The organism is Sphingomonas sp. AC449, from assembly GCF_979253475.1.
In genome coordinates this window covers 168,295-223,745 of the sequence record NZ_CEEDCZ010000005.1, presented here as the reverse complement: position 1 = coordinate 223,745, position 55,451 = coordinate 168,295, and the positions used below count along the sequence as shown (strand labels likewise).

The following is a 55,451-nucleotide window of genomic DNA, read 5'->3' as shown; positions in this document are numbered from 1 at the left end:
CCGCGTCGACGCCGATGTCGGACACGACCGAGTCGATCTGCGCGAGGACGATGTCGGTGGGCACCGGGTGGACCGCCTGAACGCCGAGCGTGTTCTGCGCGGTGATCGCGGTGATGGCGGTCATCGCATGGCCGCCAAGCATCGTCACGGTCTTGATGTCCGCCTGGATGCCGGCGCCGCCGCCTGAATCCGAGCCGGCGATAATCAGGATTCTGGCGGTCATTGGCGGTGCCGGGCGGGGTTGGAGGTCATGAGCTGGGCTATGGCATAGTCGGTGCTGTGCGGGACAGGGGGCCATGCCCTCGCCGCCACCCCGGCGGAGGCCGGGGCCCAATTGGGGGCTGCTGCTGCTGGAGGGCAGCGATCCGTTACCGAAGCCTTTCCAATTGGGCCCCGGCCTTCGCCGGGGTGGTAGAGGTTTGAGAAGGTGTTCAGTGCCGCCTGCCCGACGCCGGCCTCTGCGGGGGGGCGTCGCCCAACCGCGTCGGGCGGTCGAGCAGTTCGCCGCCGCAATTGGGGCAACGCTCGTCGAGCGCGTCTGCGCAGGTCGCACAGAAGGTGCATTCGAACGAGCAGATGAACGCGCCGGGCGCATCGGCCGGAAGCTCGGCAGCGCAGCGTTCGCAGCTGGGGCGCATCTCGAGCATCAGGCGGCCACCTTGCGCACCGCGTCGCAGATCCGGTCGACGACGCGCTCGACCTGACCGGGATCATCGCCCTCCGCCATCACGCGGATCACGGGTTCGGTGCCCGACGGGCGGATGACGAGCCGTCCCTTGCCGACAAGCTCGTCCTCCGCCTGCGCGATCACGGCTTTCACCGATTCGTCGTCGAGCGGTTTGCCGCCGCCGAACCGGACGTTCTTGAGCAACTGCGGCAAGGGCTCGAAGCGGTGCAGCACTTCGCCCGCGGGCGCCCCCGAGCGCTTGACCTCGGCGAGGATCTGAAGCGCCGCAACGAGCCCGTCGCCGGTCGTCGCATAATCCGACAGGATGATATGCCCCGACTGCTCGCCGCCGACATTATAGCCGCTCGACCGCATCTTCTCGAGCACATGGCGATCGCCCACCTTGGTGCGGATCAGACCCAGTCCCTGCGCAGCGAGGTGCCGTTCTAGGCCGAGGTTGGACATGACCGTGGCGACGAGGCCGCCGCCTGCGAGCCGCCCCTGTCGCGCCCAGCTGGCTGCGATCGTCGCCATCAGCTGGTCGCCGTCGACGATCGTGCCGGTCTCGTCGACGACGATCAGCCGGTCCGCGTCGCCGTCGAGCGCGATGCCGATGTCCGCGCCGCTCGCCACCACCGTCTCGGCGAGCGCCTGCGGTGCGGTCGAACCGACGCCGTCGTTGATGTTGATGCCGTTGGGGGTGACACCGATCGCGACGACGTCCGCGCCGAGTTCCCAGAGCGCGGACGGCGCGACCTTGTAGGCGGCGCCGTTCGCGCAATCGAGCACGATCCGCATCCCGTCGAGCCGGAGATTTTCGGGGAAGGTCGACTTGGCGAAATGGATATAGCGTCCCTGCGCGTCGTCGATCCGGCGTGCGCGGCCGATGGCGCTCGACGCGACGAGCGGCACGTCGCCGTCGATCAGCGCCTCGATCGCGGTCTCCGCCTCATCGGACAGCTTGTAGCCATCGGGGCCGAACAGCTTGATCCCGTTATCGGCATAGGGATTGTGGCTGGCGGAGATCATCACGCCGATATCCGCGCGCATCGACTGCGTCAGCATCGCGACCGCGGGCGTCGGCATCGGCCCGACCATCACCACGTCCATGCCGACGCTGGTAAAGCCCGCGACCAGCGCGGATTCGAGCATATAACCCGACAGCCGCGTATCCTTGCCGATCACCACCCGGTGGCGGTGATCGCCCCGCAGGAAATAGGCGCCCGCCGCCATGCCGACCTTCATCGCCATCTCCGCGGTCATCGGCGACAGGTTGGTGGCGCCACGAATGCCATCGGTGCCGAAATATTTCCTTGCCATTCGTTATGCTTTCCGTCCGGTATCGGGGTCTGGCGGCGTTGATAGCGCGGTGTCACACGAAGGGCGAGCATGTCGCAGGCTACACGGATTCTTCTCTCCCTGATCATCGGGCTGGCCGCGGGCATCGCGCTGGCCGCGTTCGCCCCCGGCAGCGTCGGTCCGGTGATCACCGTCGCACAGCCGATCGGCAGCGCCTGGCTGAATGCGTTGCAGATGACGATCGTCCCGCTGGTCGTTTCGCTGCTGATCACCGGCGTCGCCGCAACCGCGGAGGCGGCGCAGGCCGGGCGGCTCGCGGGGCGGGCGATCGCGCTGTATGTCGCGCTGCTCGCGCTGTCGGCGACCGCGGCTGCGCTGGTGACGCCGCTGCTGCTCGCGCTGTTCCCGATTCCCGCCGACTCCGCCGCCAGCCTGCGCGCGGCGATCCCCGGGCTGCATGCGATGAGCGCGGCGCCGCCGCTGGGCGAGTTTTTGGCCGCGATTATCCCGACCAACATCGTCAAGGCGGCGGCCGAGAACGCGTTCATCTCGCTCATCATCTTCGCGCTGATCTTCGCGTTCGCGATGACGCGGATCGATGCGAAGGGCCGCGCGCTGCTGACCGCGTTCTTCACCGCGGTGCGCGACGCGATGCTCGTAGTGATCGAATGGATCCTGTGGATCGCACCCGTCGGCGTCTCCGCGCTCGCGCTCGTCGTCGGCGCACGCGCGGGCACCGGCGCGTTCGGCGCGCTCGTCCATTATATCCTGATCGTCGCCGGCGTGGGCGTCATCGTGTCGCTTGCCGCCTATCCGATCGCGGTGTTCGGCGGGCGCGTGCGGATCGGCGACTATGCGCGCGCCGCGCTGCCAAGCCAGGCGGTCGCGATCAGCACGCAGTCGTCGATCGCCTCGCTCCCGTCGATGGTCGAGGGGGCAAGCGCGCTTGGCGTCCCGGTCGCCACTTCGGGGATCACGCTGCCGCTGGCGGTGGCGATCTTTCGCGCGACCGGGCCGGCGATGAATCTCGCGGTCGCGATCTATGTCGCCTTCTGGTTCGGCGTGCCGCTGTCGCCCGCAGTGCTCGCGGTCGGCGTCGTCGTCGCGACGCTGACCTCGCTCGGGTCGGTCAGCTTGCCGGGCACGATCAGCTATGTCAGCGCGATCGCGCCGATCGCGGCGGCGATCGGGGCACCGGTCGCGCCGCTGGGGCTGCTCGTCGCGGTCGAGACGATCCCCGACATCATCCGGACGCTGGGGAACGTTATGATGGATCTCGCGACCACGGTGACGCTCTCGCGCCGCGGCGGAGCCCGTGACAGCGAAGGATGACACCGCCATGAAATATCGTACGCTCGGCCCCGATTTCGAAGTTTCCGCGCTCGGGCTCGGCTGCATGCCGATGGCCGGGATCGGCAAGGGCATGTACGGCGAGGCGAACGCGGACGAGAGCATCGCGACGATCCACCGCGCGATCGAACTGGGCGTGACGCTGTTCGACACCGCCGAGATCTATGGTCCGCTGATCAACGAGGAGCTGCTCGGCAAGGCGATCCGCGGCAAGCGCGACGGCGTCGTGATCGCGACCAAGTTCGGCTTCCGCTATGACGACAACGGCATGACCGGCGTCGACAGCACCCCCGCCAATGTGCGGCGTGCGTGCGAGGGATCGCTGAAGCGGCTCGGCGTCGAGACGATCGACCTGCTGTACCAGCACCGCGTCGACCCGGGCGTGCCGATCGAGGAGACGGTGGGCGCGATGGGCGAGCTCGTCCGCGAGGGCAAGGTGCGGCATCTGGGGCTTTCCGAAGCCGGGCTCGACACGATCCGGCGCGCCGCGGCGACGCATCCGATCGCCGCGCTGCAGAGCGAATATTCGCTGTGGGAGCGCGGGATCGAGGACGCAATCCTGCCGCTGTGTCGCGAACTGGGGATCGGGTTCGTGCCCTATTCGCCGCTTGGGCGCGGGTTCCTGACGGGGCAGATCACCGGGCGGTCGGATCTGCCCGAGGGCGATTATCGGCGCAACGATCCGCGCTATTCGGACGAGAACTTCGCCAAGAACATGGAAATGGTCGCGGTGGTGAAGGGTATCGCCGACACGCATGGCGCGAGCCCGGCGCAGGTGGCACTCGGGTGGCTGCTCGCGCAGGGTGACGACATCGTGCCGATCCCGGGGTCGAAGCGTCGCGTCACGCTAGAGGACAGCATGAAGGCGGCGGAGATCACGCTGTCGGCGGACGATCTGGCCAAGCTCGATGCGGCGGCCCCCAAGGGCGGCACGGCCGGGCCGCGGTATGGGGAGAAGGCGCTGTCGATGACGCGGATCTAACCGGGCCCTACCCTCTCATAATCGTCATCCCCGCGCAGGCGGGGATCCAGACTGGCGAACCGTGGTCTATCACGAACCGCAGAGTGTCTGGATCCCCGCCTTCGCGGGGATGACGGATCGTTTAGGCAATGACGGATCATGGGGAATGATCCGTCGGCAGGTCCAGCAGCCTTACTGAACCCCGTGCATCCACTTCTTGATAAGCGGCGAGATCAGCAGCAGCAGCACGCCGATCCCCGCCGAGACGAGCCCGATCGTCCAGAACACGCCCGCATAGGTGTCGAGGCTGACCTTCAAATTGGTCACCTGCCCGCCGACCGTCTCGACGCTCGCGACCTGCGCGACGATGCCCGCGACATATTGCGCGACCGAGATCGACAGGAACCACACGCCCATCATCAGCCCGACGACGCGCGCGATCGACAGCTTGGTGATCATGCTGAGCCCGACCGGCGAGATGCAGAGCTCGGCGAACGAGTGGATGAAATAGAGACCCGCCAGCCACCAGATCGCGACCTTGAACGTCGGCCCGACCATGCTCGCGCCCCAGACGAGGAACAGGAAGCCGACGCCGACGCCGATCAGCGCGATGCCGAACTTGACCGGGATCGACGGCTCGATGCCCCGGGCGGCGAGCTTGGTCCACAGGATCGACATCACCGGCGCGAGCGCGACGATGAAGAACGCGTTGAAGAACTGCGTCTGCCCGGCCGAGATGCTGAACAGCCCGAACACGCTGAGATCGGTGTTGCGATCCGCAAACAGCGTCAGGCTCGAGCCAGCCTGCTCGAACAAGGTCCAGAACACGACGTTGAACACGATCAGCACCATCGCCGCGAGCATCATCTGGAACTCGCGCCGCTCGCCGTTGACGAACGACCAGATCAGGATGCCCGGCACCGCGACCAGGAACGTGCCGAACAGCAATTTGCCCATCAGCGACAGCGAGACGATGTAGCCGACGATCCCCGACCCTGGCACCGGAGGCTCTGCGTTCATCAGGTTGACGAACAGCAGGTAGAAGATCGGAATGCCGAGCAGCGCGAGCGCATAGATGCCGAGCGCGCGATCGGGGCCGCTGCGCACCGGCGGCTCGCCGTATCCGTTGAGTTTGCCGCCATCGAACTGGATCAGCGTCCACGAGAACAGCATGCCGATCGCCGCCAGCCCGAAGCCGGCCCACCAGCCGAACGCGACCGCGAGGAACGGGCAGAGCAGCTGCGAGAACAGCGAGCCGAGGTTGATCCCCATGTAGAAGATCGTGAACCCGGCATCGCGCCGCTTGTCGCCCTGTGCGTAGAGCTCGCCGACCATCGTCGAGATGTTGGGCTTGAAGAAGCCGTTACCGACCGAGATCATGCACAGCGCGAGCAGCATGATCGTGACGTAGAACTCGCTGCGTTCGGCACCCGACGCAAAGCCACCCTTCTCGACGGTGCGCGCGACCGAGCCGTCGGCGGCGAGCAGCGAGACGGTGCCGTCATCGTTACCCTTGATCTGAAGGCGCCCGGCGGGATCGGCGAGATAGCGGACCTCGGTGCCGTTGCGCTCCTCGACCTGGATCTCGTAGCGCTGGCTGGCGATCGTAGCATAGGGCTTGGCGGTCTCGCCGCCGAAGCAGAGCAGCAGATACCCCATCGCCATGATGATCGCGCCGAACTTCACCGCGCGCTTCGAACCCAGATACTGATCCGCGAGATAGCCGCCGACGAGCGGCGTCAGATACACCAGCGCAGTGTAGCCGCCGTACAGCCCGGTCGCCTCACGGTCGCCGAACACGAAATGCTTGGTGAGGTACAGCGTGAGCAGCGCGCGCATGCCGTAATAGCCGAAACGCTCCCACATTTCGGTGGTGAACAGTCGCGCGAGCTGGCGGGGATGGCCGAACCAGGTCTCCCCGCTGGCGGGGTTCACGCGGGTGATATCCGGCTCTCGCGGTGTATCCGCGGTCGGGGTGTCCACCATCTCTTACGCTCCCTGCTACGCTGGGCCGCCGTCGAACGCGGCGGCTTCATTGCCGCCTTACCTAGCGGCAAAGCCGGGACTGTAAATATCGGTAGCCGCGGGACCGCCTGCTAAATCGCGGATGCGGCTGTAAATTGCCGCGCTACGTGCCTATCTGCGGGGCGATGTTCAACGACACTTCCAGTCCGCTCGCACTGCTCGCGACCCGCCGCTCGGGCAAGCCGCGCGACCTTGCCGCCCCCGGTCCCGACGCCGACCAGTTCGCGCAAATCCTCGCGATCGCCGCGCGGACCCCCGATCACGGCAAGCTGGCACCCTGGCGCTTCGTCGTGGTCGGGCAGGACCAGCGGACCGCGCTGGCTGCGCTGATCATCGATGCGTACCGCGTCGAGCGCCCCACCGCGTCGCGCACCGAGATCGAAGCGCTCGACCAGTTCGCGCATCAGGCCCCTGCGCTCGTCGTCGTGCTGTCGTCGCCCAAGCCGAGCCACATCCCGGTATGGGAGCAGGAATTATCGGCGGGGGCCGCGTGCATGAACCTGCTCCACGCGGTGCATGCGCTCGGCTTTGCCGGCGGCTGGCTGACCGGGTGGCCGAGCTTTTCGGACGCGGTTCGCGATGCGTTCGGAGAACCGCACGAGCGCATCGCCGGATTCATGTTCATCGGCACGCCATCGCGCGCGCTCGACGAACGCCCCCGCCCCGATATGGAACGCGTCGTCTCGCGCTGGCGGCCGTAGGACTCGACGAATCGCCGAATTGCTGTATTAGGGAAGCATGACAGCGCTCAGCAGCGACGACAGCCCGGTATATCTCCGCCTCCGCAGCACGATCGCGGCCGGGATCCTGCGTGGCGACTATCGCACGGGCGACCAGCTGCCATCGGTGCGCGCTTTTGCCGCGGAACACGGCGCCAATCCGCTGACGGTGGCCAAGGCCTATCAGAGCTTTCAGGACGACGGCTATGTCGAGGTGCGCCGCGGCGTCGGCATGTTCGTGATGCCGGGCGCCGCCGAAGCGCTGCGCGTCGCCGAGCGCGAGAACTTCGTGACGACGCAGTGGCCGCGGATCCTCGGACATATCGAACTGCTCGGGCTCGACGCGCACGACCTGCTGGAGCGCGAGCGGATCTGATCTGTCGCGCCGGTCGAGGGTAGCCGGCCTAGAAGATTCCGAGTGCGGCGACATCCTCGACGCTGAGGTCGATCCCGAACAACAGGCTCATCCGGATCCGGTACACGCGCGGATCGGTGATCTCGCCAGCGGTGGTGTCGGTGCCCGACCGGCGGCGATAATTGCGGCCGATCAGCGAGGCGAAGCCGTTCGGAAGGACGATGCTCGCGATCGGCGTATGCGTGAAGCGGCTGGCGGGCGCGGTCGAGGTCCAGTGGTTCCCCATAGCCAGATCCGCGTCGAACACCTCGGCCAGCGTGAAGCTGTATTGCGGCTGGAACCCGCCCGTCTCGCCGCGGCCATCGGTGGACATCGGATCGCCGTCACGCAGCAACAGCCAGCCCTGCTCGGTCGCGTCGAGCCGGAAACGCGCGCCGTCCGGCGCAGTTGCCTCGGCCCCGTCCGCCAGCGGGAGAACGGGCGTGTAGCTGCCGCCGAAACCGGTGTCTGCGATCCAGTCCTGCCCGTCGATCGTCACCAGCGCGAACGTATGCGTCAGTGGCGGAACGTCGGTCGCGGCGATCCAGACGCGCGCGAGGAGCGGCCGCGCAGTAAACCCGAGTTCGGCGAGCGCATCGAGGAACAGCCGGTTATGCTCGAAACAATAGCCGCCGCGGCGCGCGGTGACGAGCTTGGCGAAGACCGGGGCACTGTCGATCGCGACACCGCGCCCGAGCACGACGTCGAGATCCTCGAACGGGATCGCCAGCCGGTGCGCCTGTTGCAAGCGACCGAGCCCGATCGAATCGAGCGTCGGCCGCGCGGGCATGGCGACACGGGTGAGATAGGCGTCGAGGTCTAACATCTGGTTTTCTGTATCCCTTTTCCGCCCCCTATACCGTTCGTGCTGTGCGAAGTCGAAGCACCTGCGTGCAGGACGTGCCCTTCGACTTCGCTCAGGGCGAACGGACGGTGGAGGATCGAACGGGGGTAGAGGGCATGCACGAGGGCGGGCCCCTACCCCCACCTCCGTCATCCTGACGAAAGTCAGGATTCAGAGCCACACGCGATACCGTGCTTGGCTCTGGATCCCGGGTCGAACCCAGAATGACGGGGCTTGATCGCGCGGCTCAGGCGGCGAACAGGTCCGCCTCGATCGAATAGAGCACCGCCGCGCTGGCGTTGGCCGCCGCATTCAGCCCCATCGCCTCGGGGACGATCTGGTCGAGGTAGAACCGCACCGCCGCGGTCTTCATCCGGCCAAAGTCGTCTGTGCCGGCAACGCCGCCCTGCCGCTCCATCAGCCAGCCGCAGGTCGCGACCGACAGCATCGTGAGGAACGGATAGCTCGCCGCGAGCTTGTCGTCGGCGTCCGCGGTGGCCAGGCGACGACCGATTGCCTCGCACGCGTCGACCAGTGCCAGCAGCCGCTCGTCCTTTGCCTCCGCGCGGATGTCGGCGATCAGCGCGGCGAACGCGCCGCCCCCTTCTAGATTATGGCCGAGACCGAGCTTCCGACCGACGAGGTCAGCGGCTTGGATGCCGTTCGTCCCCTCGTAGATCGGCGTGATGCGCGCATCGCGGAAATACTGTGCGGCGCCGGTCTCCTCGACATAGCCCATGCCGCCGTGGACCTGGATGCCGAGCGAGGCGACCTCGTTGCCGAGATCGGTGCCGTGCGCCTTGGCGAGCGGGGTCACGAGTTCGAGCCGGTTGCGCGCGGCGTGATCGCCCAGATTGGCGCGATCGACCTGCCCCGCGGCGTAATAGACGAGCGCACGCGCCGCCTGCGTCTGCGCCTTCATCCGCATCAGCATGCGGCGGACGTCGGGATGCTCGACGATCTTGACCGACTCCTTGTTCGGCGAACCCGCGCGCGCCGACTGGACGCGGTCGAGCGCATAAGCGACCGCGCCTTGCGTCGCGCCCTCGGCGACCTGGACGCCCTGAAGCCCGACGTTGAGGCGCGCGTTGTTCATCATCGTGAACATCGCGCGGATACCGCCGAGCTCCGCGCCGATCAGCTCGCCGATGCAGTCGTCATGGTCGCCGAAGCTGAGCACGCAGGTCGGCGAGGCGTGGAGCCCCATCTTGTGCTCGATCGACACGACGCGGACGTCGTTGAAGTCGCCCGGCGTGCCGTCGTCCTTGAGTCGGTATTTCGGCACGAGGAACAGCGAGATGCCCTTGGTCCCTGCCGGTGCGCCCGGCGTCCGCGCGAGGACGAGGTGGACGATGTTCGGCGCCATGTCGTGGTCGCCGAACGAGATGTAGATCTTCGTGCCCTTGATCGACCATTTGCCGTCGCCGAGCGGGGTCGCGGTCGCGCGGAGCGCGCCCACGTCGGAGCCCGCCTGCGGTTCGGTCAGGTTCATCGTGCCGGTCCATTCGCCGGTCGCGAGATGCGGGAGGTAGAGCGCCTGCTGTTCGGGCGAGCCGTGATGCTGGAGCGCCTCGATCGCGCCGACGGTCAGCGTCGGGCAGAGCGCGAAGCCCATGTTCGCCGAACCCAGCGTGTCGAGCACCGCGGTCTGGATCGCGAAGGGGAGGCCCTGCCCGCCCCATTCTTCCTCGACGCCGATGGTGCCCCAGCCGCCCTCGACATAATCCTTGTACGCCTGCGCGAAGCCGTCGGGCATGACGACGCCCTCGGGGGTCCATTTCGCGCCGACGGTGTCGCCGGTGCGGTTGAGCGGCGCCCATTCGCCGGCGGCGAGCTGCCCAACGCCTTCGAGCACCGCGTCGACGACGTCGTCGCTCGCGGCGGCATAGCGTTCGGTGTCGGCGAGTTCGCCGATCCGTACGACGTGATCGAGCACGAAACGCTGTTCGGTGGTTGCCGGTGTGAAGGCCATCGCATCCTCTTATCGCTACGGTTTGGACCCGCTATACGCCTGTGAAATGACCCGTCCACACCCTCGGATTTTACCCTACGGCACAGCCGCGATCGCCGAGGCCGCAACGCTGATTCGCGCAGGCGGTATCGTCGCGGTGCCGACCGAGACGGTCTATGGCCTCGCCGCGGACGCGACCAATGCCGAGGCGGTGGCGCGCATCTATGCCGCCAAGGGCCGCCCGAGTTTCAACCCGCTGATCGTGCATGTCGCCGATCTGGCGGCGGCGGAGCGGATCGCGGTGTTCGACGCGGATGCGTTGGCGCTGGCCGCGGCGTTCTGGCCGGGGCCGCTCACTTTGGTGCTACCGGTGCGGGCGGAGTCGGGGATCGCCGCGCTGGTGACCGCTGGGCTGGATACGATCGCGATCCGGGTGCCGCGGCATCGGTCTATGCAGGGGTTGATTGCCGCTTCGGAGCGGCCGTTGGCGGCGCCGTCGGCCAATGCGAGCGGGGGGATCAGCCCGACCACGGCCGCACATGTCGCGGCCAGTCTGGGGGGGAACGTGCCGCTGATCCTCGACGATGGGGCGACCGAGGCGGGGCTCGAGTCGACGATCGTGGCGGGGAGGACGATCCTGCGGCCGGGGCCGGTGACGGCCGACGCGCTCTTGAATCACCTCCCCGGCGAAGGTCGGGGCCCAATTGGGACGTCGGATGTAGCCGGGCATAGCGCGGATCATCACCGTCCCCCAATTGGGCCCCGGCCTTCGCCGGGGGGGCGTGCGGTCACCGCGCCGGGGCAGCTTGATAGCCACTACGCGCCGAGCAAGGTGCTCCGGTTGAACGCGATCGATGCGGACCGCGACGAGTGGCTGATCGGGTTTGGCGATGTGGCGGGGGACGTATCGCTCTCCGCATCGGGAAACCTCGTCAAAGCCGCCGCGAGGTTATTCGACCTGCTCCACGCCGCCGACGCGAATGCGAGCGCGCGGATTGCTATCGCGCCGATCCCGTTCGACGGCATCGGCGAAGCAATTAACGACCGCCTGCGCCGCGCTGCGCATCGCTAACCCCTCGTCATCCTGACGAACGTCAGGACCCAGAGCCACGAGCGACACCCCCGAAACCCTGGATCCTGACTCTCGTCAGGATGACGGGGGGTGTGGCTCGTCCGACCGGTTCAAGGCTTACGCGCTGACCGCCGCCTTCGACCGTGCGGCGAAGCTCTTGCGCAGCTTCTGCAGCTTTGGCGGGATCACCGCCATGCAGTAGGGGTTGGAGCGGCCTGAGGTTTCCCAATAATCCTGGTGATAGCCTTCGGCCTCGTACCAGGTGGTCATCGGCTCGATCGTCGTGACGATCGGCTTGGCGCTGTCCGCCTGTGCTCGCTCGAGCGCCGCCTGCATCTCGGCCTTCTGCGCGTCGTCGGCAGGAAACATCGCCGAACGATACTGCGTTCCGACGTCGTTGCCCTGGCGGTTGAGCGTCGTCGCGTCATGCGTCGCGAAGAAGATGTCGAGCAGGTCGCCGAGCTTCAGCTGTTCGGGATCGAACCCGATCCGGATCGCCTCGGCATGGCCGGTATCGCCGCCGCATACCTGTTTGTACGTCGGATCAGGCACATGCCCGCCGATATAGCCGCTCTCGGCGCTCTCGACGCCGATCACGTCCTTGAACACGGCCTCGGTGCACCAGAAGCACCCGCCCGCCAGCGTTACATAATCCGTCATCACGATCTCCTTTCCGCCAAGATAGGAAGCCGCTACCCCGCAACAAAGAGGAGACGCATGTGATCGACGGTCCAAGGCTTGATGGCAGGGTGATGGTAACGGGCGGCGCCGGCTATATCGGCAGCCATGCGGTCCTGGCGCTGCTCGACGCAGGCCATGAGGTGGTCGTGGTCGACAATCTGGTCACCGGGTTCGACTGGGCGGTCGATCCCCGCGCGACGCTGGTCGAGGCGAACGTCGCCGACGATGCGAAGGTCCGCGCGGCGATCCGCGACCACAAGGTCCGTGCGATCATGCATTTCGCAGGCTCGGTCGTGGTGCCCGAATCGGTCAGCGACCCGCTCAAATATTACCGCAACAACACCGCCGCCAGCCGATCGCTGATCGAGAGCGCGGTGGCCGAGAGCGTACCGCACTTCATCTTCTCGTCGACCGCGGCGACCTATGGCACGCCCGAAAAGGTGCCGGTCGCCGAGGGCGATCCGACGGTGCCGATCAATCCCTACGGCATGTCGAAGCTCATGACCGAGGCGATGCTGCGCGACGTCGCGGCGGCGCACCCGATCAACTATGCCGCGCTGCGCTATTTCAACGTCGCGGGCGCGGATCCACAGGGGCGCAGCGGCCAGTCGACGGTCGGCGCGACGCACCTGATCAAGATCGCGGTCGAGGCGGCGACGGGCAAGCGCAGCCATGTCGGCGTCTACGGCACCGATTTCAACACGCCCGACGGTACGGGCGTGCGCGACTATATCCATGTCAGCGACCTTGCCGCCGCGCATGTCGCGGCACTCGACCTGCTGGTCGCCGATCCGGGCAAGAGCCACACGCTCAACGCGGGCTATGGGACGGGCTTCTCGGTGCTGCAGGTGCTCGACGCGGTCGACAAGGTCACCAACATGACGATCGATCGCCGCCTCGAGGGGCGCCGCGCAGGCGATCCGGCGATGCTGATCTCGGACAACAGCGCGATCCTCGCGACGCTCGACTGGACGCCGCGCCATGCCGATCTCGACGGCATCGTCCGCGACGCATTAGCCTGGGAGCGCACGCTCGCCGAACGGCAGCGCTAGGGTGTCTATCCTCAGTCCCCCCCGGCCAGGGGGAGGACTGAAAAAAAGGAGATCAGGCGTCGGCCGGCGGCGTACCAAAGGCGTGACGTTCGCCGCCGATCGCCTCGCGTGCGCGCGCCGTCGCCAGCCACCAGCCAAGCGCCCATAATGTCCCGAAACTCCAGCCGGCGAGCACGTCGCTCGGCCAGTGGACACCGAGATAGACGCGGCTGCAGCCGATCGCTCCGACCATGAGGATCGCTATCACGAGGATATAGCGGCGCGCGGCGGCAGACACGGTGACCTGCGAGGCCAGCCCGGCGAGCGTCAGATAGACGATCGCGCTGTTTGCCGAATGGCCGCTGGGGAAGCTCATGTTCGACACCTGAACGAGGTGATCGACAAGATCCGGGCGCGGACGTGCGACCTCGGTCTTGACCAGGCTGACGACGAGGCCGCCGCTGATGCTCGCCGCAAGCGTCGCCGCCGCACTGAGCCAGAGCCGCTGGACGGCGAGCAGACCCGTGGCAAGCAGGACGACGATCGTCAGGATGACGCCGCCGCCAAGCGCGGTAACGTCCGCGGCGACCTTGGGCAGCCACGACGGGCCACCCCAATCGCGCAGACCGACGATGATCGCGCGGTCGAACGCAAACGGCCAGTGACCGATGGCCAGACCGATGAGAAGGACGACCGCGATCCCCGCCGCGCCGACCGACGCGCCCGCCAGCACGACGGGCAGGCGACGCCGATGCGGACCGTCGTCCACGCCGCTATGCTGGCTAACGACGGAGCTTACTCCAGATCGCCCTCGTCGATCACGACGAGCGATGCCGATGGCTTTTTCATCGCCGCCTCGGCGCAGACATCGATGATCTCGTCGCTGAAGCGTTCGAACAGTTCGAGCGCATCATCCTCGGGCTCATCGCCGCTCAGTTCCTTCAGCACGGCATATTTCACCGCAAAGTCGCGGTCGTCGCCATCGATCTCGGCGGTGAATTCGACCTGCCGCTCGCGGTCGTTGTCGGTAAGGCTGTTCTGGTCGATTACGAGGCTGCTGGCCATGTCTGTGGACTCCCGGGGGTTGCGCGAATGTCCCTGCCCGCGCCCCTCGCATGGGGCAACCCCGGAAAACGCCTTCGCGCGTCGCCGGTGCGGGGTAGGTCTGGCAGCGATAACCCGTGAGTGCCGGCTTTGATCCGGATGACCGGGACGGTACGCGCGGATAGCGCCGTACGCCTGGATTACGCGCGCTTGCGTGGCTGGCTCTGGATCATGACGTTCGTCAGCATGACGGAAAGGGGCTCGGGCGGGAGACCGGCAGCGCTCAGGCGCCCCATTCGGGCCCGTCCTCGTCGGGATAGAAGCCGTCGCTCCGGTCCGGCGCGGGTGGGGCGGCCCGGCGACCCGTATCCGCGACCGGAGGGGGCAGCTTCGGGTCGCCGCCACCGAAGCGGATGCGGATATACGCGCCGCCGCCATGCATCGCCTGGAACACCGCGACCGTTTCGTCAGCCTGCATGCGCTGCCCGATCAGCGGCGCGCGCTCGGCGCTGATATAGCCCATCTGGATGCCGCGCTCGCTCCACACGCCGACCGCATTCGGATCATGCGGGTTCTTGGGCTCGCGGCGCAACGTCACGCGGTCGCCGGGCGCGCAGAGCAGGATTTCCATCCTCCGGTTGCTCCGGCTCTTGTCGGTATTGGGAAAGTCGATCCCGACGATCGACGTGGTAAGTTCGTCCATCGCGCGACGATGCGCGCACCGCCGCCGCGGTGCAACCGGTGCGAATCGGGGGTCTGCGAGAGGATAAGGTGCCGATGGTGGGTCCGCCGGGGCTCGAACCCGGGACCTCTCGATTAAAAGTCGCTTGCTCTACCAACTGAGCTACGGACCCGTGCATCGGCTGCGAGCCACTAGGGGCGCAGCCGCGGTCGGTCAACCTTGTGCGCGAGATGACGGACGCTTTGCCCGGTCAGCGGGTCGCGCCAGCGCGGCGCGATCCGCGCGAGCGGCGCCAGCACGAAGTCGCGGTCCCGGTAGGCGGCGTGCGGCACGCTCAGCCCCGGCCCCCGCCATGCGCCGCCGGACCACAGGATGATGTCGAGATCGATCACCCGCGATCCCCAGCGGCGCCCGCGCCGCCGACCGAACGCAGCCTCGGTCGCCTTCAGCCGCGCGAGCAGCACGGGCGGCGACTCGCGCGTCTCGATCAGCGCGACCGCGTTCGCATAGCGACGGATCGACGGCCCGAGCGGCGCGCTCGCGATGATCGGCGACACGGCGACGACACCGCCGACGGCCGCCAGCGCGGCATGGATCGTCGCCGCCGGCGCACCGTGGATTCCGCGCCGATTCGATCCGAACGCGATCGCATAGGTTGTCCGCTCCATCCGACCCGCCTAACGCACCGCGATGAACTTCGCACCCTCCCCGCTGCCCGAAACCGAGCCGCCGCACGACTGTCCCAATTGCCCGCGTCTCGTCGCCTTCCGCAACGAGCTGCGCGCCGAATTTCCGACCTGGTGGAATGCCCCAGTCCCCGCGTTCGGCGATCCCGATGCGTGGCTCGGCATCATCGGCCTCGCGCCCGGCAAGCACGGCGCCAACCGCACCGGGCGTCCGTTCACCGGCGATTTCGCGGGGCAATTGCTCTACGAGACGCTCGGCAAGTTCGGGCTGGCGGAGGGCGTGTTCGCAGCGAAGCCCGATGACGGGCTGAAGCTGAACGGCGCGATCATCATCAACGCGGTCAAATGCCTGCCGCCGCAGAACAAGCCGACGCCGGAGGAAATCCGCACCTGCCGCCCGTTCGTCGAGAACCAGCTCGCGGAGTTGCCGAAGGCGCGAGTTTTCATCGCCCTCGGCCAGATCGCGCACCAGACCAGCGTCAAGCTGCTCGGCGGGCGGTTACCAAAGGCCAAGTTCGGGCATCTCGCCGAGCATGTCATGCCCGACGGCCGCATCCTGATCGATAGCTATCACTGCTCGCGCTACAACCAGAACACGCGCGTCCTCACCCCCGACATGTTCGAGGCGGTGTTCGCGCGGGCGCTGGAACTGCGCGATGCTACTCCAGCGGAATGAGCGAATCGACGCCGCGCGCCGCCACTGCCCAGCGATAGACGGCGTCGGCGATGTAGATACGGAACTGCGTCGGGTCGAAAAACACCTTCTTGGCGTTCCCGAAACAGATCCGGGAGCCGGAAACGATGGCGTTCTCGATGCGCCGTATCTTCGCAGGTTCGGCATGCGGCGTGGCGACAAGCGCAACCGATAGGGTCGGTTGCAGGCGGACGGCGCACACGGCAACCTCAAAATAACGATAATCAACCGGAAGTCTGTAACGGTTACGGGGCATTTCTCGCAGATTGAACCGTGATTGTACCTTTTGGTCCCCCGTCTCACGCCGCGTCAGCTTTAGAGCAGGAGCGTAAGTCCGGATCGCCTCGACCAGATAGGCACCCCGGTCGTAGATCGAATAGCCGAGCCCTGGCGGATCGACCGCATGGGTCTGAAACGAATGCTGGAGGCAGGATGCGTTGCGTCGCGCAAGCAGGTCCTGTGCATACGCTTGGGTCGAGTAGTTGAACGGTCCATCAACGACATCGCGCAATTCAGTCTTGCGGAGGCGCGCGCTGGACATCACACAGCGAACATAGATGTCGGACCAGTCATATTTCTGGCGGTTGGCAATTGGGGTCTGGCTCGGATCAATACCGGACGTCCTGCCGGGGCCGCCCGGCGTAAGGCTCTCTTGCGGCGCCTCCTCGCCTGGAACCGCAATGCCCTCCACGACGATCTCGCCCGCTTGTGATGGAGCGGTCTGCACGCTCGGCGGTGTCGGCTGCGCTGCGGCAGGCGCGTCCTGCGCCGCTGCTATGCCAGACCAAGAGAGCGCGGCACCAATCAAGACACGATAATACAGGTTCCTTCGCGTCCCTGTTGCGACATGCAGCATTGCACTCTCCCATAGTGGCCCATCATGGGCAACCTAGGTCAGAAATCCTGCACAAGTCTTCCGTAAAGATCAGGTCGGCGGTCACGGAAGAATCCAAAAGCGGCGCGGTGGCGCTTGACGATGTCGAGATCAATCGTCGCGGTGATCACGCCCTCGTCGTCGCGGCCGAGTTCGGCGAGGATATCCCCGCGCTCGTCGGCGATGAAGCTGGTGCCGTAGAAGGTCTGGCCATGCTCGACGCCGACGCGGTTGGCAGCGACGATCGGCACGACGTTGCTGACCGCATGCCCGACCATCGCACGCCGCCACAGCCGCGCGGTGTCGAGGCTGGTGTCGTGCGGCTCGCTGCCGATCGCGGTCGGGTAGAACAGGACTTCGGCGCCCATCAGCATCATCGCGCGCGCGGTCTCGGGATACCATTGGTCCCAGCAGACGCCGACGCCGAGCGTCGAGCGCCCCTGCGCCGCGGCATGCGGCCAGACCTTGAAGCCGGTATTGCCGGGGCGGAAATAGAATTTTTCCTCATAGCCCGGGCCGTCGGGGATGTGGCTCTTGCGATAGACGCCCTGCACCTCGCCGTCGGGGCCGATCATCGCGAGGCTATTATAGTGATGCGGGCCATCGGCTTCGAAGAAACTGGTCGGGATCGTGACCTTGAGCGCCTCGGCAAGCGCCTGCATCGCGAGCACCGCCTTGTGCTCGCCGACGGGGGCGGCATTGGCGAACAGGCCCTCGTCCTCGACACGGCAGAAATATTCGCCCTCGAACAATTCGGGCGGCAGGATCACCTGCGCGCCACGCGCCGCGGCTTCGCGGACCAGCCGCGAGACATTGGCGATGTTCTTGTCGATATCGGCAGTGAAACCGAGCTGGAGCGCGGCGACGGTGATCTCGGTCATGCGAATTCCTAGAGCGTCACGCCGAAGCGCGCCGCGATTGCAACGACCGCGAGATAGAGAAGGATCGTCAGGACGCAACCGGCAGCAAGCGAAACCCAGAAGCCGACGCCGTGCCGCAACAGCGCCGGGATCAGCAGGAACATCGGCAGCGACGGCAGCACGTACCAGAAGGTCGCCTCGGCATGCGCGGCCAGCCGGACGCGGTCGCCGGTGTCGTGCCACAGCCAGATCATGCCGAGCACCGACAGCAGCGGCAGCGACGCGACCAGCGCCCCTGCCGCCGGATTCCGCCGGGCAACCGCCGCGATCAGCGCGACGATGATCCCGGACAGGACCGCGCGGACCGCGAAGGCGAGCATCAGCCGGGGATTTGCTGGCTGATGCAGTGGAAGCTGCCGCCGCCGGTCAGGATGTGGTCCGCACGCTGCCCGACGACCTGACGATCGGGGAAGATCGCCTGGATCGCCGCGACCGCGGCGTCGTCATTCTCCGCACCGTAGAGCGGCACGACGACGGCGGCATTGCCGATGTAGAAATTCATGTAGCTGGCGGGCACGATCTCCTCGTCGCGCAGCACGCGGCCGGGCGACGGGATGCCGACCACCGTCAGGCCGGCGCGTTCCGCAGCGCGCTTCGCCAGCTGATAGACCTGCCAGTTGGGGTCGTTCTCGGCTGCCTCGGGGATCGCGACGCGACCCTCGCCGACGAAACGCGCGAGATTGTCGACATGGCCGTCGGTATGATCGTTGACGAGCCCGTCGCCGAGCCACACGACCTGGCTGAAGCCGAGATCGGACTTCAGCCGCGCTTCGATCCCCGCCTTGTCGAGATCGGGGTTGCGGTTGCGGTTGAGCAGGCACTGTTCGGTCGTGACCACCACGCCGGTGCCGTCGCCATCGACCGCGCCGCCCTCGAGCACCCAGTCGAACGCCGCGAGCGTCTTGCCGCGGCCCTCGGCCAGACGGCGGCCGATCGTGTCGTCGCCGGGCAGGTCGTATTTGCCGCCCCAGCCGTTGAACACGAACTGGTGCGCGGTGCCGTCGCCGACGATGATCGGCGCGGTGTCGCGCAGCCAGATGTCGCCGAACGGCTCGACCACGACCTCGGCGAACGGCGCGAGCCTGCGCGCGGTCCGCGCCGAGCCTTCGTCCGCGGCAACCAGGATCACCGTCTCGCCCTTGCCGTCGGCATGGACTGCGGAGGCAAAGGCGACGACCTCGTCACGCGCGGGTTCGAGATCGTCGAGCCACAGATCGGCATGGCTCGGAAAGCCGATCCACACGGCCTTGTGATGCGCCCATTCGGCGGGCGGGGGGAGTGTCGTCACTTACTTGGCTCCTGCGCGATCTTTGTCGCGGATGTTGCGGAATTCGGCGGTCTTGTACCAGTTCGGCCACAGCGCGGTGTCGTCGGCGAGCTTGCGGCCGAGCCCGTAATAGATCGTCAGATCCTCGACCGCACCCGACCAGTCCCATTTTGCGTCATATTCGTCCGCGGGCTTGTGATAGCGGTTGGCGACATAGTCCTCGCGCGCGGCATGACCCGCCGCGGTGCCGCCGACCACCAGGTCCTCGCCGCTGCCGCCGTCGAGCATCGGCACGCCGAGCTTGGCGAAGCTGAAATGGTCCGAGCGATAATAGCCGCCGCGTTCGGGGTTTGCCTCGACGCCGATCACGCGGCCCTGCGCGGCGACGAACGGCTTGACCAGATCCTCGATCTCCGACTTGCCCGCCCCCGTCAGCACGAAGTCCTTCACGCGGCCGTCGACGTTCAGCACGTCCATGTTCACGCCGCCGACCGTCCGCGCGAGCGGATAGATGGGATGCTCGGCATAATAGCGCGAGCCGAGCAGCCCCGATTCCTCCGCGGTCACCGCGAGGAACGCGAGCGAGCGCTTCGCCGGGCCGGCCTTCACATGCGCCTGTGCGAGCGCGATCAGCCCCGCGGTGCCCGTCGCATTGTCCGCCGCGCCGTTGCAGATGTCGTCGCCGCCCACCGCATCGCAGCGGCCGAGATGATCCCAGTGGGCCGAATACAGCACATAGTCGTTCGGTGCGGTCGTCCCCGGCAGCACGCCGATGACGTTCTTCGACGCCTGGCGCCGGATCGTGTTGACAAAGCCGGTCGACAGCTTGAGGCCGAGCGGTACCGCCTTGAAGCCCTTCACCTTGGCCGCCTCGGCGAGCGCCGCATAATCCTTGCCCGCACTCGCGAAAACGCGCTCGGCGGCAGGCTTCTGCATCCAGCCGACGACCTGCGACTGGTCGAGATGATCGCCCTTCTCGTCGAGCTCGAGCTGCGGCCCGGTCCAGGACGACTGCACCACCGCCCATGGATAGGCCGCGGGCTCGGTATCATGGACAATGATCGCCGCCGCCGCGCCGTGCTTCGCCGCATTCTCGAACTTGTACGGCCAGCGGCCATACCAGGTCATCGCGCGGCCCTCGAACGGCCCCTCGCGACCCATCGTCTGCCAGTCGGCGTCGTTGATGAGGATGACGACGGTCTTCCCCTTCACATCGACGCCCGCATAATCGTCCCAGCCCTTTTCGGGCGCAGTGATCCCGTAGCCGACGAAGACGACGTCGCTGTTCGTCACGGTCGAGGTCAGTGCGACGCGGTAGGTGCCGGCGACCATGTCGGTGCGATAGGCGAGGCTGACGGGGGTCTTGCCGCCGGTAAAGACGAAGGGCTTCACGTCCTTTGCGGTGATCTCGACCATCGGCACGTCCTGGGTCCAGCTGCCCCTGTTGCCGGGTTTCAGCCCCGCGGCCTTCATCTGCGCGACGAGATAGGCGACGGTCTTCGCCTCGCCGGGCGTGGTTGGCGCGCGGCCTTCATACGCGTCGGACGACAGCGTCTGCGTGACGGTCTTGAGCGTCTCGACCGAGATCGCGGGCGCGGTCTGCGCCGATGCGGCGGTCCCGAGAAGGAGCAGGGACAGAAGGGCAGCGCGCATAGGGATCTCCCGAGTGAATGCCGCGCGTTCTGGCAAAGCGCGATCGCTATGTCCACGCAACGAAAAAGGGCGGCCCCGAAGGACCGCCCTTTTCTGTTTCGGACCGCGCCGTGGCAAAGCCACGTCGTCGGACGTCGCTTGAGCGACGCCGGCCGGTCTCGCGTCGCTCGACTTAGCGCGAGTAGAATTCGACGACGAGGTTCGGTTCCATCTTCACCGGATAGGGCACTTCGTCGAGCGTGGGCACGCGCGTGAAGGTGACCTTGGCCGCACCATCGGGAGCGACATAGTCAGGGATTTCGCGCTCGGCGAGGCTCTGCGCTTCCATCACCAGCGCCATTTCCTGCGCCTTCGAACCCAGCGTGATCTCATCGCCGACGAAGCAGCGACGCGAGGCGATGTTGCACTTCACGCCGTTGACGCGGATGTGGCCGTGCGAAACGATCTGGCGTGCCGCGAAGATCGTCGGCGCGAACTTGGCGCGGTAGACGATCATGTCGAGACGCTGCTCGAGCAGGCCGATCAGGTTCTGCGAGGTATCACCCTTCAGACGAGCCGCCTCATGGTAGCACGCGCGGAACTGCTTCTCGGTCACGTCGCCGTAATAGCCCTTGAGCTTCTGCTTGGCGCGCAGCTGGATACCGAAATCGCTGACCTTGCCCTTGCGGCGCTGGCCGTGCTGGCCCGGGCCGTATTCGCGCTTGTTGACCGGCGACTTGGGACGGCCCCAGATGTTCTCGCCCATACGGCGATCGAGTTTGTACTTCGCGCTTTGACGCTTCGACATGATAAAACCTTTGCAAATGCAAACAACGTTGGTCCCGGTATCGCTCTGCTGGTCGTCGTTTAGGACAAGGCAGGGCCACCGCTTCACCGGGGTGCAGGGCCATTGCGAAGGCGGGCGCCTAGACGGAGGGCGCGCCAGAGTCAAGCTGGACAGGCTGCGGGTCGCTCGGCAAGAGGCGCGCATGACCATCCTATCCGGACCCGACTGCACCACCATGACCGAGGTCCGCGCGGGCGTCGACGCGCTCGATCGCGAACTCGTCGCGCTGCTGGCCAGACGCTTTGCCTATATGGACGCCGCCGCGCGCATCAAGCCCGAGCGGGGGCATGTGCGCGACGAAGCGCGAAAAGCGCAGGTGATCGAGAATGCACGCGCGGAAGCCGCACGGCTGGGGTTGCCGGATGCGGCGATCGCGGATCTGTGGGAGGGATTGGTCGAGGCGTCGATTGCGTATGAGCTGGCGGCGTTCGACCGGCGCTGAGACGGGCTGCGGAGGACGCCGCCACCCCGCTCCCGTCATCCTGGACTTGATCCAGGATCCAGAGCCACAAACGCCGCCCTCTCTGGCTCTGGATCCTGGGTCGAGCCCAGGATGACACAGGTCAACCCCGGGGCTTCTTCCCCGCCAGCGACGACAACACCCCGCGCATCGTCCGGATCTCCTGACTCGACCAGCCGGGCTTGGTCAGCAGCGTGCGCAGCGTCCGCCGCGTCGTCTGGATCTTGTCGGGCGGATAGAAGAAGCCCGCCCCCATCAGCATCGTGTCGAGCTGCCCGATCATCCCGTCGAGCTCCTCCTGCGGTGCGGGCGGCATGATCGGGTTGATCGACGGCTGGCTGAGCTCGCGCTCGGCGGTCAGCCCCTTCGACCATTCATACGCGACGAGGATCACCGCCTGGGCGAGGTTCAAGGACCCGAATTCGGGATTGATCGGCACCGTGATGATCGTCCGCGCGACCGCGACGTCGTCGGTTTCGAGGCCCGAGCGCTCGGGTCCGAACAGGATGGCGGAGCGGCCGGGGGCGGCGTGGATTTCGGTCGCGGCCTGTTCGGGGGTGACGACCGGCTTGGTCACGCCACGCTTGCGGACCGTAGTGGCGAAGACCTGCGCGCAGTCCGCAGTGGCGGCCGCGACGCTGTCGTAGACCTGCGCGTTCTGGAGGACGATGTCGGCACCACTAGCGGCCGGGCCGGCGGAGGGGTTGGGCCAGCCGTCGCGCGGGGACACGAGCCGCATCTCGACGAGCCCGAAATTGAGCATCGCGCGCGCGGCCTTGCCGATGTTTTCGCCGAGCTGGGGGCGGACGAGGACGATCACCGGGGGTGGGGCGAGGTCCGCCGAGGTGCTTCGACTTCGCTCAGCACGAACGGGGGGAGGAAGTGTTTCATCAACGGTTACTGGTGGTGAGGCACCCTCCCCCCCATCCGTTCGCCCTGAGCGAAGTCGAAGGGCACGCTCCCGCGGGGGGATCGCCGCATCGTGCAGATCCGCCCAGTCGCCGCGCGACAGCGCTTCCTTCTTGCGCCGCGACCAGCCCTTGACCTGGAACTCGGCCGCGAGCGCTTCCTGTCGGGATGGGAAGTCCTGACTCCACATCAGCGTCACAGGGCGGCGTCTCTGCGTATATCCCGCCACCTCGCCGAGGTTGTGCTGACCGATCCGTCGCTCCAGATCGTCGGTATGTCCGGTATAATAACTGTCGTCGGCGCAACGCACCACATAGGCCCAGAATGTCATCCGCGGGGCTTATCCCTCGATACGCCGTCTCGACAAGCTCGACGTCTACTCGGGACGAACGGGAAGGGGTAGTTCGCGGGCGATACTGGAGCAATGCAGCCGTTCGTCCCGAGTAGCGATCGCGCGAAGTCGAGAGCGCGTACCGAAGGACAGGCCCGGATCACTCCGCCCGCCCGACCTCCTCGACACTCCCGGCAAACGCCTCGAAGTCCTTCGCCTCGCTGAAATCGCGGTACACACTCGCAAACCGGATATACGCGACCGAATCGAGCCCCTTGAGCCCGTCCATCACCATCTCGCCGATCCGCTTTGACGTGACGTCGTTCTCGCCCAGCGTCTCGAGCCGTCGCTGAATTCCGCTCACGAGCTTCTCGATCCGCCCCGGCTCGATCGCCCGCTTGCGCGTCGCGATCGACAGCGACCGCAGCAGCTTCTCGCGATCGAACGGCTCGCGCCGCCCCTCGCTCTTCAACACGAAAAGCTCGCGCAGCTGGATGCGTTCGAACGTCGTGAAACGCGCGGCGCAGCCTTCGCACTGGCGCCGGCGCCGGATCGCCGCCCCGTCTTCGGTGGGGCGGCTGTCCTTTACCTGGCTGTCTTCATGTCCGCAGAAGGGGCAGCGCATTCAGACCTTCTTCTTGCCCTTGTAGTAGGCGTAGCCCGCGCCTGCGAGCGCACCGAAGATCGGGCCGATCACCGGCACCGGGATCGCGACGACCGCGCCGAGCGCGCTCCACTTGGCCATGCTCTTGCCGAGGCCGGGGGTCGCCTTGATGTCGTTCTGGATTTCGTCGATCTTCGACATGCTCATCATCCTTGATAGATCGGGAAGCGTGCGCACAGCGTGCGAACACGCGTCCGAACGTCCGCCTCGACCTCCGGGTCCCCATGCTCGCCCTTTTTCGCGAGCCCGTCCAGCACGTCGGCGACCATGTTGCCGATCTCGCGGAATTCGGCCGGACCGAAGCCGCGCGTGGTGCCCGCCGGCGAACCGACGCGGATACCGCTGGTCTTCATCGGCGGCAACGGATCGTTGGGAATGCCGTTCTTGTTACAGGTGATCCCTGCCCGCTCGAGCGCCTCGTCTGCATCGCGTCCGGTGATGCCGAGCGGCGTGAGGTCGATCAGCGCGAGGTGCGTGTCGGTGCCGCCCGAAACGACGTCCGAACCGCGCTCCTTCAGCGTCGCCGCGAGCACCTTCGCATTCTCGACGACGGCGGCGATATAGCTTTTGAAGTCGGGCTGGAGCGCCTCGCCGAACGCGACGGCCTTGGCTGCGATCACGTGCATCAGCGGCCCGCCCTGAAGACCCGGGAACACCGCCGAGTTGATCTTCTTCGCGATCGCTTCGTCATTCGTCATGATCATGCCGCCACGGGGCCCGCGCAGCGTCTTGTGCGTGGTGGTGGTCACGACATGCGCGTGGCCGAACGGCGTCGGGTGCAGCCCGGCTGCGACGATCCCGGCGAAATGCGCCATGTCGACCATGAAATACGCGCCGACCTTGTCCGCGATGGCGCGGAAGCGCGCGAAGTCGATGACGCGCGGATAGGCCGAGCCGCCCGCGATGATCAGCTTTGGCTGATGCTCGACCGCCAGCGCCTCGACCGCGTCATAGTCGATCAGGTGCGTGGTCGCATCGACGCCGTACTGGATCGCGTTGAACCACTTTCCCGACTGCGCGGGCTTGGCGCCGTGAGTCAGGTGGCCGCCGGCATCGAGGCTCATGCCGAGGATCGTGTCGCCCGGCTTGACCAGCGCGAGCATCACTGCGCCGTTTGCCTGCGCGCCCGAATGCGGCTGGACGTTGACGAACCCGCAGCCGAATATCTGCTTGGCGCGTTCGATCGCGAGCGTCTCGACCGTGTCCGACGGCGCGCAGCCCTGGTAATAGCGCTTGCCCGGATAGCCTTCGGCATATTTGTTGGTGAACACCGAGCCCTGCGCTTCGAGCACCGCCTTCGAAACGATGTTCTCGGACGCGATCAGCTCGATCTGCGTCTGCTCGCGGTCGAGCTCGGCGGCGACGCCGGCGAACACTGCGGCATCCGCATCGGCGAGACCGCGGGTGAAGAAGCCGTCCGGCTGGACGTCATGGAGCGTGTTGGGCTGGGTGCTCATGCGGGGACCTTTGCTGAAACGCTGTCGATGGCGGAGAGCTTGTCGACACGGTGTTGATGACGGCCGCCGGCAAAATCGGCGGACAGGAAGGCTTCGACGCACGCCTTGGCCATTTCTTCGCCGATCAGCCGCGCGCCGATCGCGATGGCGTTGGCGTCGTTGTGGATCCGCGCGAGGCTCGCCGACAGCGGCTCGGAGACGAGCGCGCAGCGGCAGGCGGGGTTGCGGTTCGCGGCTATCGAGATGCCGATCCCCGAGCCGCACAGCGCGATCCCGCGCTCGGCGCGACCGTCTTCGATCGCGGCGGCCAGCGCATAGCCGTAATCGGGATAATCGACGCTCGCGGTGCCCTGGGGTCCGAGATCGAGCACGTCGTGCCCCGCCTCGGTCAGCCACGCGGCAAGCACCGCTTTCAACGAAACGGCGGCGTGGTCGGACGCGATGGCGATGCGCACCTGGCGTATTCCTGTGATCGGGATCGGGTGCCCAGCCCCTTACCCACCCGAGCCGGAATTTGCCACACCTGTTCGCGTGATGGGCCTGGAGGCGCGAACGATCCTCCCCCCTGCCGGAGGAGGATTGCAATGACGGCCCTGCTGCGGTCAAGGATACGCCATGAACGCCTTTACCCTTCCCGCCGCCCTTGCCTTGGCCTTTGCGCTTGCCGCTTGCTCCGGGCCCGCGCCCGAGACGCGTAGCGAGCCGGTCGCGACGTCGGCAGGTGCGACCGAGACCACCCGCCCGGAAAAGGTCGTCGCGCCGCAGACGCGCGACCTGTCGGGGCGGTGGATCGGGGTCGAGGGCATGGTCCTCGACATCACCCCCGCAACGGCCCCGGGGCGCTTCCGTCTCGCGATGCAGTGGGATCTCGACAACAAGGGCGAGTTCGACGGGCAGGCGGTCGGCGACACGATCGTGTTCACGCGCGGCGGCGTGCGCAAAATCCTGCGCCCGACCGATGGCGACGCTACGGGTCTGAAATATCTGGCGGGCAAGACCGACTGCCTGACGGTCAAGACCGGCGAAGGCTATTGTCGCGACGGATCAGCACGCTAGTGTCCGTTGCGTGACACTGTCCAAGCCCCAGGCCGATGCCGCCCGCGCCCATCTCTCCGCCGTCCTCATCCGGACCGGACAGGAAGACCGTGATGCCTTTCGCGAGCTTTATGCGCTGACCCAGGCGAAGCTTTTCGGCATCACCCTGCGTATCTGTGGCAACGCTCAAGCCGCGGAGGATGTGCTGCACGACGTCTATCTCACGATCTGGAAGCGCGCGGGGGCGTGGGAGCCCGGCCGTGCGAGTCCGATCACCTGGCTGGCGACGATCGCCCGCAACCGCGCGATCGACTGGCAGCGCGCGCAGACGCTGCGCCGTGCAGCGCCGCTCGAGGACGCACCCGAGATTGCCGATCCCACGCCGACTGCGGAAACGCTGTTGCTCGCGGACGAATCGACGCGCCGGCTGCATGGCTGCCTCGACGGTCTGGATGCGCAGCACCGCGATGTCATCCGTACCGCGTTTTTCGACGGCGTGACCTATGCCGAGCTCGCGATCCGGCGCGCCGTCCCGCTTGGCACGATGAAAAGCTGGGTCCGCCGCGGGCTCGCGCGACTGAAGGACTGCCTTGGTGCCTGATCGCGACCCCCTTGCCGGCGAATTCGCGCTGGGCCTGCTCGAGGGCGAGGACCGCGCGGCGGCGCTGCGCCGCGTGCTCGCCGATCCCGATTTCGCCGCTGACGTCGAATGGTGGCGCACGCAGTTCGCCGCGTTGTTCGACCTGTGGCCCGAACACGACGCGCCACCGCACCTCGTCGCGCGGATCGAGGCCAGCCTCGACGCGGTACGCCGCGCCGAGGCGACCGGAACCGTGTCCGCGATACCGGTGCGCCGGTCGCCATGGCCGTGGCTCGCCGCGGCAAGCAGCGCGGTCGCGGCCTGCCTGCTCGTGTTCATCGCGGTCGAACCCCGCGAATCGCCCCCCGTCTCGCAGCCAATCCCGGCGGCCCGCCCGAGCAGCGTGCTCGTCGCGATGCTGGGCGACGCCAAGTCGCCTGTCGCAGCGGTGTTCGATCCCGCGACCGGCGCGTTACGCGTCGCAGCGGGGCCGGGCGTTCCCGATGCGCGTGTCGCACAGCTCTGGGTGATCGGCGGCGACGGCGTGCCGCATGCGCTCGGCCTGCTCGCAGCGCAGCCGACGGTGCTCGCACCGGCAGGCATCGACCGCCGCCGCATCGTCGCGGGCGCGACGCTTGCGATTTCGGTCGAGCCGCTGGGTGGTTCGCCGACCGGCCTGCCGACTGGTCCGGTCGTCGCGACGGGCGTCGTCGCACGCGTATGATGACGAAGCCGGCCGCGCCGGGCGGTATCCCGCGAATCGCAGCCTTGCTCGGTCTCTCGGGGCTGTTGCCGCAGCTGGGTGCGGTCGCGCTCCTGCTCGGCAATGATCCCGCCAGCCGGTTTTCCGCGCTCGCCGTCGCCTATGCCTATGCGGCGTTGATCCTGAGCTTTCTCGGCGGGCTGTGGTGGGGGCTTGCCGCCCGGACCGAGGCGCCGCCGCGCTGGCTGTGGTTTGCGAGCGTCGCGCCTTCGCTGATCGCGCTCGTGACGGCATGGCCGTGGATGGTCGGGCTGCGCTGGCCGGGGCCGTCGCTGGTCGTGCTGGGGATTAGCCTGATCGGTGCGCTGCTGGTCGACCGCGCGCTCGTCCGCGCCGGGATCGCGCCACCGGGATGGATGGCGCTGCGCGTGCCGCTGTCTCTGGGACTCGGCGTCCTGACCCTCGCGGCGGCGGCACTCTAGGCCGGTCCGGCTCAGGCGGCCTTGCGCAGGTCCAGACGGCTCCATATCTCGACCAGCGCGTCGGTCAGTTCGCGCATCATCGCCTCGGTATGCGCAGGGCCGGGCGTGAAGCGTAGCCGCTCGGTGCCGCGCGGCACGGTCGGATAGTTGATCGGCTGTACGTACACGCCGTATTCGGCAAGCAGCACGTCGCTGATCTTCTTCGCCTTGACCGGATCGCCGACCATCAGCGGCACGATATGCGTGTCGCCGATCATCACCGGCAGCCCGGCGTCCTTGAGCATCGCCTTGAGCATCGCTGCCGACGCCTGTTGCCCATCACGCTCGACGCTCGACGCCTTGAGGTGCCGCACGCTGGCGAGCACGCCCGCGACGAGGACCGGCGACAGCGAGGTCGTGAAGATGAACCCGGGTGCGTAGCTGCGGATCACGTCGACGATCGTGCGATCGGCGGCGATATAGCCCCCCATCACACCGAACGCCTTGCCCAGCGTCCCTTCGAGGATCGTGATCCGGTGCGCGACCTGATCGCGCTCCGAAATGCCGCCGCCGCGCGCGCCGTACATCCCGACCGCGTGCACTTCGTCGCAATAGGTCAGCGCGTTGTACTGGTCGGCGAGGTCGCAGATCGCCGAGATCGGCGCGATGTCGCCTTCCATCGAATAGACGCTCTCGAACGCGATCAGCTTCGGCGCGCTGGGGTCCTCGGCGGTGAGCAGTTCCTCGAGATGCGCGAGATCGTTGTGACGGAACACGCGCTTTTCACAGCCCGAATTGCGGATCCCCGCGATCATCGACGCGTGGTTCAGCTCGTCCGAAAAGATGATGCAGCCCGGCAGGACCTTGGCGAGAGTCGCGAGCGTCGCCTCGTTCGAAACATAGCCGCTGGTGAACAGCAGCGCGGCTTCCTTGCCGTGGAGATCCGCGAGTTCGCCCTCCAGGTCGACATGGTAATGCGTGTTGCCGCCGATGTTGCGCGTGCCGCCGCTCCCTGCGCCGACATCGTGCAGCGCCTCTTCCATCGCCGCGATGACCTTGGGGTGCTGGCCCATTGCGAGATAGTCGTTCGAGCACCAGACGGTGATCGGCTTGGGGCCATTATGCCCGGCAAAGCAGCGCGCGTTCGGAAACGCGCCCTTGTTGCGCAGGATGTCGATGAAGACGCGGTAGCGGCCCTCGGCGTGCAGGCGATCGATGGCCTGCGTGAACACGCGCGAATAATCGACTCGCGGTTCCAGACCATGCGTCTTGGTGGCGTCCGTACTCATGACCTTGGGCACTACGCCTCACCTTCGCTCATTTCCAGTGCGATCCCGTGATAACGGTGATCGCTTTCCCCGTCCTTATAGAACATTGCCACGAGACCGCGCCGAAGCAAGCGGGCATATTGTCCCAGCGTCTGGTCCCAGGATCGGGCTCAGAGCTGTTCGAGCGTCACGAACCCGTGCGCGGCGAGCGCCGGCGCCAGCGCGCGGTCTTCGTCACCCAGCCGCGTGACGACCGCAATCCCCGCGCCCGCCCCGCCCGACGGCCAGGACTGCCCCTGCGTCAGATGACTGATGCGGGCGGCGATGCCGGGGCCGCCGTCGACGAACGCGATACCGGGCGCGGCGGCGGCGAGCTCGCGCTCGACCAGCGGGAAATGCGTGCAGGCGTTGACGATCACGTCGATCCGGTCGCCGCCCGGCTGCGTGAACAGCCCGTCGAGCACCGCACGGTATCGCTCCGCCGCGACGGGGCGTCCGTGCAGCTTGGCCTCCGCCATCTCGACCAGTGCCGCCGATCCGTATCGCAACACCGTGCAGTCGCCCGCGAAACGCGCGGCAAGGTCGTCGACATAGGCCTGGCGCACCGTCGCCTCGGTGCCCAGCACGCCGATCGTCCGCGTCACGGACAGCGCGGCGGCGGGCTTGATCGCCGGGACCGTGCCGACCACCGGCAGGTCGAGCGCCGCGCGTACTACGGGCAGCGCGATCGTCGAGGCGGTGTTGCACGCGATCACGATCAGCCGCGGGCGATAGCGTTCGGCGAGCCGTCCGAGCAGCACGGGCACGCGCGCGGCGATCTCCGCCTCGCTCCTGGTGCCATAGGGGAAGCCCGCGGTGTCGGCGGCGTAGACGAACGGCGCATCGGGAAGCGCGGCGCGGGTGGGCGCGACGATCGACAGGCCGCCGACGCCCGAATCGAAGAACAGGATGGGGCGCTGGTCCATCTGGCTGCCTTAGGACGGATCACGCGTCGTAAACCAGCGCCATGCGCGCTATCGCCTGCAACGCGGGGTTCGGGCGGTCCGGATGCGGGTGGCACAGGCGCGGTCGTCGCCCGTCGCAGGCCATTTGCCGTCTGCCCCGCGTCGTTTATAAGCACCGGCGAAACGGGGGAGCAGTTTGCAGACGGAAATACTCTGGGTCGCGCCGACGCTCTCGCTCCTGCTCAGCTATCTGCTCGGCGCGATCCCGTTCGGCGTCATCCTGACGCGGCTCGGCGGCGCGGGCGATCTGCGGACGATCGGGTCGGGCAATATCGGCGCGACCAACGTCCTGCGGACGGGGCGCAAGGGGCTGGCGGCCGCGACGCTGCTGCTCGACATGGCCAAGGGTGCGGTCGCGGTCCTGCTGGTCGCGCACCTCTTCCCCGGCAACGCGCTGCTCGCCGCGGCGGGCGCGTTCGTCGGGCATTGCTATCCGGTCTGGCTCAAGTTCCGCGGCGGCAAAGGCGTTGCGACACTGATGGGCATCGTCGTCGCGCTCCACTGGCCGCTCGGGCTGGTCTATGCGGTGGTCTGGCTCGGGCTGCTCGGGGGGCTGCGGATCTCGTCGGTCGCGGGCATCGCCGCGGCGCTGAGCGCGCCGTTCTCGGCGGCGCTGTTCGGGCGGTTCGACCTCGTCCTGCTGCTCCTCGCGCTCGCGCTGATCGTGCTGTTCAAGCACCGCGACAACATCGAACGCCTGTTCGCGGGGACCGAGCCGCGGATCGGCCGTTCCAACCGGCAACCGGGTGGCTGACCCGAGGCTCGCACGGCTTCGGCTCATCCGAACGACCGGGATCGGACCGGTCACCTATCGCCAGTTGATGACGCGGTTCGGCGGCGCGGATGCCGCGATCGCGGCGCTGCCGATGCTGGCTGCGCGCGGTGGTGGACGCACGCCGCCGCTCGCCGACATCGCGACGATCGAGCGGGAGATCGCCGCCACCGACCGGCTGTCCGCGCGCTATCTGTTCGTCGGCGACGCGGACTATCCGCGCCTGCTCGCCGAGATCGAGACGGCGCCGCCCGCGCTCATCCTGCGCGGCGACCTCGCGCTTGCGACACGCCCGTGTGTCGCGCTGGTCGGCGCGCGCAATGCATCGGCGGCGGCATGCCGGTTCGCCCGACAGCTCGCATACGAACTCGCCGAACAAGCGACGACGGTGGTGTCGGGGCTGGCGCGCGGGATCGACACCGCGGCGCATATCGGCGCGCTCGGCAGCAGGCCCGACGGGGCAACGATCGGCGTGATCGCGAGCGGGATCGACATCGCCTACCCGCCCGACAACAGCGCGCTTCAGGAGCGGATCGCCCGCGAAGGCCTGCTGATCGCCGAACAGCCCCCGGGAACCGAGCCTAAGGCGCGCAACTTTCCCTCGCGCAACCGCATCATCGCAGGGCTGGCGATCGGCACCGTGGTGGTCGAGGCGGTGCCGAAATCCGGGTCGCTGATCACCGCGCGCCTTGCGAACGAGGCTGGCCGCGAGGTGATGGCGGTCCCTGGCAGCCCGCTCGATCCGCGCGCACAAGGGTGCAACCTGCTCATCCGCGAGGGCGCGACGCTGGTTCAGAGCGCCGCCGACATCCTCGAACAGATCCGTCCGTTCGATGCGCGCTCGGTCCGCGCCCCGGGCAATGCCTACGACGCGCCCCCGCCGGCGGACGCGAGCGATGCCGACCGGCGCGCGGTCATCGACCTGCTCGGTCCCGTCCCCGTCGCGGTCGACGAACTCATCCGCCAGTCGCACCGCCCCCCGGCGGTCGTGCAGCTGGTACTGCTCGAACTTGAGCTCGCGGGTCACATCGACCGCCACGCGGGCGGTCGCGTCAGCCTGATCTAGCCGCGGCGGCGGATCAGCACCGGTCCACCATGATCGGCGCGCACCGCCAAACCCGCTGCAAATATCGTCGATCGTCTCGGAAACCAGTCGGCAGCGCGAAACCGGCCGGTGACGGGCGCGAGGAATGCGATGTCCGCCCGCCCTGCCGTCGCGGACCCTGTCTGGTCCAAGCGCAGGCGCACCGGCAAGGGACATTGATCTCTCATGATGATGGAGACTAGGTCTGCCGCAGCTTGCGCAAAATCCGGGAAATACCCTGGCTCTGGCCCGTCGTTTGAACGGAAACGGGCGGATCGTTCAGGCCGGCGCTGCGGCGTTCGCTGCATAGAGCGCCTGACATTCGGGCATCGCGTCCCCATCTGACGCGTCGACACCCGCCAACCCCACGCTTGACGGCACCGCCCCGACGCCGTCACGCTCGTACGCGTACACGTAAGGACCCCGGTTACCCCATGCAGCTTGTCATCGTCGAATCGCCCGCAAAGGCGAAAACCATCGAGAAGTATCTCGGCAGCGACTATCGCGTGCTGGCCAGCTACGGCCATGTCCGCGACCTGCCGCCCAAGGACGGCTCGGTGGATCCCGACGACCAGTTCGCGATGACGTGGGAGAACTACGCCGACAAGTCGAAGCAGCTCAAAGCGATCACCGATCTCGCCAAGACCGCCGACCGCCTGATCCTCGCGACCGATCCGGATCGCGAGGGCGAGGCGATCAGCTGGCACGTCCGCGAGGTGCTGCGTGCGCGGAAAGCGCTGCCGAAGGAGGTCGAGCGCGTCACGTTCAACGCGATCACCAAGGCGACCGTCACCGAGGCCATGAAGAACCCGCGCGAACTCGACGACGATCTGATCGACGCGTACCGCGCCCGCCGCGCGCTCGATTATCTCGTCGGCTTCACGCTGTCGCCGGTACTGTGGCGCAAGCTGCCCGGCGCCAAGTCCGCCGGCCGCGTCCAGTCCGTCTCGCTGCGACTGATCGTCCAGCGCGAGCGCGAGATCGACGTCTTCAAGCCGCAGGAATACTGGTCCGTCACCGCCGAGATGGAGCATGACGGCACCGCGTTCCAGGCGCGCCTGACCCAGTTCGAGGGCGCCAAGCTCGATCGCCTGTCGATCGGGAACGAAGGCGATGCGCTGCGCGCCAAGCAGGCGGTGCTCGACGGCAATTTCTCGGTCCAGACGGTCGAGACCAAGCCCGCCACGCGCAACCCGCCGCCGCCGTTCACGACGTCGACCTTGCAGCAGGAAGCGTCGCGGAAACTCGGCTTCTCCGCCGATCACACGATGCGGATCGCGCAAGGCCTCTACGAGGACGGCGCGATCACCTATATGCGTACCGACGGCGTCCAGATGGACGGCAGCGCGATTTCGGCCGCACGCCTCGCGGTCGCGAACCGCTTCGACGCGAGCTACGTCCCCGACAAGCCGCGCCAGTATCAGTCGAAGGCGAAGAACGCGCAGGAAGCGCATGAGGCGATCCGCCCGACCGATTTCTCCAAGGACAAGGCCGGCGGCGGCGATCATGCCCGCCTCTACGACCTGATCTTCAAGCGCGCGCTCGCCAGCCAGATGGCGTCGGCGCGGATGGAGCGCACCACGGTCGAGATGGCGGACGGCACCGGCCGCAACATCCTGCGCGCAACCGGCCAGGTCGTGCTCTTCCCCGGCTACCTCGCGCTCTACGAGGAGGGGTCGGACGACTCCGCCGACGAGGACGCGCGTCGCCTGCCGCGGATGCGCGAGGGCGATGCCCCCGCCAAGAAGAAGGTCGACGCCGAGCAGCACTTCACGCAGCCGCCGCCGCGCTTCTCGGAGGCCTCGCTGGTCAAGCGGATGGAGGAGCTCGGCATCGGCCGCCCGTCCACCTACGCCTCGATCATCAAGACGCTGAAGGATCGCGCGTACGTCCGGATCGAGAAGAACCGCTTCTTCGCCGAGGAGAGCGGGCGGCTCGTGACGGCGTTCCTCGAACGCTTTTTCGAGAAATATGTCGGCTACGACTATACCGCCGAACTCGAGGAGGAGCTCGATGACGTCTCGGGCGGCCGCGCGCAGTGGCAGTCCGTGCTCGACGCGTTCTGGCGCGATTTCAAGCCGCGCACCAACGAGGTGATGGAGCAGCAGCCCAGCGCGATCACCGCCGAGCTCGACACCTTCCTCGCGCCGTACCTGTTCCCGGCCAAGGCGGACGGCGGCGATCCACGTCTCTGCCCGAATTGCGGCGAGGGGCAGCTTGCGCTGCGCGGCGGCAAGTTCGGCGCGTTCATCGCGTGCTCCAACTATCCCGAGTGCAAATACACCCGCCGCTTCGCGCAGCCGGGCGGCGAGGCGGAGGGCGACACCGGCCCGTCGACGCTCGGCGTCGATCCGGAGACGAACCTGCCCGTCGAGCGCAAATCGGGACGCTTCGGCCCGTATATCCAGATCGGCGAAGGCGAGGCGCGCAAGATGGCGTCGATCCCCAAGGACATCGGCGAGCTCGACCTCGAATGGGCGCTCAAGCTGCTGAGCCTGCCGCGGACGATCGGCGTGCATCCCGAGACGGGCGAACCGATCAGCGCGGCGATCGGCCGCTATGGTCCGTATCTCAAGCATGCCGGCAAATATGCCCGGCTGACCTCGACCGCCGACGTGTTCGAGACGGGGATGAACGCGGCGGTGGTCAAGCTCGCCGAGGCGGCGGCCGGGGGCGGACGCCAGCAGCGCGGCGCGCAGGCTCCGTTGAAGGTGCTCGGCAACCATCCGCGGACCGAGGCGGAGATCAAGCTGATGGAAGGCCGCTACGGCCCGTACGTGACCGACGGTACGACGAATGCGACGTTGCCCAAGTCGATCGAGAAGGACCAGCTGACGCTGGAAGAGGCGGCGTCGCTGATCGACGCGCGTGCGGCTGCGGCACCGGCGACGAAGAAGAAGAAGGCGCCCGCCAAGAAGCCCGCGGCGAAGAAGGCCCCCGCCAAGGCTGCCGCGGCGAAGGACGGCGAGGCGAAACCGGCGGCCGCGAAGAAGGCTCCGGCCAAGAAGGCCCCCGCGAAAAAGGCCGCCCCGAAGAAGAAGGCCGCAGCCGAATAACCCTGGCCTCCGATCCTCCCCCGCCAGGGGGAGGATCGCGTGGGAGATGGCTTATGCCGCGCGGCGCTGCGTCAGCTGCAGCCAGTCGCGCGCGGCGCGCTGTGCGACCGAAATCTCGCGGGCGGTCATGTCCTCGGCGATCTGCGCGCGGCATTCCTGTGCGGCGATGTTTCCCGACACGGCCGCGAGGTTGAACCACTTGTGCGCTTCGATCAGGTCAAGCACGACGCCCGCGGTTCCCGTCGAATACACCATCCCGAGCTCGTAACAGGCCCGCCCGTCGCCGCGCGCGGCATCGGCGAGACGCCGTTCGATCAGGAAATTCGTGGTCTTGAGCCTGCTAGCCATGGTCGGTCCCCAATGTTCATGCGGACAGACTGGACCGATTCGCCCTGCGAAATGGTTAATGGGTTAATGCGTAGAACTGCCTATTCGACGGCAATATTATCGATGAGCCGCGTCGACCCCATCCGTGCCGCCGCGAGCAGGCGTCGCGGACGATCCGCTGCGGGATTGCCGGCCAGCGTCTCGGCATCGGCGAGCGCGACATAGTCGATCGCGAACCCTGCCCCCACCAGCGTCGTGCGCGCATCGTCGAGCACCGCCTCGACATCCTCGCCCTTCGCGATCGCGCGCGCGGCGACACCGAGCGCGCGCGGCAGCGCGACCGCCTGACGGCGCTGGTCGTCGTCGAGATAGATGTTGCGCGACGACATCGCGAGCCCGTCATCGTCGCGTTGCGTCGGCACGCCGACGATCTCGAGCGCGAAGTCGAGGTCGGCGACCATCCGGCGGATCACCGCGAGCTGCTGGAAATCCTTCTCGCCGAAATAGGCGGCGTCGGCCCCCACCTGATTGAACAGCTTGGCGACGACGGTCGCGACACCGTCGAAATGCCCCGGCCGCGCGGCACCGTCAAAGCCCTCACTGACGCCCGCGACAGCGATGTTCGTCGCGAAACCCTCGGGATACATCACGTCGACGCCCGGCGCCCAGAGCAGGTCGCAGCCGACCTCGTTCAGCAGGCGCACATCCGCCATTTCGCGCCGCGGATAGCGCGCGAGATCCTCGTTCGGGCCAAACTGCTTGGGGTTCACGAAGATCGACGTGACGACCTTCGTCCCCGGTCGTTTCGCCGCCTCGATCAGCGCGACATGGCCGGCGTGGAGCGCGCCCATCGTCGGGACAAGCGCGACGCGCTGCCCCGCCGCGCGGAAGGCGGCGACGCTTTCGCGAAGCATATTCAGGTCCCGAACGGTCTGCACGTCAAACTCCTACTCGATAAGTGCGGTCGCGGCTTCTATGAAGGGTGACACTGTCGATCAATAAGGAAACGCGCGTTGGCCACGGGCCCGGATTCCCCTCATGCTGCCCCCCAGACGTCCCCGCACGTCATCGTGTTCGCCAACGAGAAGGGCGGCACGGGCAAGTCGACGACCGCCGTCCATGTCGCGATCGCGCTGGCCGCACGCGGTGCGCGCGTCGCCTGCCTCGATCTCGATCATCGCCAGCGGACCGTCGGCCGCTATCTCGACAATCGTGCAGAGACGATCAAGCGGACGGGGTCTCCGCTGCCGATGCCACGTCACGCCACGCTGTCCGCGCAGACCGAGGACCAGTTCGAGGATCTGTGGCATTCGCTGTGCGAGGGGTCGGATTTCCTCGTCGTCGACACGCCGGGTCGCGACGACCCGTTCGCGCGCACCGCGGCGGCGCTCGCGAACACGCTGGTCACGCCGATGAACGACAGCTTCGTCGACTTCGACCTGATCGGCCAGGTCGATCCCGAGACGTATCAGGTCACGCGCCCGAGCTTCTATTCCGAACTCATCTGGGATGCGCGCAAGCAGCGCGCGCGCGCCGACGGCACGACGATCGACTGGGTCGTGCTGCGCAACCGCCTCCAGCATATCGAGGCGCGCAACATGCGCCGCGTGTCGGATGCGCTCGCGCAACTGTCGAAGCGCGTCGGCTTCCGGATCATCCCCGGCCTCGGCGAGCGCGTGATCTACCGCGAGATGTTCCCCGCCGGCCTGACGATGATCGATTCGAAGGCGTTTGGCAGCATGGGCCTCGCGCATGTCGCCGCGCGCCAGGAACTGCGCGAGATGATGGCCGCACTGCAATTGCCCGATGATGTCGGCGAGCAGGCGCAAACGGCCGCGACAGGCCCCGTCGCCGGCGTCGCTGCGTGAAGCTGATCGCCGTCGCGGTCCTGCTCTGGCTGGCCTGGCATTATCTGCGTCCCAAGCCGAAGTCGAAGCGCGTGACGGACGAGGCAGAGGCACGGTCGATCCTCGGGCTCGGCCACGATGCCGATGCGGATGCGATCCGCAGCGCGCACCGCCGGCTGATCGCCTCGGTCCATCCCGACCGCGGCGGGTCGAGCGATCTGACGCGGCGGGTCAATGCGGCGCGCGACCTGCTGCTCAAGCGCGCGCCGAAATAAGTCGATACGCAAGCGGATGACGCATCAGTTCGACCCGACCTCGCTGCGCGAATATGACATTCGCGGGATCGTCGGCAAAAGCCTTGGCCCAGGCGATGCCACCGCGATCGGTCGAGGTTTCGCCACGCGGGTCCGCGCGATCGGCGGCACGCGCGTCGCGGTCGGCTATGACGGGCGCACATCGTCCCCCGATCTCGAGGCCGCGCTCGTCGCGGGGTTGCGTGCGGGCGGCATCGACGTCGTCCGGATCGGCCTCGGCCCCTCGCCGATGCTCTATTATGCAGAGGCGACGCTAGAAGTGGATGGCGGCATCCACGTAACCGGCAGCCACAATCCCGCCGAGTATAACGGCTTCAAGATGGTACTTCGTCATGCGCCATTTTTTGGCGATGACATCACCGATCTCGCCCGGCTGGCCAGGGCGGGCGACTGGTCGACCGGCGACGGCGACGTGACCGATGTCGCGATCATCGACGCGTATGTCGCGCGTCTCTTTGCCGGCTATGCGGGCGGCAGCTATCGGATCGGCTGGGACACCGGCAATGGCGCCGCGGGACCGGTGATCGAGAAGCTCGTCAAGCTCCTCCCGGGTGAGCATCATCTGCTGTTTACCGATGTCGACGGCAAGTTTCCGCATCATCATCCCGACCCCACTATCGAGGCGAACCTTGCGCATCTGAAGCGTCTGGTCACGGACAACAAGCTCGATTTCGGTGTCGCGTTCGACGGCGATGGCGACCGGATCGGCGTCGTCGACGCGCTGGGCCGCGTGCTTTGGGGCGATCAGATTCTGTCCATTCTGGTCGAACCTCTGCTCCGCGAGCGGCCACGCGCAACCGTCGTCGCGGACGTGAAGTCGAGCCAGGCGCTGTTCGACCGCATCACCGCGCTTGGCGGCACCGCGGTGATGGCGCCGACCGGGCACAGTCTGATGAAGACCGCGATGACGCGCACCCGCGCGCCGCTGGGCGGCGAACTCAGCGGGCATCTGTTCTTCGGCGGCGAATATTACGGGTTCGACGACGCGCATTACGCCGCCGTCAGGCTGATCCGCGCGGTGCATCTGTCGGGACGGTCGCTGACCGAACTGCACGACGCCATGCCCGCGCTGGTGGCGACCCCCGACCTGCGGTTTGCGGTCGACGATGACCGCAAGTTCGCGATCGTCGACGCAGTGATCGACCGGCTGACGTCGGACGGCGCGCAGATCGACCGCACCGACGGCGCGCGCGTGACCACGCCCGATGGCTGGTGGCTGCTGCGCGCATCGAACACACAGGCGATGCTGACGGTGCGCGCGGAGGCCCGGGACGCGGCCGCGCTCGACCGGCTGCTCGCGCAGGTCGATGCGCATCTCGCGATCGCCGGAGTGACGCGTCAGGGCGATTGACAGGGTGGGCCCGACGGCTACCTTCGCGCCGTCCCTGGGAGTGCGACGTGGAACGGCAAGTCGATGAATTCCGCTCGAGCACGCGGCGCTGGCTGCTCGGCAGCTTTGCCGGCTGGGGCACGATGCTCGCCTGTGTCGTCGGCGTCGGGTTCGTGCTCATCGCGCTGCGCTGGCTCAGGAACCGGAGTGCGCGCTATGCGGTGACCGACCAGCGGCTGATCGTCCGGCGCGGCATCCTGTTCAAGACAATCGACGAGATCGAGCTGTACCGGATCAAGGACGTCCGCCTCGGCTATTCGCTGCTCAACCAGATGACCGACATCGGCACGATCACGCTGACGTCGAGCGACCGGACGACCCGGGGCGGCGAATTCGTCCTGCGCGACGTGCCGATGGCGCGCGACCGCCGCGAGGGGCTGCGCACGCTGGTCGATCGCGCGCGCGCGCGCCGCGGTGTGCGCGAGGTCGATATCGACGATGCGCACGCGTACGCGCTGGATTAGGCGCGACTTTATCCCCACATGGCGGGAATGGCGCCATCCTATTCCAAGCCCAAACCCCAGCCGCAGCTCGTCCGGGTCATCGATCTCGAGACGACAGGGTCCGCCCCGCCCGCGCACGGCGTCTGCGAGATCGGCTGGCAGGACGTCGCGCTCGGCGAAGACGGGCGCTGGGAGCTTTACGGTGAAGGCGGCAATCTGCTCGTCAATCCGGGTCGGCCGATCCCGCCCGTCACGCAGGCGATCCACCATATCCTCGACGAACATGTCGCGGACTCGCCGTGGTGGCACGATTGTGCGCGGCCGGTACTCGATCCGTGGCCACGCCGGCTCGCACTGGCGGCGCACCGCGCGGATTTCGAGCAGAAATTCTGCACCCCCGCGCTGACGCGCGACGCGGAATGGATCTGCACGTGGAAATGCGCGCTGCGGCTGTGGCCCGATTCGCCGAGCTTTTCGAACCAGGTGCTGCGCTATTGGCGCAAGCCCGAGGGGATGGAGCACGAACGCGGGCTGCCCGCACACCGCGCCTTTCCCGACGCCTATGTCACGGCGTTCCACCTGCGTGACATGCTCAACGAGGCGAGTCTTGCACAGCTGATCGAATGGTCGCGCGATCCCGGGCTCATCCCGCGCGTCCGCTACGGTCCCGACCGCGGCAAGGAATGGTCCGAGCTCGACCATGAGACGCTGATGGCGTTCCTGACCGATCGCGATCCCGATATCCGGTTCACCGCCAATCACGAGATGGATCGGCGCAGCGGCGGCGGGCGGGTCGGCAAGGCCAGCGCGCAGGACCTGCTGCTCTAGATCAGCTTTCCAGCGGTATCGCTGGCGTAACGACCGGGCATCGCATAGACCGGTCGCCTATGGTTCGCGTACAATTGCACTTGCCCCAGTCCGAGGGCCGCGTTGCGCGGTGGCTCGTCGCGTTCATGACGCTGGGATTCGTGGCGCTGGTGGCGGCGTCGGTGGCGATCGCGTGGATCACCGTCCGCAACCGCGCCTATACCAACGAGATGTCGCATACGCAGGACGTCCGCCAGACGATCGCGGCGGTCCAGATCCAGATGGAACAGTCCGAGACTGCGCGGCGCGGCTATATGCTGACGGGCCTGCCGCTGTTCAGCCAGGCCTATGACCGGACCGCGCGCAATCTGTCGCCGTCGATCGCGGCGCTGCGCCGGCTGACGCAGGACAATCCGACGCAGACCGCGCGGACCGACCTGATCAACGCGCGGTTCGATGCGCTGCTGGCGCTTCGCACCCAGTCGATGGAACTGGTCGCGGCGGGGCGCATCACCGAAGCCCGCCGGCGTTTCAGGATCGACGCGAGCGTCCCGCTGATGCGGAGCATCCGCTACCGGTTGCAGGCGATGGCGGCCGAGGAGGTGCGGCTGCTCGCGATCCGCAGCGAGCGGCAGCAATGGTCGAGCGTCCTGTTCCTGTCGGTTGCCGCCATCGCCGCGCTGCTGCTGTTCGCCGTCGCCATCCTCGCGGTCCTCGTGGTCCGTCGCTACACCGCGGACATCGGCGCGTCGCGCGACCGGCTGCACGAACTGAACGAGACGCTCGAGGATCAGGTCGCCGAGCGCACCGCCGATCTCAGCCGCGCGAACGAGGAGATCCAGCGCTTCGCCTATATCGTCAGCCACGATCTGCGCTCGCCGCTGGTCAACGTGATGGGCTTTACCGCCGAACTGGCCGAGGCGACGGTCCCGCTCGCCGCGCTGATCGACCGCGCCGAAGCGATCGCGCCCGAGATCGTCACCAACGAGGCACGGCTGGCGGCGCGCGAGGATTTGCCCGAGGCGATCGGCTTCATCCGCGCATCGACGCAGAAGATGGACAGGCTGATCAACGCCATCCTCAAGCTGTCGCGCGAGGGACGCCGTTCGATCACCCCCGAGACGGTCGATCCCGCCGCGGTCGGCGAGGCGATCGTCGCGTCGATCCAGCATCTGGTCGACGATCGCGGCGCGACCGTCACAATCGATCGCCCGCTGCCGTCGATCGTGACCGACAAGCTCGCGCTCGAGCAGATCCTGTCGAACCTGATCGAGAACGCGACCAAGTATCTGCAGCCCGGGCGTCCCGGTCTCATCCGCCTGAGCGGCCGGCGAGAGCGGCAGCGCGTGGTCCTGTCGGTGATCGACAATGGCCGCGGCATCGCCGCCAGCGACCATCAGCGCGTCTTCGACCTGTTCCGGCGCGCCGGCGCACAGGACCAGGCGGGCGAAGGCATCGGACTCGCGCATGTCCGCGCGCTCGCCTATCGCCTTGGTGGAACGGTCGATCTCGTCTCGACACTCGGTGAAGGATCGACCTTCGTGCTCACCCTGCCTGCCGACATACGTCACAAGGATATTCCCGCATGAATGATCACAAGTCGGTCGGCATCGTCATGATCGAGGACGACGAGGGGCATGCGCGTCTGATCGAGAAGAACATCCGGCGCGCGGGCATCCTCAACGACATCCGCCATTTTACCGACGGCACCACCGCGCTCGAATTCCTGTTCAACGCGCCCGACGGCCCCGCCAAGAGCGGCCCGGCGCTGATCCTGCTCGACCTCAACCTGCCCGACATGAGCGGCACCGACATCCTCGCGCGGATCAAGTCGGAGACCAGCCCGCTGCGCCGCGCGCCCGTCGTCGTGCTGACGACGACCGACGACAAGATCGAGATCCAGCGCTGCTACGACCTGGGCTGCAACGTCTACATTACCAAGCCCGTCAATTATGAGAGCTTCGCGCAGGCGATCCGCCAGCTCGGGTTGTTCCTGTCGGTCATCCAGGTCCCGTCGGCCGAGATCTGAGTGACCGGCCAGCGCATCCTCTACATCGACGACGACGCGGGTATCCGGCGTCTGGTCGGGCGTGCGATGGAGCGCCGCGGCTATCGGATGACGCTCGCCGAATCGGGCGCGGAGGGCATCGAGCACGCGACGGCTGAGCAGTTCGACCTGATCGCCGTCGATCATTACATGCCGGGGATGGACGGGCTCGAGACGCTCGAACGGCTTCGCCTGCTCCCCGATACGCCGCCCGTCGTCTATGTCACCGGATCCGACGAGGGCCGGATCGCGGTCGCCGCGTTAAAGGCCGGCGCAGCGGACTATGTCGTCAAGACGATCGGCGAGGATTTCTTCGATCTGCTCGACGCGGCGTTCGACCAGGTCGGTGCCCGCGCCGCGCTGCACCGTGCGAAGGTCGCCGCCGAAGCCGACCTGCGCGCGAGCAATGCGCGGCTCGAGGCGCTGCTGGCCGAGGTCAACCACCGCGTCGCCAACTCGCTGCAACTCGTCTCGGCGATGGTCAGTCTTCAGGCGGGTGCGCTCGCCGATCCGGTGGCCCGCGAGGCGCTGGCCGATACGCAGCGCCGGATCCAGGCGATCGCGCAGGTCCACCGCCGTCTCTACACGAGCAACGATGTCGAGAATGTCGACATGCAGGAATATCTCGGCGCGCTGGTCGACGAGCTCGCGGATACCTGGTCGAGCGAGGCGCAGCCCCGTGCACTCAGCCTGGCGGCGGAGCCGATCCGGCTTGCGACCGATCGCGCGGTATCGCTCGGCGTGATCGTCACCGAGCTCGTGACCAACGCGTGCAAATACGCTTATCCCAACGGGCCGGGCGAAGTCCGCGTCGCGCTGACGCGGACCGCAGAGGGCGAATTCCTGCTTGCGGTCGAGGATGATGGCTGCGGAATGCCCGCCGATGCCGCACCCCGCGGCACCGGGCTCGGCACCAAGCTGATCCGCGCGATGGCGCAGAGCCTGCAGTCGATCGTCGAATATGACCGCACGCACAACGGCGTCCGTGCGACGCTGCGCGCGGCGGTCCTTTAACGACCGCCGCCGCGACGCCGATCAATCGAGATCGTTCTCGCTAATCGTGACCCGGTCCTGATCGGGATTGCGGGCAAGCGCGCGGACGCCGATCATGGCGATCGTCTCCTGATGCGCGCGGAAGAGCGCCATCGCATTGCTGACGGGCGGCACCGCGGCCAGCGCTTCGAGAACGTCGTACTGGACCGCGAAATGATAGCGTTCGCCGCTGACGTCGGCGTCGAATTCAACGCGTCGCTCGTCGGTATTGTCGTCGATCGTCGCCGTATCGATGGTCAACCGGTCTTCGGCCATGAGGAGATCCTTGGTCGTCGCGCGGGGAGGCGCAAGTGTGTGGCGCGGATCGCCAGGTCAGCGCGGCGTTTCGATCTGGTCGAGATAGGCGCCATAGCCCTCGGCCTCCATCGCATCGCGGGGCACGAACCGCAGCGATGCCGAATTGATGCAATAGCGCAGGCCGCCACGATCGCGCGGACCGTCTTCGAACACATGCCCCAGATGGCTATCGGCGCCGGTCGAGCGGACCTCGGTGCGGACCATGCCATGCGTGTCATCACGCAGTTCCTCGACATGCTCGGGCGTGATCGGCTTGGTGAAGCTCGGCCAGCCGCAATGCGAATCGAACTTGTCGGCGGACGCGAACAGCGGCTCGCCCGAGACGATGTCGACGTAGAGCCCCGGCTCCTTCGTATGCAGATATTCGCCCGTTCCCGGCCGCTCCGTTCCGCTTTCCTGCGTCACATAATATTGCTCTGGCGTCAGCTTGGCGATCGCCGCGTCGGTCTTGGTATAGTCTGCCATGCGTTCCTCTGACGCGTTCACCGCGCCGTTTGGCCGGTCGGGGCGGACGATGCCGCAGCCGATCGGCGGGTTGCCCGCCTGATATAGGAACCGGCCGCGCGATGGGAATGACCGCCGGACGCGTGGTCCCGTCGATCCGCGGCGCGCCGCGCTGTACCCCGAGGACGCTCCCGCGCGTTGCGGCCCCATATTCCTCTTTAGGAGACGCCCATGCTCGCCTCGTTTCTCATCGGTCTTGTCGGCGGTCAGCGCGCGATGACCCCGCTCGCCGCGGTCGCGATCGCCGCCGCGCGCGACGAACTGCCCGTCGACAACGGCGCGCCACGGCTGCTTGCGAATCCCGTCGTTGCGGCGGGTGCGCTGGCGCTCGCGATCGGTGAAATGGCGGGCGACAAGCAGATGACCGCGCCCGACCGGGTCGTGGCGATCGGGCTCGCCGCGCGGTTCGTCACCTCCGCGATCGCGGGCGCCGCGCTGGTGCCACGCCGCCAGCGCTGGCTTGGCGCAGCGGTCGGCGGTGTCACCGCGGTGGTCGCGTCCTATCCCGGCTGGCGCGCGCGCATGGCCGCCATCCCGGGCTATGGCCAGACGCCGACGGGTTTTGTCGAGGATGCCGCGGTGCTCGGCGGCGCGGTGGCGATCGTCCGGTCGCAGGCGGCGTGACGATCGGCCCGTGACGCGAGTCACGGGCCGTTGGTCTCAGACGTCGAGGTTGGCGACGTTGAGCGCGTTGTCCTGGATGAACTCGCGGCGCGGTTCGACGACTTCGCCCATCAGCTGCGTGAATATCTCGTTCGCGCTCTCGGCATTCACCGCGGTGACGCGCAGCATCGAGCGGACCGACGGATCGAGCGTGGTTTCCCAGAGCTGTTCCGCGTTCATCTCGCCCAGACCCTTGTAGCGCTGGATCGCGAGACCCTTGCGGCCCGCGGTCAGGATCGCGTCGAGCAGATGGCTCGGGCGCGACACCTGAGTCGAGCCGCGCGCGGCGACGGCGGTGACCGAACCGATCACACCGGCACCAGCCTCCGCGGCGCCGTCCTCGGCCTCGGGCTCTTCGGCCTGCGATGCCTTGCTGGCGGGAACGAGGTTCGAGGTCTGCGCATAGCTGTCGGCGTGTTCGCCCGACAGCGCATGGAGTTTGCGCGCCTCGGCCGAGACGAGGAAGCTCGCTTCGATGATGTGATGGTCGGTGACGCCGCGCCACGCACGCTGGAAATGGATGCCGCCGTCTTCGGTCAGCACCGCGGTCCAGCGCGCATCGCCGTCGTCGAGTTCGAGACGACGCGTGACGATATCGAGCCGCGAGGTCCGGTCCGCGACCGAGGCCTCCGGATCGAACACGCCGCCGAGCGCCAGCGCCTCGATCATCCCGGCATCGTAGCGCTTGGGGACGTAGCGCATCAGCGTACGCATGCGGCGTGCGTGATCGACCAGATCCTTCAGGTCGCGACCCGAGCGGCCGCCGCCGGGACCGTCGAGCACCATCGTGCCGACACCGGCATCGACCAGATATTCGTCGAGCGCCGCATCGTCCTTGAGATACACCTCCGACCGGCCCTTGGTCGCCTTATACAGCGGCGGCTGGGCGATGTAGAGATAGCCGCCCTCGATGATCTTGGGCATGTGACGGTAGAACAGCGTCAGCAACAGCGTGCGGATGTGCGCGCCGTCGACGTCTGCGTCGGTCATGATGACGATCTTGTGGTAGCGCAGCTTGTCCGCGTTGAAGTCGTCGCGGATGCCGGTGCCCATCGCGGTGATGAGCGTGCCGATCTCGCGGCTCGACAACATGCGGTCCTCGCGCGCGCGCTCGGTGTTGAGGATCTTGCCGCGCAGGGGGAGGATCGCCTGGAAATGGCGATCGCGGCCCTGCTTCGCCGAACCGCCGGCCGAGTCACCCTCGACCAGGAACAGCTCGGACTTGGCGGGATCGCGCTCCTGGCAGTCGGCGAGCTTGCCGGGCAGCGAGGCGATGTCCATCACGCCCTTGCGGCGAGTCAGTTCGCGCGCGCGCTTGGCGGCTTCGCGGGCGGCGGCGGCGTCGATGATCTTGGCGACGATCGCCTTGCCGTGCGCCGGGTTTTCCTCGAGCCATTCGGCCATCTTGTCGGCCATCAGGCTTTCCAAGGGCTGGCGGACTTCGGACGAGACGAGCTTGTCCTTGGTCTGGCTGCTGAACTTCGGATCGGGCAGCTTGACCGAGACGATCGCGGTCAGACCCTCGCGCATGTCCTCGCCGGTGAGCTGGACCTTTTCCTTCTTCAACAGGCCCGACTTCTCGGCATAGTTGTTGAGCGTGCGCGTCAGCGCGGCGCGGAACGCGGCCATGTGCGTGCCGCCGTCGCGCTGCGGGATGTTGTTCGTGAAGGCGAGGACGTTTTCGTAGTAGGAGTCATTCCACTGGAGCGCGACGTCCATCGTGACGTCGTCGCGCGTGCCGCTGATCGCGACCGGCTCGGGCATCAACGGCACCTTGGCGCGATCGAGATACTTCACGAACGCGGCGATTCCGCCCTCGTAATAGAGCTCGACGGTCTTCATCTCCTCGTGCCGCGCGTCGGAGAGGAACAGGCGGACGCCCGAATTGAGGAAGGCGAGCTCGCGGTAGCGATGTTCGAGCTTGTCGAAGTCGAAATCGGTGATCTTGAACGTGGCGGGCGACGGGAAGAAGGTGACTCGCGTGCCCTTCTGGCCCTCGGCCGCGTCACCGACGATCTTGAGCGGCATCACCGCGTCGCCGAACGCGAAGCGCATGTAATGCTCCTTGCCGTCGCGCCAGATCGTCAGGTCGAGCCACTCGCTGAGCGCGTTGACGACCGAGACGCCGACGCCGTGCAGGCCGCCCGAGACCTTGTACGCGTTCTCGTCGTTGGTGTTCTCGAACTTACCGCCGGCGTGGAGCTGGGTCATGATGACCTCGGCCGCGGAGACGCCTTCCTCGGTGTGGATGCCAGTCGGGATGCCGCGACCATTGTCGGTGACGCTGACCGACCCGTCGGCGTTCAGAACGATGTCGATCCGGTCGCAATGCCCGGCGAGCGCCTCATCGATCGCGTTGTCGCTGACCTCGAACACCATGTGGTGGAGGCCCGACCCGTCGTCGGTATCGCCGATATACATGCCGGGGCGCTTGCGCACTGCGTCGAGGCCCTTGAGGACCTTGATCGAGTCGGCGCCATAGTCGCCCTGGTTGGGCAGGTTGGGATTATTGGTTTCGGGGTTGGATGCCATGCCCAGCATATAGGCATCGGACGCCCGAAACGGAAGCGAAATGGCCTGTGGGGACAGGGTGGTTGCGCCTGCCCCTCTCCCCTCGGGGGAGAGGGAGGGAGGAGCCGCAGGCGACGGAAGGGTGAGGGGCTTTGGCGGATGCGTCCCGAGCCTCACGCCCCCTCACCCTTCCCACGGCCAAGTGGCCGCGGGCCCCTTCCCTCTCCCCGAGGGGAGAGGGCGTTGGTGCTTAGAAGCGATCGGCGCGTTGGCCGAGCAGCGTCACCTCGACGCGGCGGTTGAGGCGCATGCCCGCCGCGGTGCCGTTCGTGGCGACTGGCTGGCGCTCGCCGTGGCCGACGACGCTGAAGCGCGCGCGGACGACGTCCATGTCGTCGAACGCCTGACGGACGCTCGCCGCGCGGCGCTCGGACAGGTCCTGGTTGTGCGCGTCGGTGCCGCGCGAATCGGTGAAGCCGTCGATCGCGACGCGGACGCCCGGATTGCCGCGCAGATAGCCGGCGAGCGGACGCAGCTTTTCGATCGCGCCGGGGCGCAGCACCGCGCTGTCGGTGCGGAACAGCACGTCTTCCTGCAGCGTCAGCGTCGCGCCACGCGGGGTCTGGCGGAAGCCGTAGTTGCGCATCGCGCCGCGGTCCCACGTCGTGGTGGTCTCGACGACGGTCGTACCGCTGCGATAGCCGCGCGGGTCACGGCCGTACGCGTCCCAGTCGAATTGATCGCGGCGCGGGCCGGCGATGCGCGCGAATTCGCGATTGGCGTCGTCGGCTTCGCGCCGGTTGATGCGGCCGTCGCCGTTCGCGTCGAAATTGGGCATCACGAACGCGCGGCCGCGTGGCGTATTGCGCAGTTCGGGGAACAGGACCGGCACGCCCGCACCCGCCAGCCGGTAGCCGGGACGCGACCAGGGCGGGTTGCTCATGTCGTAGCGTGCGCGCTCGCCGGCTTGGGCAAATGCGGGTGCGGTCGTCGCCGCGATCATGACCAGTCCGAATGCAGCGCGTGCGATTGTCGTCTTCATCATCTTTCTCCGTCGCCCCCGCTGTGGACCGGGGCGCGATGGACCGGGATTTGCCCGCGTCCGCTTGAATGCCCGGTGACGCGGGTCGACAGCGCGCGTTCAGGCGAGCCCGACCGCGATCCGCGTCGCCTGGGGGTCGATCGCCTCGAACAGCGCGTCCTCGGTGCCCGTCATCCACACCTGCCCGCGCCCTGCGAGCCGGTCGAACAGCGCCGCGCGCCGCGCCGGATCGAGATGCGCGGCGACCTCGTCGAGCAGCAGCACCGGCGGCTGCCCGGTCCGCTCCGCCACCAGATCGGCATGCGCGAGCACGATGCCGAGCAGCAACGCCTTCTGCTCGCCGGTCGAGGCAAGCGAGGCGGCGCGCGCCTTGTCGCGGTGCGTGACGATCAGGTCGACGCGGTGCGGCCCCGACAGCGTACGCCCAGCGGCGGCATCGCGCGCGCGGCCTTGGCCGAGATCCGCCTGCAGGCGCGCGGCATCGCCCGCCCATCCCTCGAGCGCGAGCCCCGCACGCGGGAAGGGACCGTCGGATTGCCCCGCAAGCCGGGCCCCGAGCAAGCCGACCGTCTCGCGCCGGGCGGCGTCGACGGCGGCACCGTGCTCGGCCATCTGCGCTTCGAGCGCGGAGAGCCATTCGCCGTCGGGCCGGCCCTCGTCCGCGAGCAGCCGATTGCGCGCGCGCATCGCCGCGTCGTAGCGCGCGGCATGGTACGCGTGCGCCGGCGCGAGCGCCAGCGTCAGGCGGTCGAGAAACCCCCGACGCTCGCCCGCGGGCGCGACGAACAGCCGGTCCATCGCGGGCGTGAGCCACAGGATTGTGAGCCACTCGGCGAGCGCGTTGGCGGTGGTGGTGGCACCCTGGACGCGGACGATGCGGCGCTCCGGGGCGGCGGCGAGCGCGCCGGTCGCGACGTCCACCTCGTCGATCGCCGGGGCTTGCGGCGCGGTTTCCTCCGGGCCCGGTGGGCCATCGACCAGACCCTCCCCCGACCCGGCGCGCGCGGGGAACAGCCGCGCGGCGACGCCGAAACCGCCCGCCCCGCCCTGCCGCGCCATTTCGCCAAGTGCGGCCCGGCGCAATCCACGACCGGGGGCGAGCAGCGACACAGCCTCAAGGATATTGGTCTTGCCCGCGCCGTTCTCGCCGGTCAGCACGACGAACCCCGGCCCCGGCGTCAGCGTCAGGTCGGCGTGATTGCGGAAATCGGTAAGGACGAGGCGCGACAGCATCGCACCGGCCTTAGCGGCAATCTCCGCCCGCTGTCAGCCTCCGCGTCAGGCGGCAATCCGCTCGGGGACCGCACCCGCCCCGGTCTTCTGCGTGCTGAGATACGAGGCGAGCGCGGGGCCGAGTTCGCGTTGCGCGCGCAGGTAGGCGACCGGCGTGACGATCCCGAGCCGCGCCCGCGCCGCATCGAGCGGTTCGTTCAGCAGCGTCAGATAGTCTTCTCCCGAAATCCAGCGTGCCTTGCGGCCGTTGCGATACCCCTCCCAGACCGCCTTGGCGAACAGCGTGCTGCCGGTGACGCGGATGCTCTTCAGCGCCGCCGCCGTGCCGATCAGCGCCCAGCCCAACCCGCCGACCTGCGCATAGCTGAACGCGACGAGCGACGCCTCGCCCATGCTCTCGTCCGCCTGATAACCGGTCAGCACATGCCAGATGTCGTGCGTGTCGCGCACCCGCCGTCCGAACCAGGCATAGGGATGTGCGAGGTCGTCGACACTCGGCTCGACGCGCGACACTGCGACGAGGCCGTCCGCCGAATAGCCGGTCGTCTCGAGAAAATGCCGATACGCGGCGCCCACCGTCCCCGGCGCGAACCCCGCAACGAACGCCGGATCGGAAAAACGCTGCGCAAGTTCGACCCGGTCATAGGCGATCCGCCCGCCCTGCCCCGTCGCGATCAGCCGCGCATAGTTCATCGGCGCATTGCCGACGTTGAGCGCGCGCATGATGCGGAACACCTGCGTCGTGTCATCGCCGTTCGCGAGCAGTTTCCGGATCGCATCGAACGCCGTTCGCCAGTCGCGACGACCGGTGGTGCCGGGAAACGGAGGAAGTACAGCCATCGAGTCGACTCCTTACTGACACGATTGTCAGTATCAGATCCGCAAGGCGCTTCAAACGAAAAAGGCCACCCCGCAGGATGGCCTTTCGATCGATCGTCAGCGCGTGACGGTCAGACGCGCATCGGCATCAGCACGTAGAGCGCGGGCGACTTGTCGTTTTCGCGGATCAGCGTCGGCGCGGCGGCGTCGGCGAGGTGGACCTCGACCATGTCGCCGTCGATCTGCGCGAGGATGTCCATCAGATAGCGGCTGTTGAAGCCGATTTCGAACGGGAGCGCGACGTAATCGCCGGGGACCTCCTCCGCGGCGGTGCCGTTTTCGGGCGAGGTCACCGACAGCGTGATCTTGTCGCGATCGAGCGCCATCTTCACCGCGCGGGTCTTCTCGGTGGCGATGGTCGAGACGCGGTCGACGCCCTCCATGAAGCTCTTGGGGTCGATCTTGAGGATCTTGTCGTTGCCGGTCGGGATCACGCGGCTGTAATCGGGGAAGGTGCCGTCGATCAGCTTCGAGGTCAGGATCGCCTGGCCAAGGTCGAAGCGGATCTTGGTCGGCGACAGCGAGACGCCGACCGAGCCGTCGACCTCGTCGAGCAGTTTCCGGAGCTCGCCGATGCATTTGCGGGGCACGATCACGTCGGGCATCGATTCGGCGCCCTCGGGCCGTGGCAGCGTGACGCGCGCGAGGCGGTGACCATCGGTCGCGGCGGCCTTGAGCACCGGGTTCGAGCTGTCACCGTCCGCCACATGAAGGAAGATGCCGTTGAGATAATAGCGCGTCTCTTCGGTCGAGATCGCGAAGCGAGTCTTGTCGATGATCTGCTTCAAGGTCTCGGCGGGCAGTTCGAACTGAGTCGGCAGCTCGCCTTCCGCGATCACCGGAAAATCGTCGCGCGGCAGCGTGCCCAGCGAGAAGCGCGCGCGGCCCGCGACGATGCTCATCCGGCCTTCCGACGCGGCGAGCTGGACCTGGCTGCCCTCGGGCAGTTTGCGCGCGATGTCGAACAGCGTGTGCGCGGACACGGTGGTCGCGCCGGGCTGGTCGACCGCGGCGGCGATCGATTCGTTGATCTGGAGATCCAGGTCGGTCGCCATCAGCTTGAGCGTACCCTCGGCGGTCGCCTCGATCAGCACGTTCGACAGGATGGGGATGGTGTTGCGCCGCTCCACCACGGACTGGACATGGCTCAGCCCCTTGAGGAGCGTTGCGCGTTCGATCGTCGCCTTCATCAAAATTCCCCCGGCCTCCACAGCCGGACTCGGGGCTGGGGGCAATCCGCTAATGGCTTACCCAACAACAAAGGGTCGGAGCAAGCGCCCCGACCCTTCTTTGATCACGGTAAACGTCGCGTTAAAACACGATCAGAACCGGAAGCCGTAGCTTGCGACGACCTGGTGGCGATCGGTGTCGACGTCGAATCGGCCGCTGGTGCCGCCCGTCGCGTAATCGATGTTGCTGCGCTCATAGTTGGAATAGCGATATTCGAGCTTGGCATAGCTGTTCGGGCCGACCGCATGCTCGGCACCCGCGCCGATCCGCCAGCCGTCGAGGTTGAAGTCGGTGTCGGTGGTCTGGTTCGTGTCGCCCGCCAGCACGTTCAGCTTGGCGTTGGTGTAGCCGCCCTTTGCGTAGAGCATCGTCGTTGGCGCGACGACATAGCCGACTCGGCCACCGACATAGATGTCACGGCCCTGCTTGACGCGACCGAAGCCGAAGTCGCTGGTATAGTCGTTGCGGTCGCTCTTCGACGTCGAGCCGGTCAGTTCCGCCTCGGCACCGAGCACGATGTTGTCCGAGGTCGCGATGTCGTAGCCGATGCCGCCGCCGTACAGCAGGCCGTCGATCTTCTGGTCGTCACGCCCGTTGTCGTTGGACACGCTGCTGCCAGCGCCGGTGTGGTCATAGCCGAGCGTGGCCTCGACGCGCGGGCCGGTGAAGGTCGGGTTGGTCTGCGCGAGCGCGGGGGCTGCGCCAACGGTCAGGGCCGCGGTGGTGGCGAACAGCGAGACGGCGATAAGCTTACGCATTGGGATACTCCATAATGTCTTCGTCATCCCCGAACGCGGGATGGACAGCCCCAATGGACCAGCCGGCGGCATGTTGCATGAACCCCAGATAAACACGGAAATCCGTTGCTTTTGCGCCACAGGGGGTTGAAATGCAGGCCATGATTCCAAGCCATCGGCAGGATGCAGCGGACGCCGGTCCAGCCGAAAAACCGCGAGTCCGGCGTGGGCGGGATTTCGTCGCGCGGCACGGCGAAACCGTGTTCAACGCCGCGCACCGGCTGCAGGGCGATGCCGCGCATACCCCGCTGACGCGTGCCGGATTCGCGCAGGCGGACGAGCTTGGTCGGGCTCTACGGGACCTGCTGGGTGCGAAGCCTGCGCTGACCCTGTGGGCATCGCCGACCGGGCGCGCGCTCCAGACGCTGGCGGTGATCGCCGAGCATCTCGAACTCAACTGGCATGCCGCGCGCACCGACGCGCGGCTGGTCGAGATCGACATGGGGTGCTGGGGCGGGCGCTATTATGCCGATCTCGCGGCTGAGGTCGGGTCGATCGTCCAGCCCGGCGGCACGCTGCGCGCCGCGCCCGACGGCGAGACCTATCCGCAGATCGCCGCGCGCGTCGGCGGCTGGCTGGCGGATACCGCAGAGGATGCCGGCGACCGGCTGGTGATCATGCACGGCATCTCGAGCCGGGTGATGCTCGGCGTGATGACCGGCGCTCCGGTCGACCCTGGACTCGGCGCGCCGATCGCACCGGGACTGCCGCAGGGGTCGGTCACGCTGGTCGAGGATGGTCGCGCGACCGTCCCGCACCGCGGCACCGGCTTTGCGCCCGCGTGAACCGCAGCGCGTGACGCGTGCCATCCTGCTGTTGCTCGCCGTCGCCACGCCCGTGGCAGCGCGCGACACGATCGGCATCTACACGGGCTGGGGCGCGTTCCGCGATGCGACGCCGCCGCGCTGTTACGCGATCGCACGGCCGGTGATGGCGGGGGGCCGGTCGACCGGGTTCGCCAGCATCGCCACCTGGCCCAGACGCGGCCTGCGCGCGTCGCTCCACATCCGGCTCAGCCGCGAGCGCGATCGGTCCGCCGGGGTGACGCTGACGGTGGGCGAGCGCCGATTCGCGCTGGTCGCCAACGGGCTGGACGCGTGGGCGAGCGATGCCCCCAGCGACCGCGCGATCGTCGCCGCGTTGCGATCGGGGCGCAGCATGAGCGTCGAGGCGGTCGGGGTCGGCGGGCGACCGTTCGCGGATGTGTACGCGCTGTCGGGCGCGGCGACGGCGATCGATGCGGCCGTGCTGGCGTGCAGCGGGGGGTAGGCTCCCTTCTCCCTTCTACCACCCCGGCGCAGGCCGGGGCCCAATTGGGGGACGCACGTGACGACGCTCCCCGCACCGTTGCGACCACCTTCCCAATTGGGCCCCGGCCTCCGCCGGGGAGGTGCTGCTGTCCGGGTATCGTTGCGCATCACGTCGCCGACCAATCCCCTTCTTCCACACCCTGTAGAAAAATCGGCAAAATTCCGCTATGCGCCCGCCCATGCAGACCGCCGCGAACCTCATGCCCATCCCCGGGCACATCGATCCCGTGCCCGTTCCCCGCAGCTTCGTGCCGCGCAGCGACGGGCGTATCGACCTGCTCGGGCTGTCGCTCGCCGATCTGCGCATGGCGCTGGAGACGTCGCAGCTCGAGGAAAAACAGGCCAAGCTGCGCGCGAAACAGCTGTGGCACTGGATCTATAATCGCGGCGCGACCGAGTTTTCGGTGATGACCGACATCTCGAAGACGATGCACCCGTGGCTCGAGCAGCGCTTCGTGATCAGCCGGCCCAACGTGGTCGAGGCGCAGGTGTCGACCGACGGTACGCGCAAGTGGTTGCTGCGATCGGACGACGCGCAGGATTACGAGATGGTGTTCATCCCCGACGCGGATCGCGGCACCTTGTGCGTGTCGAGCCAGGTCGGCTGCACGCTCAACTGCACCTTCTGCCACACCGGCACGATGCGGCTGGTGCGCAACCTGACCCCCGCCGAGATCGTCGGCCAGGTGATGCTCGCACGCGATTCGCTGGGCGAATGGCCGAGCCAGCCCGAGGGCCGCATGCTCACCAACATCGTGATGATGGGGATGGGCGAGCCGCTGTATAATTTCGAGAATGTCCGCGATGCGCTGAAGCTGGTGATGGACGGTGCGGGGCTCGCGCTCAGCCGCCGGCGGATCACGCTGTCGACGAGCGGCGTGGTGCCGATGATGGCGCGCGCGGGCGCGGAGATCGGCGTGAACCTCGCAGTGTCGCTGCACGCAGTGACGAAGGAAGTGCGCGACGAGATCGTCCCGCTCAACCGCAAATACGGCATCGAGGAACTGTTGCAGGCCTGCGCGGACTATCCGGGCACCAACAACGCGCGGCGGATCACGTTCGAATACGTCATGCTGAAGGACAAGAATGATTCGGACGCTGATGCGCACGAACTCGTCCGGCTGCTGCGCAAATACGAGCTGCCCGCCAAGGTGAACCTGATCCCGTTCAACCCGTGGCCGGGTGCCGTCTATGAATGCTCGACACCCGAGCGGATCAAGTCGTTTTCGAGCATCGTGTTCGGCGCGGGCATTTCGGCGCCGGTGCGGACGCCGCGCGGTCGCGATATCGACGCGGCGTGCGGGCAGCTGAAGACCGCGTCGGAGAAGAAGAG

Annotated in this window: 61 protein-coding genes and 1 tRNA gene (2 of these 62 only partly in view); 27 read left to right on the top strand and 35 right to left on the bottom strand. The window is 67.4% G+C overall.

The genetic code is table 11. The annotated features are described in order from the left end of the window. The 3 genes from thiD to glmM form a co-directional block, all read right to left on the bottom strand. A protein-coding gene (gene thiD, locus AC0CH3_RS11250; RefSeq protein ID WP_465237899.1) for a bifunctional hydroxymethylpyrimidine kinase/phosphomethylpyrimidine kinase crosses the window boundary here: on the bottom strand, positions 1-223 show its 5' end (the start). 638 nt of this gene lie to the left of the window's left edge; 223 of the gene's 861 nt are visible here — the first part of the coding sequence; it begins with the start codon at positions 221-223; its stop codon lies beyond the left edge, outside the window. 208 nt (positions 224-431) lie between these two features. Then, complete coding sequence (locus AC0CH3_RS11245; protein ID WP_354301012.1) at positions 432-647, bottom strand: DUF1272 domain-containing protein; 216 nt, start codon at positions 645-647, stop codon at positions 432-434. Then, entirely contained in the window at positions 647-1,987 is a 1,341-nt protein-coding gene (glmM, locus tag AC0CH3_RS11240; RefSeq protein ID WP_056017820.1) for a phosphoglucosamine mutase, read from the bottom strand. The genes AC0CH3_RS11245 and glmM overlap by 1 nt, the downstream gene beginning before the upstream one ends. A gap of 69 nt (positions 1,988-2,056) precedes the next feature. Here glmM and AC0CH3_RS11235 point away from each other — a divergent pair, with 69 nt between their 5' ends. Together AC0CH3_RS11235 and AC0CH3_RS11230 are read left to right on the top strand one after the other, a co-directional pair. Further along, on the top strand, positions 2,057-3,298 hold the full coding sequence (locus tag AC0CH3_RS11235; RefSeq protein WP_333995469.1) for a dicarboxylate/amino acid:cation symporter: 1,242 nt from the start codon (positions 2,057-2,059) through the stop codon (positions 3,296-3,298). Positions 3,299-3,305: 7 nt separating this feature from the next. Then, on the top strand, positions 3,306-4,298 hold the full coding sequence (locus AC0CH3_RS11230; protein WP_354301009.1) for an aldo/keto reductase: 993 nt from the start codon (positions 3,306-3,308) through the stop codon (positions 4,296-4,298). A gap of 171 nt (positions 4,299-4,469) precedes the next feature. On the opposite strand, the gene AC0CH3_RS11225 is transcribed toward AC0CH3_RS11230, so the two are convergent. Further along, positions 4,470-6,263: a peptide MFS transporter gene (locus AC0CH3_RS11225; RefSeq protein ID WP_354301007.1), complete on the bottom strand. Its 1,794-nt coding sequence runs from the start codon at positions 6,261-6,263 to the stop codon at positions 4,470-4,472. A 164-nt stretch (positions 6,264-6,427) separates the two neighbouring features. On the opposite strand from AC0CH3_RS11225, the gene AC0CH3_RS11220 reads away from it, so the two are divergent. Then, entirely contained in the window at positions 6,428-7,003 is a 576-nt protein-coding gene (locus AC0CH3_RS11220) for a nitroreductase family protein (RefSeq protein ID WP_333995476.1), read from the top strand. 37 nt (positions 7,004-7,040) lie between these two features. Next, positions 7,041-7,397, top strand: coding sequence for a GntR family transcriptional regulator (locus AC0CH3_RS11215; protein ID WP_056017830.1), 357 nt, complete (start codon positions 7,041-7,043; stop codon positions 7,395-7,397). Between the two features lie 28 nt (positions 7,398-7,425). Here AC0CH3_RS11215 and AC0CH3_RS11210 read toward each other — a convergent pair whose 3' ends face one another. Both AC0CH3_RS11210 and AC0CH3_RS11205 read right to left on the bottom strand, forming a co-directional pair. Further along, entirely contained in the window at positions 7,426-8,241 is an 816-nt protein-coding gene (locus AC0CH3_RS11210; protein ID WP_354301005.1) for an arylamine N-acetyltransferase family protein, read from the bottom strand. Between the two features lie 265 nt (positions 8,242-8,506). Further along, positions 8,507-10,231: an acyl-CoA dehydrogenase gene (locus AC0CH3_RS11205; protein ID WP_354301003.1), complete on the bottom strand. Its 1,725-nt coding sequence runs from the start codon at positions 10,229-10,231 to the stop codon at positions 8,507-8,509. 46 nt (positions 10,232-10,277) lie between these two features. Here AC0CH3_RS11205 and AC0CH3_RS11200 point away from each other — a divergent pair, with 46 nt between their 5' ends. Continuing rightward, complete coding sequence (locus tag AC0CH3_RS11200) at positions 10,278-11,282, top strand: L-threonylcarbamoyladenylate synthase (protein ID WP_354301001.1); 1,005 nt, start codon at positions 10,278-10,280, stop codon at positions 11,280-11,282. 117 nt (positions 11,283-11,399) lie between these two features. Here the strand turns inward: AC0CH3_RS11200 and msrA are convergent, their stop codons facing one another. Continuing rightward, entirely contained in the window at positions 11,400-11,942 is a 543-nt protein-coding gene (gene msrA / locus AC0CH3_RS11195) for a peptide-methionine (S)-S-oxide reductase MsrA (RefSeq protein WP_031395728.1), read from the bottom strand. 92 nt (positions 11,943-12,034) lie between these two features. Here msrA and galE point away from each other — a divergent pair, with 92 nt between their 5' ends. After that, on the top strand, positions 12,035-13,015 hold the full coding sequence (gene galE, locus AC0CH3_RS11190; protein WP_465237908.1) for a UDP-glucose 4-epimerase GalE: 981 nt from the start codon (positions 12,035-12,037) through the stop codon (positions 13,013-13,015). 52 nt (positions 13,016-13,067) lie between these two features. Here galE and AC0CH3_RS11185 read toward each other — a convergent pair whose 3' ends face one another. From AC0CH3_RS11185 to folK, 5 genes are all read right to left on the bottom strand, one after another. Beyond that, positions 13,068-13,763, bottom strand: coding sequence for a phosphatase PAP2 family protein (locus AC0CH3_RS11185; RefSeq protein WP_354300999.1), 696 nt, complete (start codon positions 13,761-13,763; stop codon positions 13,068-13,070). Positions 13,764-13,789: 26 nt separating this feature from the next. After that, a complete protein-coding gene (locus AC0CH3_RS11180; protein WP_056017843.1) occupies positions 13,790-14,059 on the bottom strand; it encodes a DUF1488 family protein in 270 nt (89 codons plus the stop codon). A gap of 262 nt (positions 14,060-14,321) precedes the next feature. After that, entirely contained in the window at positions 14,322-14,741 is a 420-nt protein-coding gene (locus AC0CH3_RS11175) for an HIRAN domain-containing protein (RefSeq protein WP_354300997.1), read from the bottom strand. Positions 14,742-14,816: 75 nt separating this feature from the next. Next, positions 14,817-14,892 (bottom strand) — tRNA-Lys (locus AC0CH3_RS11170). Between the two features lie 19 nt (positions 14,893-14,911). Further along, positions 14,912-15,388 (bottom strand): 2-amino-4-hydroxy-6-hydroxymethyldihydropteridine diphosphokinase, encoded by a 477-nt coding sequence (gene folK, locus AC0CH3_RS11165; RefSeq protein ID WP_465237898.1) that lies wholly within the window; start codon positions 15,386-15,388, stop codon positions 14,912-14,914. Between the two features lie 22 nt (positions 15,389-15,410). Between folK and AC0CH3_RS11160 the strand changes: the two genes are divergently transcribed. Beyond that, positions 15,411-16,082: a uracil-DNA glycosylase gene (locus AC0CH3_RS11160; RefSeq protein WP_354300993.1), complete on the top strand. Its 672-nt coding sequence runs from the start codon at positions 15,411-15,413 to the stop codon at positions 16,080-16,082. On the opposite strand, the gene AC0CH3_RS11155 is transcribed toward AC0CH3_RS11160, so the two are convergent. From AC0CH3_RS11155 to rpsD, 6 genes are all read right to left on the bottom strand, one after another. Further along, on the bottom strand, positions 16,066-16,956 hold the full coding sequence (locus tag AC0CH3_RS11155) for a hypothetical protein (protein WP_354300992.1): 891 nt from the start codon (positions 16,954-16,956) through the stop codon (positions 16,066-16,068). The two genes, AC0CH3_RS11160 and AC0CH3_RS11155, sit on opposite strands and share 17 nt — an antisense overlap. A gap of 38 nt (positions 16,957-16,994) precedes the next feature. Further along, on the bottom strand, positions 16,995-17,855 hold the full coding sequence (gene aguB, locus AC0CH3_RS11150) for an N-carbamoylputrescine amidase (protein ID WP_354300990.1): 861 nt from the start codon (positions 17,853-17,855) through the stop codon (positions 16,995-16,997). A gap of 8 nt (positions 17,856-17,863) precedes the next feature. Then, positions 17,864-18,214, bottom strand: coding sequence for a DUF3147 family protein (locus tag AC0CH3_RS11145; protein ID WP_333995494.1), 351 nt, complete (start codon positions 18,212-18,214; stop codon positions 17,864-17,866). After that, positions 18,214-19,182, bottom strand: a complete 969-nt coding sequence (locus tag AC0CH3_RS11140; RefSeq protein WP_354300988.1) for an agmatine deiminase family protein — start codon at positions 19,180-19,182, stop codon at positions 18,214-18,216. The genes AC0CH3_RS11145 and AC0CH3_RS11140 overlap by 1 nt, the downstream gene beginning before the upstream one ends. Next, entirely contained in the window at positions 19,183-20,814 is a 1,632-nt protein-coding gene (locus AC0CH3_RS11135) for a M28 family peptidase (protein ID WP_354300986.1), read from the bottom strand. 172 nt (positions 20,815-20,986) lie between these two features. Then, a complete protein-coding gene (rpsD, locus tag AC0CH3_RS11130) occupies positions 20,987-21,601 on the bottom strand; it encodes a 30S ribosomal protein S4 (RefSeq protein ID WP_056017869.1) in 615 nt (204 codons plus the stop codon). Positions 21,602-21,782: 181 nt separating this feature from the next. Here rpsD and AC0CH3_RS11125 point away from each other — a divergent pair, with 181 nt between their 5' ends. After that, a complete protein-coding gene (locus tag AC0CH3_RS11125) occupies positions 21,783-22,082 on the top strand; it encodes a chorismate mutase (protein ID WP_354300984.1) in 300 nt (99 codons plus the stop codon). A 121-nt stretch (positions 22,083-22,203) separates the two neighbouring features. Here the strand turns inward: AC0CH3_RS11125 and AC0CH3_RS11120 are convergent, their stop codons facing one another. From AC0CH3_RS11120 to rpiB, 5 genes are all read right to left on the bottom strand, one after another. After that, positions 22,204-23,340: a TrmH family RNA methyltransferase gene (locus tag AC0CH3_RS11120; RefSeq protein WP_354300982.1), complete on the bottom strand. Its 1,137-nt coding sequence runs from the start codon at positions 23,338-23,340 to the stop codon at positions 22,204-22,206. A gap of 160 nt (positions 23,341-23,500) precedes the next feature. Beyond that, complete coding sequence (gene nrdR, locus AC0CH3_RS11115; RefSeq protein ID WP_056053297.1) at positions 23,501-23,965, bottom strand: transcriptional regulator NrdR; 465 nt, start codon at positions 23,963-23,965, stop codon at positions 23,501-23,503. Then, entirely contained in the window at positions 23,966-24,145 is a 180-nt protein-coding gene (locus AC0CH3_RS11110) for a hypothetical protein (RefSeq protein ID WP_055882487.1), read from the bottom strand. 5 nt (positions 24,146-24,150) lie between these two features. Next, complete coding sequence (locus tag AC0CH3_RS11105; protein ID WP_465237897.1) at positions 24,151-25,461, bottom strand: serine hydroxymethyltransferase; 1,311 nt, start codon at positions 25,459-25,461, stop codon at positions 24,151-24,153. After that, positions 25,458-25,916 (bottom strand): ribose 5-phosphate isomerase B, encoded by a 459-nt coding sequence (gene rpiB / locus AC0CH3_RS11100; protein ID WP_333995509.1) that lies wholly within the window; start codon positions 25,914-25,916, stop codon positions 25,458-25,460. The genes AC0CH3_RS11105 and rpiB overlap by 4 nt, the downstream gene beginning before the upstream one ends. 160 nt (positions 25,917-26,076) lie before the next feature. Here rpiB and AC0CH3_RS11095 point away from each other — a divergent pair, with 160 nt between their 5' ends. From AC0CH3_RS11095 to AC0CH3_RS11080, 4 genes are read left to right on the top strand one after another with little or no spacing between them, the layout of a single operon-like run. Beyond that, positions 26,077-26,517, top strand: coding sequence for a hypothetical protein (locus AC0CH3_RS11095; RefSeq protein WP_465237896.1), 441 nt, complete (start codon positions 26,077-26,079; stop codon positions 26,515-26,517). Positions 26,518-26,527: 10 nt separating this feature from the next. Continuing rightward, entirely contained in the window at positions 26,528-27,097 is a 570-nt protein-coding gene (locus AC0CH3_RS11090; RefSeq protein ID WP_056017887.1) for a sigma-70 family RNA polymerase sigma factor, read from the top strand. Then, on the top strand, positions 27,090-27,800 hold the full coding sequence (locus AC0CH3_RS11085; protein WP_354300975.1) for an anti-sigma factor: 711 nt from the start codon (positions 27,090-27,092) through the stop codon (positions 27,798-27,800). Before AC0CH3_RS11090 ends, AC0CH3_RS11085 begins: the two co-directional genes overlap by 8 nt. Beyond that, positions 27,800-28,261 (top strand): DUF3429 domain-containing protein, encoded by a 462-nt coding sequence (locus AC0CH3_RS11080; RefSeq protein WP_354300973.1) that lies wholly within the window; start codon positions 27,800-27,802, stop codon positions 28,259-28,261. The genes AC0CH3_RS11085 and AC0CH3_RS11080 overlap by 1 nt, the downstream gene beginning before the upstream one ends. Before the next feature lie 11 nt (positions 28,262-28,272). Here AC0CH3_RS11080 and hemA read toward each other — a convergent pair whose 3' ends face one another. Then, on the bottom strand, positions 28,273-29,529 hold the full coding sequence (hemA, locus tag AC0CH3_RS11075; protein ID WP_354300971.1) for a 5-aminolevulinate synthase: 1,257 nt from the start codon (positions 29,527-29,529) through the stop codon (positions 28,273-28,275). Between the two features lie 149 nt (positions 29,530-29,678). Beyond that, entirely contained in the window at positions 29,679-30,473 is a 795-nt protein-coding gene (gene murI, locus AC0CH3_RS11070; protein ID WP_354300969.1) for a glutamate racemase, read from the bottom strand. 175 nt (positions 30,474-30,648) lie between these two features. Here murI and plsY point away from each other — a divergent pair, with 175 nt between their 5' ends. The 3 genes from plsY to topA all read left to right on the top strand — a co-directional run bounded on the left by plsY (position 30,649) and on the right by topA (position 35,424). After that, entirely contained in the window at positions 30,649-31,266 is a 618-nt protein-coding gene (plsY, locus tag AC0CH3_RS11065) for a glycerol-3-phosphate 1-O-acyltransferase PlsY (RefSeq protein ID WP_056017895.1), read from the top strand. After that, positions 31,259-32,350, top strand: coding sequence for a DNA-processing protein DprA (gene dprA, locus AC0CH3_RS11060; RefSeq protein WP_465237895.1), 1,092 nt, complete (start codon positions 31,259-31,261; stop codon positions 32,348-32,350). The genes plsY and dprA overlap by 8 nt, the downstream gene beginning before the upstream one ends. A gap of 452 nt (positions 32,351-32,802) precedes the next feature. After that, entirely contained in the window at positions 32,803-35,424 is a 2,622-nt protein-coding gene (gene topA, locus AC0CH3_RS11055) for a type I DNA topoisomerase (protein ID WP_354300930.1), read from the top strand. A 51-nt stretch (positions 35,425-35,475) separates the two neighbouring features. Here the strand turns inward: topA and AC0CH3_RS11050 are convergent, their stop codons facing one another. Both AC0CH3_RS11050 and panC read right to left on the bottom strand, forming a co-directional pair. Next, entirely contained in the window at positions 35,476-35,772 is a 297-nt protein-coding gene (locus AC0CH3_RS11050) for an SEL1-like repeat protein (RefSeq protein ID WP_056017906.1), read from the bottom strand. Between the two features lie 80 nt (positions 35,773-35,852). Next, on the bottom strand, positions 35,853-36,689 hold the full coding sequence (gene panC / locus AC0CH3_RS11045) for a pantoate--beta-alanine ligase (RefSeq protein ID WP_056017909.1): 837 nt from the start codon (positions 36,687-36,689) through the stop codon (positions 35,853-35,855). A 75-nt stretch (positions 36,690-36,764) separates the two neighbouring features. On the opposite strand from panC, the gene AC0CH3_RS11040 reads away from it, so the two are divergent. The 8 genes from AC0CH3_RS11040 to AC0CH3_RS11005 all read left to right on the top strand — a co-directional run bounded on the left by AC0CH3_RS11040 (position 36,765) and on the right by AC0CH3_RS11005 (position 43,613). Further along, complete coding sequence (locus AC0CH3_RS11040; protein ID WP_056017912.1) at positions 36,765-37,619, top strand: division plane positioning ATPase MipZ; 855 nt, start codon at positions 36,765-36,767, stop codon at positions 37,617-37,619. After that, complete coding sequence (locus AC0CH3_RS11035; protein ID WP_333995530.1) at positions 37,616-37,873, top strand: J domain-containing protein; 258 nt, start codon at positions 37,616-37,618, stop codon at positions 37,871-37,873. The genes AC0CH3_RS11040 and AC0CH3_RS11035 overlap by 4 nt, the downstream gene beginning before the upstream one ends. Positions 37,874-37,889: 16 nt before the next feature. Beyond that, complete coding sequence (gene pgmG / locus AC0CH3_RS11030) at positions 37,890-39,263, top strand: phosphoglucomutase/phosphomannomutase PgmG (protein WP_354300927.1); 1,374 nt, start codon at positions 37,890-37,892, stop codon at positions 39,261-39,263. A 47-nt stretch (positions 39,264-39,310) separates the two neighbouring features. Next, positions 39,311-39,766 carry a PH domain-containing protein gene (locus tag AC0CH3_RS11025; RefSeq protein ID WP_354300925.1) on the top strand — a complete coding sequence of 152 codons (456 nt, stop codon included), beginning with the start codon at positions 39,311-39,313 and terminating at the stop codon, positions 39,764-39,766. 27 nt (positions 39,767-39,793) lie between these two features. Next, positions 39,794-40,573, top strand: coding sequence for a 3'-5' exonuclease (locus AC0CH3_RS11020; protein WP_354300923.1), 780 nt, complete (start codon positions 39,794-39,796; stop codon positions 40,571-40,573). Between the two features lie 80 nt (positions 40,574-40,653). Next, a complete protein-coding gene (locus tag AC0CH3_RS11015) occupies positions 40,654-42,141 on the top strand; it encodes a sensor histidine kinase (RefSeq protein ID WP_354300921.1) in 1,488 nt (495 codons plus the stop codon). Further along, entirely contained in the window at positions 42,138-42,581 is a 444-nt protein-coding gene (locus AC0CH3_RS11010; protein ID WP_333995537.1) for a response regulator, read from the top strand. The genes AC0CH3_RS11015 and AC0CH3_RS11010 overlap by 4 nt, the downstream gene beginning before the upstream one ends. Further along, entirely contained in the window at positions 42,582-43,613 is a 1,032-nt protein-coding gene (locus AC0CH3_RS11005) for a response regulator (RefSeq protein WP_056017932.1), read from the top strand. Positions 43,614-43,634: 21 nt separating this feature from the next. Here the strand turns inward: AC0CH3_RS11005 and AC0CH3_RS11000 are convergent, their stop codons facing one another. Both AC0CH3_RS11000 and msrB read right to left on the bottom strand, forming a co-directional pair. After that, a complete protein-coding gene (locus tag AC0CH3_RS11000) occupies positions 43,635-43,907 on the bottom strand; it encodes a DUF1488 family protein (protein ID WP_354300918.1) in 273 nt (90 codons plus the stop codon). A gap of 57 nt (positions 43,908-43,964) precedes the next feature. After that, positions 43,965-44,414: a peptide-methionine (R)-S-oxide reductase MsrB gene (gene msrB, locus AC0CH3_RS10995; protein ID WP_056019085.1), complete on the bottom strand. Its 450-nt coding sequence runs from the start codon at positions 44,412-44,414 to the stop codon at positions 43,965-43,967. A 210-nt stretch (positions 44,415-44,624) separates the two neighbouring features. On the opposite strand from msrB, the gene AC0CH3_RS10990 reads away from it, so the two are divergent. Then, positions 44,625-45,077, top strand: coding sequence for a DUF4126 family protein (locus tag AC0CH3_RS10990; RefSeq protein ID WP_354300915.1), 453 nt, complete (start codon positions 44,625-44,627; stop codon positions 45,075-45,077). A 36-nt stretch (positions 45,078-45,113) separates the two neighbouring features. Here the strand turns inward: AC0CH3_RS10990 and gyrB are convergent, their stop codons facing one another. The 6 genes from gyrB to AC0CH3_RS10960 form a co-directional block, all read right to left on the bottom strand. Continuing rightward, positions 45,114-47,648, bottom strand: a complete 2,535-nt coding sequence (gene gyrB / locus AC0CH3_RS10985) for a DNA topoisomerase (ATP-hydrolyzing) subunit B (protein WP_457324964.1) — start codon at positions 47,646-47,648, stop codon at positions 45,114-45,116. Between the two features lie 229 nt (positions 47,649-47,877). Then, positions 47,878-48,669, bottom strand: a complete 792-nt coding sequence (locus AC0CH3_RS10980) for an OmpA family protein (RefSeq protein WP_354300912.1) — start codon at positions 48,667-48,669, stop codon at positions 47,878-47,880. 99 nt (positions 48,670-48,768) lie between these two features. After that, positions 48,769-49,902, bottom strand: a complete 1,134-nt coding sequence (locus AC0CH3_RS10975; RefSeq protein ID WP_354300910.1) for a DNA replication/repair protein RecF — start codon at positions 49,900-49,902, stop codon at positions 48,769-48,771. A 45-nt stretch (positions 49,903-49,947) separates the two neighbouring features. Further along, positions 49,948-50,742, bottom strand: coding sequence for a Coq4 family protein (locus AC0CH3_RS10970; protein WP_354300908.1), 795 nt, complete (start codon positions 50,740-50,742; stop codon positions 49,948-49,950). Positions 50,743-50,852: 110 nt separating this feature from the next. Continuing rightward, positions 50,853-51,971, bottom strand: coding sequence for a DNA polymerase III subunit beta (dnaN, locus tag AC0CH3_RS10965; protein WP_056017955.1), 1,119 nt, complete (start codon positions 51,969-51,971; stop codon positions 50,853-50,855). Between the two features lie 132 nt (positions 51,972-52,103). After that, a complete protein-coding gene (locus AC0CH3_RS10960; protein ID WP_354300906.1) occupies positions 52,104-52,769 on the bottom strand; it encodes an outer membrane protein in 666 nt (221 codons plus the stop codon). A 140-nt stretch (positions 52,770-52,909) separates the two neighbouring features. Between AC0CH3_RS10960 and AC0CH3_RS10955 the strand changes: the two genes are divergently transcribed. The 3 genes from AC0CH3_RS10955 to rlmN form a co-directional block, all read left to right on the top strand. Beyond that, positions 52,910-53,593 (top strand): histidine phosphatase family protein, encoded by a 684-nt coding sequence (locus AC0CH3_RS10955; protein WP_354300904.1) that lies wholly within the window; start codon positions 52,910-52,912, stop codon positions 53,591-53,593. A gap of 10 nt (positions 53,594-53,603) precedes the next feature. After that, a complete protein-coding gene (locus AC0CH3_RS10950) occupies positions 53,604-54,077 on the top strand; it encodes an invasion associated locus B family protein (protein WP_354300902.1) in 474 nt (157 codons plus the stop codon). A gap of 220 nt (positions 54,078-54,297) precedes the next feature. Further along, on the top strand, positions 54,298-55,451 hold the 5' portion of the coding sequence (gene rlmN / locus AC0CH3_RS10945; RefSeq protein WP_354300901.1) for a dual-specificity RNA methyltransferase RlmN. Its footprint extends 52 nt past the window's final position; the window shows 1,154 of its 1,206 coding nt (coding positions 1-1,154); the start codon lies at positions 54,298-54,300; its stop codon lies off the right edge, out of view.

Excerpts from the sequence above, each read along its gene's own strand:
- AC0CH3_RS11135 (WP_354300986.1), bottom strand. The coding sequence starts at position 20,814 with ATGCGCGCTGCCCTTCTGTCCCTGCTCCTTCTCGGGACCGCCGCATCG.
- galE (WP_465237908.1), top strand. The coding sequence starts at position 12,035 with ATGGTAACGGGCGGCGCCGGCTATATCGGCAGCCATGCGGTCCTGGCG.
- AC0CH3_RS11220 (WP_333995476.1), top strand. The coding sequence starts at position 6,428 with ATGTTCAACGACACTTCCAGTCCGCTCGCACTGCTCGCGACCCGCCGC.
- AC0CH3_RS11095 (WP_465237896.1), top strand. The coding sequence starts at position 26,077 with ATGAACGCCTTTACCCTTCCCGCCGCCCTTGCCTTGGCCTTTGCGCTT.
- gyrB (WP_457324964.1), bottom strand. The coding sequence starts at position 47,648 with ATGGCATCCAACCCCGAAACCAATAATCCCAACCTGCCCAACCAGGGC.
- AC0CH3_RS11235 (WP_333995469.1), top strand. The coding sequence starts at position 2,057 with ATGTCGCAGGCTACACGGATTCTTCTCTCCCTGATCATCGGGCTGGCC.
- dnaN (WP_056017955.1), bottom strand. The coding sequence starts at position 51,971 with ATGAAGGCGACGATCGAACGCGCAACGCTCCTCAAGGGGCTGAGCCAT.
- AC0CH3_RS10980 (WP_354300912.1), bottom strand. The coding sequence starts at position 48,669 with ATGAAGACGACAATCGCACGCGCTGCATTCGGACTGGTCATGATCGCG.
- msrB (WP_056019085.1), bottom strand. The coding sequence starts at position 44,414 with ATGGCAGACTATACCAAGACCGACGCGGCGATCGCCAAGCTGACGCCA.
- aguB (WP_354300990.1), bottom strand. The coding sequence starts at position 17,855 with ATGACCGAGATCACCGTCGCCGCGCTCCAGCTCGGTTTCACTGCCGAT.
- AC0CH3_RS11180 (WP_056017843.1), bottom strand. The coding sequence starts at position 14,059 with ATGGCCAGCAGCCTCGTAATCGACCAGAACAGCCTTACCGACAACGAC.
- AC0CH3_RS11125 (WP_354300984.1), top strand. The coding sequence starts at position 21,783 with ATGACCATCCTATCCGGACCCGACTGCACCACCATGACCGAGGTCCGC.
- AC0CH3_RS11210 (WP_354301005.1), bottom strand. The coding sequence starts at position 8,241 with ATGTTAGACCTCGACGCCTATCTCACCCGTGTCGCCATGCCCGCGCGG.
- AC0CH3_RS11175 (WP_354300997.1), bottom strand. The coding sequence starts at position 14,741 with ATGGACGAACTTACCACGTCGATCGTCGGGATCGACTTTCCCAATACC.
- AC0CH3_RS11105 (WP_465237897.1), bottom strand. The coding sequence starts at position 25,461 with ATGAGCACCCAGCCCAACACGCTCCATGACGTCCAGCCGGACGGCTTC.
- AC0CH3_RS10970 (WP_354300908.1), bottom strand. The coding sequence starts at position 50,742 with ATGGCTGTACTTCCTCCGTTTCCCGGCACCACCGGTCGTCGCGACTGG.
- topA (WP_354300930.1), top strand. The coding sequence starts at position 32,803 with ATGCAGCTTGTCATCGTCGAATCGCCCGCAAAGGCGAAAACCATCGAG.
- glmM (WP_056017820.1), bottom strand. The coding sequence starts at position 1,987 with ATGGCAAGGAAATATTTCGGCACCGATGGCATTCGTGGCGCCACCAAC.
- AC0CH3_RS11225 (WP_354301007.1), bottom strand. The coding sequence starts at position 6,263 with ATGGTGGACACCCCGACCGCGGATACACCGCGAGAGCCGGATATCACC.
- murI (WP_354300969.1), bottom strand. The coding sequence starts at position 30,473 with ATGGACCAGCGCCCCATCCTGTTCTTCGATTCGGGCGTCGGCGGCCTG.
- AC0CH3_RS11110 (WP_055882487.1), bottom strand. The coding sequence starts at position 24,145 with ATGTCGAAGATCGACGAAATCCAGAACGACATCAAGGCGACCCCCGGC.
- AC0CH3_RS11000 (WP_354300918.1), bottom strand. The coding sequence starts at position 43,907 with ATGGCCGAAGACCGGTTGACCATCGATACGGCGACGATCGACGACAAT.
- AC0CH3_RS11245 (WP_354301012.1), bottom strand. The coding sequence starts at position 647 with ATGCTCGAGATGCGCCCCAGCTGCGAACGCTGCGCTGCCGAGCTTCCG.
- msrA (WP_031395728.1), bottom strand. The coding sequence starts at position 11,942 with ATGACGGATTATGTAACGCTGGCGGGCGGGTGCTTCTGGTGCACCGAG.
- AC0CH3_RS10960 (WP_354300906.1), bottom strand. The coding sequence starts at position 52,769 with ATGCGTAAGCTTATCGCCGTCTCGCTGTTCGCCACCACCGCGGCCCTG.
- AC0CH3_RS10990 (WP_354300915.1), top strand. The coding sequence starts at position 44,625 with ATGCTCGCCTCGTTTCTCATCGGTCTTGTCGGCGGTCAGCGCGCGATG.
- hemA (WP_354300971.1), bottom strand. The coding sequence starts at position 29,529 with ATGAGTACGGACGCCACCAAGACGCATGGTCTGGAACCGCGAGTCGAT.
- nrdR (WP_056053297.1), bottom strand. The coding sequence starts at position 23,965 with ATGCGCTGCCCCTTCTGCGGACATGAAGACAGCCAGGTAAAGGACAGC.
- AC0CH3_RS11160 (WP_354300993.1), top strand. The coding sequence starts at position 15,411 with ATGAACTTCGCACCCTCCCCGCTGCCCGAAACCGAGCCGCCGCACGAC.
- AC0CH3_RS11205 (WP_354301003.1), bottom strand. The coding sequence starts at position 10,231 with ATGGCCTTCACACCGGCAACCACCGAACAGCGTTTCGTGCTCGATCAC.
- AC0CH3_RS11145 (WP_333995494.1), bottom strand. The coding sequence starts at position 18,214 with ATGCTCGCCTTCGCGGTCCGCGCGGTCCTGTCCGGGATCATCGTCGCG.
- folK (WP_465237898.1), bottom strand. The coding sequence starts at position 15,388 with ATGGAGCGGACAACCTATGCGATCGCGTTCGGATCGAATCGGCGCGGA.
- AC0CH3_RS11120 (WP_354300982.1), bottom strand. The coding sequence starts at position 23,340 with ATGACATTCTGGGCCTATGTGGTGCGTTGCGCCGACGACAGTTATTAT.
- AC0CH3_RS11155 (WP_354300992.1), bottom strand. The coding sequence starts at position 16,956 with ATGCTGCATGTCGCAACAGGGACGCGAAGGAACCTGTATTATCGTGTC.
- AC0CH3_RS11230 (WP_354301009.1), top strand. The coding sequence starts at position 3,306 with ATGAAATATCGTACGCTCGGCCCCGATTTCGAAGTTTCCGCGCTCGGG.
- AC0CH3_RS11010 (WP_333995537.1), top strand. The coding sequence starts at position 42,138 with ATGAATGATCACAAGTCGGTCGGCATCGTCATGATCGAGGACGACGAG.
- AC0CH3_RS10955 (WP_354300904.1), top strand. The coding sequence starts at position 52,910 with ATGATTCCAAGCCATCGGCAGGATGCAGCGGACGCCGGTCCAGCCGAA.
- AC0CH3_RS11020 (WP_354300923.1), top strand. The coding sequence starts at position 39,794 with ATGGCGCCATCCTATTCCAAGCCCAAACCCCAGCCGCAGCTCGTCCGG.
- AC0CH3_RS10975 (WP_354300910.1), bottom strand. The coding sequence starts at position 49,902 with ATGCTGTCGCGCCTCGTCCTTACCGATTTCCGCAATCACGCCGACCTG.
- rpsD (WP_056017869.1), bottom strand. The coding sequence starts at position 21,601 with ATGTCGAAGCGTCAAAGCGCGAAGTACAAACTCGATCGCCGTATGGGC.
- AC0CH3_RS11050 (WP_056017906.1), bottom strand. The coding sequence starts at position 35,772 with ATGGCTAGCAGGCTCAAGACCACGAATTTCCTGATCGAACGGCGTCTC.
- AC0CH3_RS11200 (WP_354301001.1), top strand. The coding sequence starts at position 10,278 with ATGACCCGTCCACACCCTCGGATTTTACCCTACGGCACAGCCGCGATC.
- AC0CH3_RS11080 (WP_354300973.1), top strand. The coding sequence starts at position 27,800 with ATGACGAAGCCGGCCGCGCCGGGCGGTATCCCGCGAATCGCAGCCTTG.
- AC0CH3_RS11215 (WP_056017830.1), top strand. The coding sequence starts at position 7,041 with ATGACAGCGCTCAGCAGCGACGACAGCCCGGTATATCTCCGCCTCCGC.
- pgmG (WP_354300927.1), top strand. The coding sequence starts at position 37,890 with ATGACGCATCAGTTCGACCCGACCTCGCTGCGCGAATATGACATTCGC.